The organism is Bartonella sp. CL435QHHD, from assembly GCF_042195095.1.
Lineage (GTDB): Bacteria > Pseudomonadota > Alphaproteobacteria > Rhizobiales > Rhizobiaceae > Bartonella.
The window spans coordinates 57,672-113,951 of record NZ_JBHINS010000027.1 but is presented as its reverse complement, the minus strand read 5'-3'; the positions used below and the strand labels follow the sequence as shown (position 1 = coordinate 113,951).

Here is a 56,280-nt window from a genome sequence, read left to right as displayed (position 1 = left end):
ACAAGAGGATTTAGAAGCATTCAAAACATTATTAGAGATGATTAGCGAAGCGCAAAGAAAAGAAAATGCTACTGTTGTAGAGAAATGTTAGAAAATCCTATTCCCTAACTTTTATTTACGCGTCCCTCACTTAAAAAAACATATGAAGAATCAACAGCTTAATAGGAATATAAAGCTATATGGTGGGCGATGAGAGACTCGAACTCCCGACATCCTCGGTGTAAACGAGGCGCTCTACCAGCTGAGCTAATCGCCCAATGCAATGATCAGCAATTGAATGGAGACTCTTTAAGGAAAAATTTTTCTAAACGCAAGAATAAAGATGGTATTTGATAATTTTTTTTAAAAATGCATAATCCTTCTTGACATAAACGCGTGAACCCCTTACACGACCGCTTGTACCAAATTAAATTGGTTCGAAAAAAATGCGCGGGTGTAGCTCAGTTGGTTAGAGTGCTGGCCTGTCACGCCGGAGGTCGCGGGTTCGAGCCCCGTCACTCGCGCCATTTCTTGATTCCTTATGAAATTTCCTTTTTTTAAGTATCCATATGCTATAAGTGAGGTGGTGGAGTATTTGATTGGGGGATAAATATGTTTTTTCTTTCTTTTTATATGGTTTATAAGAATAGGGCTTGCGTCTTTCTTTGCTCTGCGTTACCTATGCCGATAAGAAAAGTATCGCTCTGTATGCCTTTGAAGCAGTATGAATAGAGTTAATAGAGCGATTGTTAAATTTGTCTGTTTGGTCTCGCAATATTGAATCATTGTGTTAACTCAGGCATTTCGTTACGATGGAAGAGGGTTATGGCTTATTTATTGAGCTCTTACTTACCAGTCTTGATTTTCATTATTGTGTCAGCGGTTATTGCTGGAGTTTTGTTGATTACACCTTACATTGTAGCATATCGTTCCCCCGATCCTGAAAAGTTATCGGCTTATGAATGTGGGTTTAATTCATTTAGTGATGCACGCATGAAGTTTGATATTCGTTTCTATTTGGTATCAATTTTATTTATTATTTTTGATCTTGAAGTTGCTTTTCTTTTTCCTTGGGCTGTTTCATTCGAATCAATAGGTATGTTTGGCTTTTGGTCGATGATTGTATTTTTAGCGATTTTGACTATTGGATTTATATATGAATGGAAAAAAGGAGCTCTTGAATGGAATTAAGATCTAATAATTCAACGATTACAGCTCCAAAACCAAAAGGAATCATTGATCCAAATACTGGTGGGCTGATAGGATCTGATGATAAGTTTTTTCGTGATATCAATGCTGAATTATCAGATAAGGGTTTTTTAGTTACCTCGGCAGATGCTTTGATTACTTGGGCACGTACCGGTTCTTTAATGTGGATGAGTTTTGGTTTGGCTTGTTGTGCTATCGAAATGATGCAATGCTCAATGCCTCATTATGATAATGAGCGTTTTGGATATGCACCACGAGCTTCACCCCGCCAGTCCGATGTGATGGTGGTTGCTGGTACGCTCACAAATAAGATGGCGCCTGCTTTAAGGAAGGTTTATGATCAGATGCCTGAGCCACGTTATGTGATTTCTATGGGGTCATGTGCAAACGGTGGGGGATATTATCATTATTCCTATTCAGTAGTGCGGGGATGTGATCGTATCGTGCCTGTCGATATATATGTTCCAGGGTGTCCACCTACAGCAGAGGCATTATTATACGGCATATTGTTGTTACAGAAAAAAATCCGTCGTACCGGATCCATAGAGCGATAGAGAGTTTTCTTGTCATGGTGGATGAAACATTGGTTGAACTTGCTGCTTATTTGGAAAACAAGTTAAAAAATAAGCTTGAAGAGACTGTTCTTGCTTTTGGTGAATTGACCATTGTGGCGCGTCTTGATGCAATTATCGATGTCTTAATGTTTGTTCGAGATGATTCTCGCTGTCAATTTATTAATCTTACAGACATTAGTGGTGTGGATTATCCTTCTCGCGATAAGCGCTTTGATGTTTCTTACCAATTGTTATCTCCTCGTGAGAATTTACGCTTACGTGTAAAGGTTCGTACTGATGAAAATACTCCTGTTGCTTCAGCTTGTACGGTTTATCCTGGTGCAGAGTGGTATGAACGAGAAACGTATGATATGTATGGGATTTTATTTTCAGGACATCCGGATTTGAGACGGATTTTAACAGATTATGGGTTTGAAGGATATCCTTTACGCAAAGACTTTCCTGTGACAGGATTTGTTGAATGCCGTTATGATAATGAAGCAAAGAGGGTGATTTATGAGCCTGTTGTTTTGCGCCAAGAGATGCGTAATTTTGATTTTCTGTCTCCTTGGGAAGGAGGACAGTATACTTTGCCACGTGATGGAAAAGCAGATGAAAAAAAATAATATTGGTTTTGATAAGGCATTATATTAGAGTACTGTATTTCTTAAATAATTAAATATTTTTTAGCGTGATAGATTTTTTTGATATTTGATATGAAGTTTTTTAAAAAGCAAGGGGTTGATTGTGACTGAGGTCAATGTTCGAAACTTTAATATCAATTTTGGTCCGCAGCATCCTGCCGCGCATGGGGTTTTGCGCATGGTTCTGGAGTTGGACGGTGAAGTTGTTGAGCGTGTAGATCCACATATTGGGTTGTTGCATCGCGGTACTGAAAAATTAATGGAAACAAAGACTTATCTTCAAGCGGGTCCTTATCTGGATCGTTTGGATTATGTTGCTCCTATGAATCAGGAACATGCCTTTGTTCTTGCTATTGAAAAGTTATTAGATATTAAAGTTCCTAAAAGAGGGCAATTAATACGTGTTTTGTTTTCTGAAATTGGGCGTATTCTTAATCATTTGCTTAATGTAACGACACAGGCAATGGATGTTGGCGCTTTAACACCACCGCTTTGGGGGTTTGAGCAACGTGAAAGGTTGATGATTTTTTATGAGCGTGCCTGCGGTGCTCGTCTTCATGCAAATTATTTTCGTCCCGGTGGCGTGCATCAAGATTTACCAGAATCTTTAGTTGAAGATATTGGTGATTTTATTGATCCATTTCTTGTTTCTCTCGGAAAACTTGATGCGCTTGTGACCCCAAATCGGATTTTTAAGCAGCGTAATGTGGATATTGGCGTTGTAAGTATTGATGAAGCTTGGGCACGCGGTTTTTCTGGGGTTATGATTCGTGGAGCTGGTGTTCCGTGGGATTTGCGTAAAAGTCAGCCTTATGAATGTTACGATGAAATGGAATTCGATATTCCTGTAGGTAAAAATAGCGATTGTTATGATCGCTATCTTATTCGTATGGAAGAAATGCGTCAATCAGCGAAAATCATGCGCCAATGTGTGGAGCGTTTACTGAGTACTGAAAAAAGTGGACCGGTTTCGAGCTTGGATCGCAAAATCGTACCACCGACGCGGAGTGAAATGAAAAGCTCGATGGAAGCACTGATTCATCACTTTAAACTCTATACGGAAGGTTTTCATACACCTCCTGGAGAAGTATATGTTGCTGTGGAAGCTCCGAAGGGTGAGTTTGGTGTTTATCTTGTTTCTGATGGGACCAATAAGCCTTATCGTGTCAAGTTGCGTGCTCCTGGGTTTGCTCATCTCCAAGCTATGGATTTTTTAACCAGAGGTCATATGTTGGCAGATGCTACAGCTATTTTGGGTTCGATTGATATTGTTTTTGGGGAGGTTGATCGCTAATGTCCGTACGCCGTCTTGCAGATGATGTTTATCAGCCGGCTGAGTTTTCTTTTACAAAAGAAAATCAGATATGGGTACAAAATACCATAAAAAAATATCCTGTAGGGCGTCAGCAGTCTGCTGTAATTCCATTATTAATGCGCGCTCAAGAGCAAGATGGTTGGGTGACACGTGCTGCGATTGAGCATATTGCTCAGATTCTTTCCATGGCTTATATCCGTGTCTTAGAAGTTGCTACTTTTTATACTCAGTTTCAGCTTAAGCCTGTTGGAACAAAAGCGCATATTCAAGTTTGTGGTACAACGCCTTGTATGTTACGTGGTTCTGATGAATTGATTAAAGTTTGTCAGAAAAAAATTCATCATGAACCTTTTGCGACCAATCAGGATGGAACCTTATCATGGGAAGAGGTGGAGTGTCTTGGTGCTTGTGTTAATGCTCCGATGGTTATGATTTTTAAAGATACTTATGAAGATCTTACAGCTGAACGCCTTGAAGAAATTATTGATGCATTTGAAGCAGGTGAAAGTTCTGAGATAGCGGTTGGTCCACAAAATAGTCGTAAATCGTCGGAACCGATTAGTGGTTTAACTTCTCTTATTGATGATGAGAAAGAAAAAAAGATCTCTCAAGTATTCACCAAAAAAGGATAAGGAAAGAATGGGAACATAATTAAGTATTTTTCTTGAAAAAATATTTTATTATTCTACCCATGATGGCAACATTTAACGAAAAGTAAGAAGTCTTGAAAAGATATTTAAAAATTGCATTTGAGGAAAAGCGGAAAATGCTATGGGTAATAGAAAAAAGGTGAGGTATGTTAGCTGATAAAGATCGTATCTTCACCAATATTTATGGCTTAAAAGACAAATCATTAAAGGCTGCGATGTTGCGTGGGCATTGGAATGGTCTGAAAGAGATGATTGACAAAGGTCGTGATTGGATCATTGACGAAGTGAAGGCATCGGGTTTACGCGGTCGTGGTGGTGCTGGTTTTCCTACTGGAATGAAGTGGTCCTTTATGCCAAAGCAGAATGATGGGCGTCCTCATTATTTGGTTGTCAATGCCGATGAATCTGAACCTGGAACTTGTAAAGACCGTGATATTTTACGTCATGACCCCCATACTTTGATTGAAGGATGTGTAATCGCTACTTTTGCTATGGGAGCCAATGTTGCTTTTATTTATATTCGTGGTGAATATATTCGTGAACGTGAAGCGCTTCAAGCTGCCGTTGATGAGTGCTATGATGCGGGGTTACTTGGCAAAAAAACGAAATATGGGCATGCTTGTGATATTGTTATTCATCATGGAGCTGGTGCTTATATTTGTGGTGAAGAAACGGCTCTTCTTGAAAGTCTTGAAGGAAAAAAGGGGCAACCTCGGCTTAAGCCACCATTTCCTGCCAATATGGGGGTTTATGGCTGTCCAACAACAGTAAATAATGTAGAGTCTATTGCCGTTGTTCCAACGATTTTGCGGCGGGGTGCTTCGTGGTTTTCATCAATTGGACGAGCAAATAATGTTGGAACAAAATTATTTATGGTTTCAGGGCATGTTAATGCACCTTGTACATTTGAAGACGCTCTTGGTGTTTCATTCCGTGAATTAATTGAAAAACATACGGGTGGTGTTCGTGGTGGATGGAATAATCTTTTAGCGGTTATTCCAGGGGGGGCTTCTTGTCCAGTCGTTCGTGGTGAGGATATGATCGATGCGATCATGGATTTTGATGGGATGAGAGATGTCGGGTCTTCTTTTGGCACAGGGGGAATGATTGTTATGGATAAATCAACCGATATTATCAAGGCAATTTGGCGTATAGCTGCTTTTTTCAAGCACGAGAGTTGTGGACAGTGTACACCGTGTCGTGAGGGGACGGGGTGGATGATGCGTCTTTTAGGGCGTATGGTTGAAGGAAGAGCGCAAAAACGCGAGATTGATCTTTTGTTTGAAGTGTCTAAACAGGTTGAAGGACACACTATTTGTGCGCTTGGTGATGCTGCCGCATGGCCTGTACAGGGGTTGATACGTAATTTTCGTCCGGAAATCGAGCGTAGAATTGATGAATACACGCGAAATGTAGTCCAAAGCAAAAATATTGCTTTAGAAGCGGTTTAATAACGGATTTTGTTCTAAGAGCAACCGAATGCAAATTTTAAGTGGGTTATCCGCAGGTTGGATGGGTGATGATAAATATCAAAGTTGATGGCAAAGAGATTGAAGTTCCTGATTACTACACGTTGCTTCAGGCTGCTGAGGCGGCGGGTGTTGAAGTGCCACGTTTTTGTTTTCATGAATCTTTATCAATTGCTGGAAATTGTCGTATGTGTTTAGTTGAGGTTAAGGGGGGTCCTCCAAAACCTCAGGCTTCTTGTGCTATGGGGGTTCGTGATTTACGAGTAGGGCCTAACGGTGAAGCACCTGAAATTTTTACCAATACGGCGATGGTAAAAAAAGCACGTGAAGGTGTTATGGAATTTCTTCTCATTAATCATCCTTTGGATTGTCCAGTGTGTGATCAAGGGGGAGAGTGTGATCTTCAAGATCAAGCAATGCTTTATGGACGAGATTGTTCTCGTTATACAGAAAATAAACGTGCTGTAGAAGATAAATATATTGGACCTCTTGTCAAAACTGTTATGACACGATGTATTCATTGTACACGGTGTGTTCGTTTTACAACGGAAGTTGCAGGTATTTCTGAGCTTGGTTTGATCGGTCGTGGTGAAGATGCTGAAATTACGACGTATCTTGAAAAAGCTATGACATCTGAGTTACAGGGAAATGTTATTGATCTTTGTCCAGTGGGAGCTTTAACTTCAAAACCTTATGCGTTTCATGCCCGTCCGTGGGAATTGGTAAAAACGGAATCGATTGATGTGATGGATGCGCTTGGTAGTGCTATCCGTATTGATAGCCGCGGCCGTGAAGTTATGCGGATTATGCCGCGTACGAATGAAGATGTAAATGAGGAATGGATCTCTGATAAAACGCGTTTTATTTGGGATGGATTACGGACTCAGCGGCTTGATAAGCCATATGTACGCAAAGATGGAAAGCTTCAACCTGTCAGTTGGACAGAAGCTTTTGCAAAAATTAAAATGGTGATCTCTAAAATTTTTCCAGAAAAAATTGGAGCCATTGCTGGAGATCTTGCTTCTGTTGAAGAAATGTATGCCCTTAAAACATTATTGAGCTCTTTGGGCTCAACGCTTTTTGATTGTCGTCAAAGAGGGGGGGCTTTATCGCCAGAGTTTGGACGCTCGAGTTATATTTTTAATCCTACAATTGTAGGTATTGAACAGGCTGATGCACTGCTTATTGTGGGATCTAATCCACGTCATGAAGCAGCTGTTTTAAATGCGCGTATTTTAAAGCGCCAACGGATGGGCAATTTTCCTATTGCATTAATTGGAGAGAAAGTCGATTTACGTTATCCTTATTCTTACCTTGGATCTGGGAGTGATACATTAACGACACTTATTCGTGGAGAGGATGTTTTTTTTAATGTCTTAAAAGAAGCGAAGAGGCCCCTTATTCTTATCGGAGAGGGGGCTGTTTCAGGAAATGAAGGTTTATCTGTTTTAAAAAGTCTTGCTAAATTAGCTGATAATATTGGTGCTCTTAGTGAGACATGGAATGGGTTTGGGGTTCTTCATAATGCAGCATCGATTGTTGGAGGGTTAGACATAGGCTTTACTTCTAAGCTTGGGGTTGCAAATATACTTAAAACCTGTGAAGTTCTATTTTTGCTTGGTGCTGATGAAGTAGAATTAGCCAATACAAAAGCTTTTACAGTTTATATTGGGAGCCATGGTGATAATGGTGCACATGCTGCTGATGTTATTTTGCCTGCATCTGCTTACACTGAAAAATCAGGGCTTTATGTGAATACAGAAGGACGTGTTCAAATGACAAATCGGGCTGGTTTTGCTCCAGGTGAAGCAAAAGAAGATTGGGCTATTTTGCGTGCTTTATCGGATATTTTAGGACAAAAACTCCCTTTTGATTCTCTTCCTCAATTAAGGCAATGCTTGTTTAATGATTATCCACACCTTTGTGCTGTTGATGATATAGTGCCTTCTGATATAAGTGGTCTTAAGGCGCTTGGTTCAAAAATGGTTTCTCTCGAGAGTCAAACATTTACTTCTATGGTTAAAGACTTTTATTTAACAAATCCGATAGCACGTGCTTCTGCTGTTATGGCTAAATGTTCATCTCTTGCAAAAAATCGTTCTACGCAAACTGTACTGTAAAGTAAGGGCAAAGGAAAAAGAATAATGATGTATGATTTCTTTATGACTTGGCTGTTGCCATTACTCATTATAATCGGAAAAACACTTCTTCTTTTGGTCGTTCTTTTGCTCTTAGTTGCTTACCTTCTTTACGCAGATAGAAAAATTTGGGCTGCGGTACAATTGCGTCGTGGACCAAACGTTGTTGGTCCATGGGGATTGTTACAGTCTTTTGCAGATTTAATTAAATTTGTTGTGAAAGAACCTATTATCCCAGCAGGTGCAAATAAGGGGGTTTTTCTTTTGGCTCCTTTTGTTTCAGCGACACTTGCTTTATCAACTTGGGCTGTTATTCCTGTCAATGAGGGTTGGGAGGTTGCGAAGATTAATGTTGGCTTGCTTTATATTTTAGCTATTTCATCTCTTGAAGTTTATGGTGTTATTATGGGGGGATGGGCATCAAATTCAAAATATCCTTTCTTAGGAGCTCTTCGTTCGGCGGCACAAATGGTTTCTTATGAAGTTTCCATTGGTTTTGTGCTTGTGACCGTTATTTTAGTGAGTGGTTCGTTGGATCTTACAACAATTGTTCTTAAACAAAGTCATGGTTTTGGTACAACTCTTGGTCTTCCTTTTAACAGTTTTCTCGATTGGAATTGGTTGGTCCTTTTTCCAATGTTTATTATATTTTTTATTTCTGCGCTTGCAGAGACAAACCGTCCTCCATTCGATTTGGTGGAAGCAGAATCTGAACTTGTTGCTGGTCATATGGTAGAATATTCTTCAACGCCTTACATGCTCTTCTTTTTAGGTGAATATGTTGCGATTGTTTTAATGTGCGCATTAACAACCATTCTATTTTTAGGCGGTTGGCTGCCTCCTTTAGATGTTTGGTGGCTTAATTGGGTTCCTGGTATCATTTGGTTTGTTTTAAAAGTCTGTTTTGTATTTTTTTGGTTTGCTATGGTTAAAGCATTTGTTCCACGTTATCGCTATGATCAGCTCATGCGGCTTGGTTGGAAGGTTTTTCTTCCTCTCTCACTAGCAATGGTTGTGATAACTGCTGCTTTTTTAAAGTTTACGGATTTCGTTTAAGAGGAGATTTTACGATGTCAGGTTTCATTCAGGCGGCAAAGTCACTTCTTCTATTGGAATTTGTGAGTGCTTTTTTCTTAGCTATGCGCCAATTTTTTTCACCAAAGCCCACGATTAATTATCCTTATGAAAAAGGTTTTGTATCTCAGCGTTTTCGCGGTGAGCATGCATTGCGTCGCTATCCAAATGGTGAAGAACGGTGTATTGCTTGTAAATTATGTGAAGCGATTTGTCCTGCTCAAGCGATTACAATTGAAGCTGGGCCACGGCGCAATGATGGTACACGTAGAACTGTCCGTTATGATATCGATATGGTTAAATGTATTTACTGTGGTTTTTGTCAAGAAGCTTGTCCGGTTGAGGCTATTGTCGAAGGTCCAAATTTTGAGTTTGCGACGGAAACACGTGAAGAACTTTATTATGATAAAGAAAAGCTTTTATTGAATGGAGATCGCTGGGAGCGAGAAATTGCTCGAAATATATTGATGGATGCGCCTTATCGTTAAGTGTATCGTTAAATGAGGTGTCGGATATTTTTCCGATAAATTGTAATCTGGTATGAAGTTTATACCAATTGTTTGAATAATTAAGGAGAAGCCTATGCTAACAGATCTAGCGGCGGCATTTTTCTATTTGTTTGCTTTTATTATGCTAACAAGTGCAGTTATTGTTATTACAGCACGCAATCCAGTGCATTCTGTTTTGTTTTTAATCCTCGCATTTTTTAATGCAGCAGCTTTGTTTTTACTTGCAGGGGCAGAGTTTTTAGGGCTTATTCTGCTTGTTGTGTATGTTGGAGCTGTCGCTGTTTTATTTTTATTTGTCGTTATGATGCTTGACGTTGATTTTGCTGAGTTAAAGAGTGGAACTCTTCGGTATGCTCCTATTGGAGCTCTTATTGGTGTTATTATCGCTGTAGAATTGATTGTTGTTTTTATGAGTAGCTATTTTTCTCCAATCTTGAGAACGCATGTTACGCAACCAATACCAGATTTAGCCCAGCGAACAAATACACAAGCATTAGGTGATATTCTCTATACGGATTATGTTTTCTATTTTCAAATTGCTGGAATGATTTTATTGGTTGCAATGATTGGAGCTATTGTTCTAACACTTCGTCATAAATTAGGAGTAAAGCGGCAATCTATTGCGGAGCAAGTTTCTAGAACGGTAGAAAGTGCTATTGAAATCAAACAAGTTGAATCAGGCAAAGGTATATAAGGGGGCTATGTAGATGTATATTGATATTACACATTATCTCACTGTTTCTGCTTTGATGTTTACAATTGGTATTGCTGGAATTTTTCTCAACAGAAAAAACGTGATTATTATCTTGATGTCCATTGAGCTTATATTGCTTTCAGTTAATCTCAATTTTGTTGCATTTTCAGCATTTCTTCATGATCTCGTTGGTCAGGTATTTGCTTTATTTGTCTTAACCGTAGCAGCTGCTGAAGCTGCCATTGGTTTAGCAATTCTGGTCGTTTTTTTCCGTAATCGTGGTTCCATTGCGGTTGAAGATGTTAATGTAATGAAAGGCTAACCAGTGATGTATTATACGATTGTCTTTCTTCCGCTTTTGGGTTTTTTAATTGCTGCACTAGGTGGAAAAACGATAGGAGATCGTGCGAGTGAATTGATAACATGTAGCTTTATGGTTGTTGTTGCCATATTATCGTGGATAGCATTTTTCAGTACTGCACTTGGTCATATTCCAGCGATTGATGTATCGGTATTACATTGGATGACTGTTGGTGACTTAAGCTTTAATTGGGCTTTACATGTTGATGCATTAACAGCTGTCATGCTTATTGTTGTAAACAGTGTTTCGGCATTGGTGCATATTTATTCAATTGGTTATATGCATCATGATCCTTCAAGGTCTCGTTTTTTTTCTTATCTTTCTTTATTTACATTTATGATGCTTATGTTGGTCACATCCAATAATTTGATTCAGATGTTTTTTGGATGGGAAGGTGTCGGACTTGCTTCTTATTTACTCATTGGTTTTTGGTTTCAGCGCGATTCTGCTAATAAGGCCGCAATGAAAGCTTTTGTAGTTAACCGTGTTGGAGACTTTGGTTTTCTCTTAGGAATCTTTAGTATTTTTGTTTTGTTCCAATCGGTTGATTTTGCCTCTATTTTTGCAAAAGCTGCCGACAAGAGCTTTATACAAAATGTGACATTTTTAGATTGGCAATTTGATGGGCAGACGGCAATTACCATTACATGTCTTTTATTATTTATTGGTGCGATGGGAAAATCCGCACAATTTCTTTTACATACTTGGCTGCCTGATGCAATGGAAGGACCAACCCCTGTATCAGCGCTTATTCATGCTGCTACAATGGTAACGGCTGGTGTTTTTATGGTTGCGCGTATGTCGCCAATTTTTGAACTTTCTTCGACTGCTTTGACCGTGATTATTATTGTTGGTGCAACAACAGCGTTTTTTGCAGCAACTGTGGGGTTGGTGCAGAATGATATTAAGCGTGTTATTGCTTATTCTACATGCTCTCAACTTGGTTATATGTTTGTGGCATTAGGTGTTGGAGCTTATGGCGCTGCTGTCTTTCATCTTTTTACGCATGCTTTTTTTAAAGCCTTATTGTTTCTTGGTGCAGGTTCTGTGATTCATGCTGTATCTGATGAACAAGATATGCGAAAAATGGGTGGGTTACGCAAACATATAAAGGTCACCTATTGGATGATGATGGTCGGGACCATTGCCTTGACCGGTGTTGGAATTCCAGGAACACTTTTCGGGACTGCAGGTTTTTTCTCAAAAGATGCGATTATAGAGTCTGCTTTTGCATCTCATAATATTGCTTCAGGATATGCTTTTTATCTTCTTGTTTTTGCTGCCTTTTTAACAAGTTTCTATTCATGGCGGCTTATCTTTATGACATTCCATGGTAAACCACGGGCAACAGTTGATGTGATGCATCATGTTCATGAATCGCCTCCAGTTATGTTGATTCCACTCTTTCTTTTATCTATTGGAGCAATATTTTCTGGTGTCGTTTTCCAACCTTACTTTTTTGGTGAGTTGTATAATGCTTTTTGGAAGGGAGCATTATTTACAAGCAGCCATAATCACATTCTTCATGATGCCCACCATGTCTTTAATTGGGTAAAATGGTCGCCATTTATAGCGATGCTTCTTGGGTTTATCTTAGCTTATTTATTTTATGTTTCTATTCCATCTCTTCCTAAGAAAATGGTTCGTATTATGCCAAGAACATATAACTTTCTTTACCAAAAATGGTATTTCGATCAATTATATAACTTTTTGTTTGTTCGTCCTACCTTTAGAATTGGTTCTTTTCTTTGGAAAGTGGGAGACGGTAAGATTATTGATGGTCTAGGCCCTAATGGTATTGCAGCGCGTGTTGTTGATATTACAAATAGAGTTGTTCGAATGCAAACAGGCTATCTTTACCACTATGCATTTGCAATGCTTATCGGCGTTGCATTGCTCATTACATGGATGATGATCGGGGGCGTAAACTAATGACCGATTGGCCTATTCTTTCTACGGTTACATTTTTGCCGCTTGTTGGTGTGCTTCTGATTTTGTTTATCAAAGATGATAGTGAAGTAGCACGCCATAATATACGTAATGTCGCATTTTTTACGACTCTATTTGTTTTTATTATTTCTTTAATTATTTGGATAGGATTTGATTCTAGCAACCAAAATTTTCAAATGGTTGAAAAATCCAGTTGGTTAGGGGGGGGTATTAGCTATCATATGGGGGTTGATGGTATTTCTATTCTTTTTGTTGTTCTCTCGGCTTTTCTTTTGCCTTTCTGTATTTTAGCAAGTTGGGAGAATGTTAAAGAGAGATTAAAGGCTTATATGATTGCGTTTCTTCTTCTAGAAGTTGCGATTATTGGCGTTTTTTGTGCTCTTGATGCAATGCTATTCTATGTTTTTTTTGAAGGCAGCCTTATTCCAATGTTTATCATTATAGGTGTATGGGGAGGAGCACGTCGTGTTTATGCAAGTATAAAGTTTTTCTTATATACTTTACTTGGTTCAGTGCTTATGCTGGTTGCTCTTATGGTTATGTATTGGGAGGCTGGGACACTTGATATACCAACTTTACTCAATTATCAGTTTCCTGCTCATATGCAAATATGGCTATGGCTTGCATTTTTTGCTTCTTTCGCAGTTAAAATGCCAATGTGGCCAGTTCATACATGGCTCCCTGATGCTCACGTAGAAGCACCGACAGCGGGTTCCGTTATTTTAGCTGGTGTCTTACTCAAATTAGGTGGGTATGGTTTTCTTCGTTTTTCTTTGCCTATGTTTCCTATCGCTTCAGCAGATTTTGCGCCTTTTGTTTTCACATTATCGCTTATCGCTATTATTTATACATCACTGGTTGCACTTGTTCAAAGTGACATCAAAAAACTTATTGCTTATTCTTCAATAGCGCATATGGGGTATGTGACAATGGGTATTTTTGCTGCAAATGAACAGGGGATACAAGGGGCTATTTATCAGATGCTATCCCATGGAATTGTTTCAGCAGCATTGTTTCTTTGTGTTGGGGTTATCTATGATCGCTTGCATACACGTGAAATTTCAGCGTTTGGTGGTTTAGTGAATAATATGCCTAAATATGCTGTTGTTTTCTTAATTTTCACTATGGCAAATGTTGGTTTGCCTGGAAGCTCAGGATTTTTGGGTGAGTTTTTAACCTTAATAGGTGTTTTTCAAGTAAATAAATTAGTTGTTGTTTTAGCAATAACAGGTGTTATCTTATCGGCAGCCTATGCCCTTTATCTTTATCGGCGTGTGGTTTTTGGTTCCTTGGATAAAGAGAATTTAAAAGTATTAATAGATCTTTCTTTAAGAGAAAAATTCCTCCTTTATCCAATGGTTATTCTTACAATATTCTTTGGTATCTATCCAACGCCTATTCTTAAGGCAACGGCGTTTTCCGTAGAAACCCTCATCAATAAACTGCACTAGATAAGGGAAGAATGCACATGCAAACTGAAATAATAGCGCAATTAGTCTTAATTCTTCCAGAGCTTTTAATTGCATTAGGAGCTGTCGTGCTACTTATGATTGGTGTTTATTCCAATACACGTGCTTCTTTAACAGTGACAGGTTTAGCCATGGCACTTCTTGTGGCAACCATTATTATTCTTATAGTTTTTCCGAAAAATGGTTCATTTCAAACCAATGCGCTCGTTATCGATTCCTTTAGTCGTTATATGAAAATTTTAATGCTTATTGGTGCACTCTTTTCTCTTATCATGTCTGTTGGTTTTGCCAATGCACAAAAGTTTAATATATTTGAGTTTCCAGTGCTTGTTCTTTTAGCAACCCTTGGAATGATGTTTATGATTTCAGCGGGTAATATGCTGTCGCTTTATATGGGGTTAGAATTGCAATCTTTAGCTTTATATGTTTTAGCAGCGATTAATCGTAATAATGTGAAATCTTCTGAAGCCGGTATAAAATACTTTGTTTTAGGAGCATTATCTTCAGGGTTGCTTCTTTATGGTATTTCTTTACTTTATGGTTTTACCGGTCAAATTGGTTTTCACGAAATTGCTCTTGCTTTAAAAGGTAAGAATGTACAATTGGGGGTCATTTTTGGAATTGTCTTTATTTTAGCTGGTTTGGCTTTCAAAATTTCTGCTGTTCCATTTCATATGTGGACACCTGATGTTTATGAAGGAGCGCCCACACCGATTACAGCATTTTTTGCTGGTGCCCCTAAAGTTGCTGCAATGGCTTTAATCATCCGTATTATTGTGACGACCTTTATTCCCCTAGGGCGTGTTGATAACGTGATGCCTGCATGGCAACAAATTTTGGTGTTCATGGCGATTGCATCAATGATACTGGGTGCTTTTGCTGCAATTGGTCAAAATAATATTAAGCGCTTAATGGCTTATTCGTCGATCAGTCATATGGGCTATGCACTTGTTGGTTTATCTGCTGGAGATATGCTAGGAGTAAAAAGTGTTATTCTTTATATGACGATTTATCTTGGAATGACGATTGGTTCATTTGCCTTTATTCTTGGAATGCGCTCTCAGAATGGCAATGTTGAAAATATTTATGATCTTTCAGGGTTAGCAAAGACGAATCCTTTTATGGCTGTTGTGATGACAATACAGCTTTTTTCTTTAGCAAGCATACCTCCTATGGCTGGTTTTTTTGGAAAGTGGTATACATTTTCTGCGGCTGTCCACGCTGGACTTACTCCACTTGCTGTCGTGGGGATGATAGCGTCTGTCGTTGGGGCTTTTTACTATTTGAGAGTCATTAAAATTATGTGGTTTGATGATGCAAAAGCGCATTTTGTTGCTTTATCGAATGAGCTTCAGTTTTGTCTTAGTCTTTCTGTATTCTTTATTTTATTTTACGCGCTTTTTGGAGTTTGGTTCGCTGAGCTAGCAGAAAAAGCAGCAACAGCATTGTTTTAATGAATATGGTTTATACTTTATCAGATTTTGCACAAAAACAGGGATATACTGTTGAAGCGTACGATAGTGTTGATTCAACAAATCTCATTGCGCAACGAAAAGCGAAAACTGGTCATCAAGGTAATCTTTGGATTGTTGCACAAGAACAATCACAGGGAAGAGCAAGAAGAGGGAGGACTTGGTCTAGTCCAAAAGGGAACCTTTATTCTAGTCTTTTATTAATTGATGATATTGTTCATCAAACTGCGGCTCAACTTGGCTTTGTTGCTGGAGTAAGTGTGGCAGAGGCAATAAAACAATTGATAAAAGAGGAAAAGCAGACAAACAATATTGTGAGCTTAAAATGGCCAAACGATATTTTGCTCAAAGGAGAAAAAAGCTCTGGAGTTTTGCTTGAGATTTTAAAATTGTCATCACAACAATATGCCTTGGTTATTGGTATTGGAATAAATGTGAAATATAATTATGAAGATGCACCTTATTCCACTTCAAGCTTAAAGAATATCGGTTTGCATATTGATGCAGAACAATTATTTACGGTTTTGACGGAGTGTTTTTCTAAAAATTACCTTCTTTGGAAACAACCAAAAGGATGTGAAATAATCCGAAAAAAATGGCTTTTATATTCCGCTCACCTTGGAAAACATGTCAAAGTGGTGAATGATGAAAAAGTCATTGAGGGTATTTTTGATGGTCTTGATAGTGATTTTAACTGCATCATAAAGCAAAAAGACGGTCAGACAGCCATTATAACAGCTGGAGATGTTCATTTTGGTTCCGCTGATTCTATTAATGCAGGTCGTTATTGAAAAATTATTTTACCATCAGATACCTTAATGATTTGGGAGATGTTTATGGTTGCAGCCAATAAGAATGAATTTGTTTTTTTACCTCTGGGAGGTGTAGGTGAGATAGGGATGAATTTAGCTGCTTACGGATTTGGTCCCCAAAGTCTTCGTGAATGGCTGCTGGTTGATATGGGGGTTAGTTTTGCTGGTTCTGAATTACCAGGTGTCGATCTTGTTTTGCCTGATATTCGTTTTCTAGAAAGTGAAAAACATAATATACGGGGTCTTGTTTTAACACATGCACATGAAGATCATTATGGGGCCGTTCTTGATTTATGTCCAAAGTTACAAGTGCCAATTTACTGTACGCCTTTTACGGCAGGATTATTGGAAACTAAAAAACAATTAGATTTTGAATCTCAAAAAATTTTACTCAATATTTTTCAAGCTGGTGATTGTTTTCAGGTAGGTTCCTTTGCTGTAGAGGCTATAGCCGTTAACCATTCAATACCAGAATCTGTATCTTTAGCAATTACAACCTCTTTGGGGACTGTGATTCATACTGGTGATTGGAAAATTGATCATACCCCTTCACTCGGGGCTGTAACCGATGAAAAAAGATTTCGTGCTTTAGGCAAAAAAGGTGTTTTAGCATTACTTTGTGATTCCACAAATGCATGTCGGGATGGTATATCTCCATCAGAGCAGCAAGTTCAAGCCAGTCTTTCTGAGATTATTTCCAAAGCTGAAGGGCGCGTTGCGATAGCAACTTTTTCTTCTAATATTGGTCGGATACGTTCTATTGCTCTTGCAGCTGAAGCTGCTGGACGTAAGGTGCTTGTCATTGGGCGTTCCCTTAAGCGAAGTATTATGGTTGCACAAGAGCTTGGTTATATGAATGGTTTAGCGCCATTTGTAACGGAAGATGATTATGGCTATATCTCGCGAAAAGATCTTGTTTTAATTGTCACTGGGAGCCAAGGTGAGCCATGTGCAGCTTTGGCTAAACTGTCACGTGATGGAATGAAAAATATTGCACTTTCCGCTGGTGATACCGTTATTTATTCATCACGAAGTATTCCAGGAAACGAAAAAGCGATTATTGAGGTACAAAATCGTTTCATTGATTTGGGTATTGAAATTATTACGAATGAAGATGCGCTTGTTCATGTTTCAGGTCATCCACGTCGTTCAGAACTTTTACAGATGTATGATTGGATAAAGCCACAAATACTTGTCCCTGTACATGGGGAAGCAATGCATCTTAAGGCTCAGGCAACTTTAGCACGTCAAGCAGGTATTAAAACTGTTACGGATATCAGAAATGGACATATTTTACGTCTTGCACCAAAGCCTGTAGAAGTTATTGATCAAGTTCCTGTTGGCCGCATCTATAAGGATGGTTGCTTAATTGGAGATGAAGATGAATTAGGGATTCGTGAGCGCCGCAAACTAAGTTATGCTGGTCATGTTACTATTTCTCTCCATATAAATAGTAAGCATGAATTATTAGGGGATATAGGTCTAACAATATTAGGGTTACCTGAAAGTAATGGAAAGGGGAAAAGTTTAAAAGATATTCTTTTAGATATCGTAGAAAATACAGTTGATAATATCCCACGCATGAAACAGAAAAATAATGAACTTATTCGAGAGGCAACACGACGTGCAGTGAGAGCGGCTGTTCATGAAATTTGGCAAAAAAAACCTATCTGTACAGTTTTTTTACATCGGTCAAAATAAAGAACTTTCATATTACGTTATTTAAAAAGAGAAGAGCATTTTTATTTTATTGCTAAATAAGAAAAATAGAGAATAAAGCACAATAAATTTTTAAATGATAAGATCGTTATATTTGCAAGTATTCAGAATGCGGCTATAGATGAATAGAGGGTGTGATAAATTGTTCCGATATGATAGATCTGATTAGGAGTTAATTATTTCAATGCGTCTTTCTCAATATTTCCTTCCACTTTTAAAAGAGAATCCTAAAGAAGCAGAAATTGTTTCTCATCGCTTCATGTTGCGCGCTGGAATGATTCGACAACAAACATCAGGGATTTATTCTTGGCTTCCTTTGGGAAAAAAAGTGCTTGATAAAGTTTGTAAAATTATTCGTGAAGAGCAAGAACGTGCGGGTGCAATAGAAATATTGATGCCTACAATTCAGTCTGCTGATCTTTGGCGTGAAAGCGGTCGTTATGATGATTATGGTTTGGAAATGCTCCGCATTAAAGATCGTCAAAAGCGTGATTTACTTTATGGTCCAACCAATGAAGAGATGGTAACAGATATTTTTCGCTCTTATGTTCGTTCTTATAAAGATCTTCCGCTGAATTTATATCATATTCAATGGAAATTTCGTGATGAAATTCGTCCACGTTTTGGTGTGATGCGAGCACGAGAATTTTTAATGAAAGATGCTTATTCTTTTGATCTTGATTATGAAGGCTCTAAAACATCTTATAATCGTATGTTTGTTGCTTATTTACGCACTTTTTCTCGCCTGGGATTAAAAGCAATTCCTATGCGTGCAGATACAGGTCCAATAGGGGGGGAACTCAGTCATGAATTTATCATTTTGGCTGAAACAGGAGAGAGTGCTATCTTCTGTGATAAACAATTTCTTGAACTTACCGTTCCAGATAGTTCAATCGATTTTAGTGATAAAGCTGTTTTAGATGATATTGTTAAGCAATGGACATCTTGTTATGCAGCAACGGAAGAAATGCATAATGAAGAGGAGTGGGCTAAAGTTTCTGATCATAATCGTCTTTCAGCGCGTGGTATTGAAGTAGGTCATATTTTCCACTTTGGTACTAAATATTCTGCTCCAATGGGAGCAAAAGTTATGGGACAAGATGGAAAAGAGCATGTGGTCTCTATGGGATCTTATGGTATTGGGCCTTCGCGTCTTGTTGCGGCCGCTATTGAAGCTTCTCATGATGAAAATGGTATTATTTGGCCAAAGTCGATGGCACCGTTTGATTTTGGGATTATCAATATGAAACCCGATGATGAAAAATGCACACAGGCATGTGAGTTTCTCTATCAGGGATTAAAGGAGGTTGGTTTTGATCCGTTATTAGATGATAGAAATGAACGTCCTGGATCAAAATTTGCAACAATGGATTTGATTGGTTTGCCAACGCAAGTCATTGTTGGCCCTAACAGCATTGCACAAAATGAAGTTGAAATTAAAGATCGAAAAACAGGAATAAAAAAATCTCTAAAGGTTGAAGATGTGCTCAGCCAACTTTCTATAATTTAATAGGAAATGTTATGAAGAGGCTGAAAAACAAATGCTTTTCATCTTATGAGTGGATGATCGCTTTTCGTTATATGATTCCCAATAAAAAACATGTCGTTGCATCTGTTATTTCAATTATTTCTCTTATTGGGATTATGTTGGGCGTATTTGCTCTGGTTGTTGTTATGGCGGTGATGAATGGCTTTCGTACAGAACTTCTCAATCGTATTCTTGGTATGAATGGGCATCTTATTATTCAAACAGTTGATTCTGGTTTTTCTGATTATAAGACTCTTATTTCTTCTTTAGAAACTACAAATGGTGTGAAGTTTGCTTTACCTGTTATTGAAGGTCAAGCGCTTGTTCAAGGTGAAGTTCAAGGTGGCTCTGGCGCGTTAGTTCGTGGTATGCGCAAACAAGATCTAGAAAAGCTTAAAACAGTCTCTCAAAACATTAAATTAGGATCGATTTCTCGGTTTGATCAAGAAGAAGGTGTTGCAATTGGAAGTGGCTTAGCAGAAAAATTAGGACTGACAGTTGGAAGAGATATTCGTATTATTACTCCAGATGGTGATGAGACTCCTTTTGGCGTTACCCCACGTGTGAAAGCTTATAAAGTCGTTGCTATTTTTGAAGTTGGTATGTCTGAATATGATTCAATATTTATCTTTATGCCTCTCCATGAAGCACAAATGTTTTTTAATTTGGGAGATAAGGTTCAGTCTTTGGAATTATTTCTAAATGATCCTGATGCTGTTGATCAAATAAAACCTGTTGTAGAAAAAGCAGTTGAACAACAGGTCTATTTAATTGATTGGCGTACACGCAATCAGGCTTTTTTTTCAGCCTTACAGATTGAACGAAATGTTATGTTTTTCATTCTTTCTCTGATCGTTCTTGTTGCTGCTTTAAATATTATTTCAGGGCTGATTATGCTTGTAAAAGATAAAAGTCATGATATTGCAATTTTACGCACGATGGGGGCTCAACAGAGTGCGATTTTGCGTATATTTATCATTACAGGAATGATGATTGGTTTTATTGGAACTATATTGGGTTTAGTTTTAGGTGTTATCGCGACCGCGAATATTAATCATATCCAAGATTTTATATCTTGGTTATTTAATGTCGACGTTTTTAATCCTCAACTTTATTTTTTAACAAAATTGCCTGCACAAATTGAGTGGAAACAGACCATCTTGGTTGCTATGATGGCTTTATTCTTGTCGTTTCTTGCTGCTCTCATTCCGGCATGGCGTGCTGCTAAGCTAGACCCCGTACAAGCTTTGAGGTATGAATAATGACAGCTATTTTAGAGCTTGTAGAGATTGAAAGACACTTTTTCGAGAGCCATAAGCCGCTCATTGTTTTAGATAAAGCGAATTTTATTCTTAATCGTGGAGAGCTTGTCGCACTTGTTGCACCATCTGGTGCTGGAAAATCAACACTTCTTCATATTGCTGGATTATTAGAAAAACCAACAGCTGGTGATGTGATGTTACGGGGTGTTTCTTGTGCAAAGCGCTCTGATAGTGAGCGAACAGCTATAAGACGGAATGATATTGGTTTTGTTTATCAATTTCATCATTTACTTCCAGAGTTTACGGCGTTAGAAAATGTCATGATACCGCAAATGATAGCAGGATTAAAAAAATCTATAGCAGAAGATCGTGCGCGCAAATTATTGACGTATCTGCGTGTTTCTCATCGTGCGAACCATCGTCCCTCAGAGTTATCGGGAGGAGAACAACAACGTGTTGCTATTGCACGTGCAGTAGCAAATGGCCCTTCGGTTCTTTTGGCTGATGAACCTACAGGAAATCTTGATCCAGTAACTTCAGCTTATGTCTTTCAAGCTTTATCTATCCTTGTTCGTCAGTCTGGTCTTTCTGCTCTTATTGCAACACATAATTACGCTTTGGCTAAGCAAATGCATCGTCGAATTACACTTAAAGAACAAAAGATTATAGAACTTCCTTAAAGCAAGGTACAAATTTTATACGACTAATTGAATAGTTTATATTACTTTATTCAAGGAGATTTTTTATGACAGTTTTTGTCGTTGACAAAAATCAATTAGATGCTCGTCGTCGTCGATTGATTTTTCGTGCATGGCATCGCGGTATTCGTGAAATGGATCTCATTTTTGGACATTATGTCGATGCTCATATTACTGGGATGAATGATAGAACGCTCTCTGAGCTTGAGTATATTATGTCTTTTGATGATCGTGATTTACTGACATGGATTACTGGAGAAATTTTGCCCCCCTCTGAGGTTGATAGTCCACTTTTTCGTGATATTGCCAATTATCGTACTTGCTTAAGTTATTAATCCCGATGCCTATATTTAAAAAAATTGTTATTCCCAAAAATAATTCTGTTCGTATGATTTTAGATGGCGTTACTGATGGATTTGAAGCCTTTGCGCTTGCTAAATTAAGTTCAGAAATTGCACAAGGTAAACCGCTCCTCTATGTTGTCCGTGACGGAACAAAAATTGTGCATTTACAACAAGTTTTAAATTTTATTGAGCCCAATTTACCCGTACTTCAATTTCCTGCATGGGATTGTTTGCCGTATGATCGTGTGTCACCAGGAATTGCTGTTATGGCTCGTCGACTATCAGCATTGGCACACATAGCAAATTTACGTAAAGATCCACATCCTGCAATTATATTAACAACAGCAAATGCGATTATGCAAAAGCTACCTCCTCGTGAAATGATAGAAGCTCAGCTTATTCACGCACGTGTTGGCCAGCGCAATAACATGGGAAATCTTATTCAATTTCTAGAAACCAATGGTTTTGAACGCGTTACGGTTGTCCGTGATGTTGGTGAGTTTGCTGTAAGAGGAGGAATACTTGATATCTTTTCTCCGATGGATGTTGAACCTTTACGTCTTGATTTTTTTGGAGATACCCTAGAAAGTATCCGCGTATTTGATCCAGAAAGTCAAAGGACAACAGGCCAAAAAACTGAACTTTTATTACAGGCAATGAGTGAGGTTGTTCTTACACCAGAACGCATCAGTCGTTTTAAAAGCAATTATACCCGTACATTTGGTGTATCACAAAAAAATAACATGCTTTATGAAGCAATTTCTCAAGGTCGGCGTTTTGCCGGTATGGAACATTGGCTTCCATTTTTTTATGAAAACCTTGATAGCTTTTTTGACCATTGTGGCAACTTACCGATAGTTTTTGAGCATCTCATAGAAGAAGTCTTCATTGAGCGCTATCGTCTTATTGAAGACTATTATAACGCGCGCAAAGAGCGCGAAAATGATGAAAAAAATTCTACTTCTTATCATCCAATAGATCCTAGTCTTTTCTATTTAACGCCAAAGCGTGTTTTGGAAGATGTGCAACAATCTTCACAGCGTATTGATTTTTCGCCTTTTAATGTTCCACAAAGTTTGGAACAAACTGTTATTCACACCAATGTTAAACAAGGATATGATTTTGTAAAAGAGCGTAATGCGCAGGAAAAAAATGTTTTTTCAAGTGTTATTGATCATATCGCATCTTTACGCGCTGCTGGTAAAAAAGTGCTTTTAGCGTGTTGGAGTGAAGGATCTCTCAATCGTTTGTTACAAGTTCTCGATGAGCATGGATTGAAAAAAATAGATGTTGCAAAATCTTTGCAAACAGTCAAAGCAACACCTCGAGATCGCATATTAGCAGCTGTTATCATGATAGAACATGGTTTTGTGGCTGAAGATTTGGCTATTATAGCAGAGCAAGATATCCTTGGCGATCGTTTTATAAGATCGCCAAAGCGGCGTAAGAATAATACAAATTTTATTTCTGAAATTTCTGCTTTAAATTCTGGTGATATTATTGTGCATATCGACCACGGTATTGGCCAATTTGTTGGTCTTAAAACCATCAGAACCACTGGAATTTTACGAGACTGCCTTGAAATTAGATATGCTGGAGGTGATTTACTCTTTTTACCTGTTGAAAATATTGAGCTTCTCTCACGTTATGGCTCAGAAGGAACAGAGGTAACTTTAGATAAATTAGGAGGTGTTGCTTGGCAAGCACGTAAAGCTCGGCTTAAAAAACATTTATTGGAAATGGCAGGGCAATTAATCCGTATAGCTGCAGAGCGTATGACTCGTGCTGCGCCTGCTTTACTTCCACCAATTGGACCATTTGATGAGTTTGTTGCTTGCTTTCCCTATGAAGAAACGGAAGATCAAATGAATGCAATTGATGCTGTTTTGGACGATCTAGCCTCAGGTAAGCCGATGGATCGCTTGATATGCGGTGATGTTGGTTTTGGAAAAACTGAAGTAGCTATTCGAAGTGCTTTTGTTGCAGCATTAAATGGATATCAGGTTGCTGTTGTTGTACCGACAACTTTGCTTTCACGTCAACATTACAAAACATTTATTTCGCGTTTTCAAGGATTACCGGTTAAAATTGGACATGCTTCGAGGCTTGTAAAAGCGAAAGAACTTGCACGAGTAAAAAAAGGTGTTTCAGATGGTACAATCGATATTGTCATTGGAACCCATGCATTATTAAGTGGTGCAGTTAATTTTTTACGGTTAGGCCTTCTTATCATTGATGAGGAACAGCATTTTGGTGTCAAACACAAAGAGCGTTTAAAAGAGCTTAAAAGTGATATTCATGTTCTCACACTTTCAGCAACTCCCATACCACGCACTTTAGGGTTAGCTTTATCGGGTGTACGTGAACTTTCATTGATAACAACCCCTCCCATTGATAGAATGGCGGTTCGTACTTTTATTTCACCCTTTGATGCACTTGTTATACGAGAGACCCTGCTTCGAGAATATTATCGTGGTGGACAAAGTTTCTATGTTTGTCCTCGTATTTCTGATCTGGCTTTTGTAGAAGAATATCTCAAAACATATGTGCCAGAACTGAAATTCGTTGTGGCTCATGGACAAATGCCGGCTGGACAACTTGATGATATCATGAATGCATTTTATGATGGACAATATGATGTGCTGCTATCAACAACCATTATTGAATCAGGTCTTGATATTCCAACAGCCAATACCCTAATTGTGCATCGTGCTGAGATGTTTGGTCTTTCTGCCCTTTATCAGTTACGTGGTAGGGTAGGACGTTCAAAACAACGTGCGTATGCTCTCTTTACATTTCCTGCTGGTAAAGTTTTAACAACTGCTGCTGATCGTCGTCTTAAAGTGTTACAATCTCTTGACACCTTAGGGGCCGGTTTTCAATTGGCAAGCCATGACATGGATATCCGCGGTTCAGGAAATTTTTTAGGTGAAGAGCAATCGGGGCATATCAAAGAAGTTGGATTTGAACTCTATCAAAAAATGCTTGAAGAAGCTGTTGCTGAATTAAAAGATGGAGAGCTAAATGAAGATAAGCAATGGTCACCTCAAATTTCTCTTGGTACAACAGTGATGATACCAGAAAGTTTCGTGCCTGACTTATCATTACGTATGGGACTTTATCGTCGTTTAACAGAACTTGATGGTTTAGAACAAATTGATGAATTTGCAGCGGAGTTAATTGATCGCTTTGGTCCTTTGCCCCTTGAGGTTCAACATCTTCTTAAAGTCTTTCATATTAAAACATTGTGTCGAAAAGCACATGTAGAAAAATTAGATGTTGGACCAAAGGGGATTGTCATACAGTTTCGTAATAACTATTTTGCAAATAGTGTTGCTCTTGTTCAGTGGGTGGGAAAACAAGGTTCAATGGCAAAAATTCGACCAGATCAAAGTATTGCTCTTATTCGTGATTGGTCCACAGCGGATGAAAGGCTTGTTGGAGCAGCGAATATTATGACACAGCTTGTCGAAATGGCAGAACAACATTCTGTTTAAAAAATTTCTTTATTGTTTCAGAACTGTTACTCATTTTTATAAAATCATTCTATAAAAACAAACAGTTATTGATTTTGTATAAGAATAAAATTTAAGTTTATAATAAAGAACCCTTTATATATTTATTTGGTTTTTATTATATACGTATTGATATAATGAAGAAAATAGATTAGACGGTTGGACCGCATTAAATAGCACTTTCAATATAATAAGCTAATAAGCTCCTGTAAATTTTTTAGAAAGAATTTAGGTAAAGATAGCATGCTTTCTTCATTACAAAAGTGTCTAACTATCGTTTTTTTATTACTCACTTTAATACATGGCGTAAAAAACGCTTATGCTGAGTTATCTTCTGATGAACAATACCAACATTTAAAAAACAAAAGAAAGAATATTAAAGAGAGCATACAATTTATTGAAGAAAGTATATCTCATTTGGATATTTGGGAAAAAAATATTTCTAAAGCAGAATACTATGAGCGTTTACAGGAACGGAATAAGTTATATAAAAAACTGAAAACTCTGAAGGATGAATATTATAATCTTGGTTCGAAATTACAGGATCTAGCTGAAAAAAAACAAAAAATTATCTCTAGAATACATATAGCGAGAGAGTATGAAGTAGGGGAGTATGAAGAAAAGTTGATTAAAGCAAAAGACTATTTAAAAAAAACTCAAACGTTTAATGAATGGGGAATGAATGAGAAAAGTGGAGGTGATGATGAGATAATGAAAAATTATCTCATGTTTATTATTGCTTGCAATACGTTAGCGGATATATTGCAAAGTGATATAGGTGCTATTTTGCGCAAAGATTTTGATTGGAAAGATAAAGATTTTAGTTGGGCTAAAGGCGCAAATAATTCAATAAGTCCTAGTTTAGTCAGGGATATTAAAGAATTACTAACAGATGGCTCTTATAGTTATGAAAAACAAATATTTGACGATATAAAAAATAGTCTTACAGAAGATAATTGGTTTGTAAAAAGTGCACCTAAGCTTTGTAATACCATTAAAGAAGTACATAATATAATGCTTCCAAACAAGAAAAAGAATATTATAGATCGTATGCGTTTTCATGTTGAAGAATTATTCAATTAAAAATTATTTATTTGATTTATGTTGAATTATATTCAAAATAGAAAAATACTTAATTTTTCGTAACATTATAGTTTAGAAAATTCATAAAAAATAATGCTATGAGAATATCCAATTAAAAATTTACTCATATAAATACAGAGAAATTAAGCTGATATACTAAACAATAGTTAAAACATATTAGTAATAATATATTTTATTTTTTGAGTTATTACTTATTATTTATAATAAAGTAATATTATACACGTAATATATTATCTGTTATTCTTATCATATAAGATTTAATATATATATTAAATAATAAACTCATATATCTTTTTTATGTTTTCTTTTTATGCATAATTTTTTGTGCTTGTAGTTTTTTATTTTTATCTGATTAATTATTTTAATGACGATACATCTCATATCATAAATATTGTTTCATTAATACGATAAGAGAAATATTTTATAGCTCTAAATTGTGTTATATAGGAAAACAAAATGATACTTTGAATTCATTTTTTCTTAAAACTTAAATCATTAACGATTTATATCTTTGATGTTGTGAAAGCTGAAAAGAATTTATCATTTTAGAAGCTTCTTTTATTTGAGAAATAACTTAAAATAAATTGATAAAAGCTACATTTTTTATTCACGTTATAAAGCTGAGAGATGATATTTGTACAGAGATGCAATAATAGATGTATAATATATGAGCATAAATTTATTATGGCTTTAGGCACGTGAGATGATTCATAGGGGGGGCCTTTGTTCAGTAGTTTTATCTATAAAACTAACTCCGCTTGTGATGTACAAGTGGATAAATTTTATTGATTCAATATAAGAGAGGTTTGCGCTATTAGGATCTTTCATACAATATAGAAATAGAAAAAAGATAAATTATTATTATAAATTAATATGTTATTATGTTTTAAGAAAGTTTATTATAAATAAAATATTTTCAGCAGTTATAGATTTTCTCTCTAAGAAAATGTGTTGTTTAATTAAGAAAAAAGCACTTCTTTAGTAACGTATTTTTAAACTAAACTTTTTAGTTAAACGCTATGGAATATAAAATTTTTATTACAAAAGCGTATCACCATTGTTTTGTAAACAAGGGAAGAAAATTGTTCATTAGCAAAAAGTTCTCTTACAATTATGCAGAAATTTTAGACAATCAGTGGTTTTAATTCATTAAATGTTTCAATAATATCGTAGATGATTTTGTTTTTGTGTATCACACGAGGCACATAAGGAAAACAGTAAAATTTATCTGATATTTTGGAGCTTCATGCATTGCAACAACCTGTTGCTAAGGCTCTATAAGCTTAACATGAAGAGTAATAAATGTAAAAAGTTTAATTAGTAAGTTTTTTAGAGTAGTATTAGACTTTATTTTAATTAATATTGCAATATTGATTCGTTTGTGTAATCTTAGTTTAAATGCACAGAGGTATTTTATAGATAGATTATATCAAATACCAATGTGATGAAGAGGGGAATTATATGGGTGTATAAAAATAGAATGGCTCATCGTATTTTTTCTCTAAATTTGACTTTTTTTTTTATATTGAAGTAAAAATAGTAAAATTAATTGTTATTTCATTATAATTTAATAAATTTAAGTTGGAATTACATTTAATATTTTTTTTTAAAGTTACTTAAGAGCGCGTTGAAAGGATTAACTTAATCATGTCGCATAAAAATGTTTATTCTGCTGTTTCAGTATTAGTTGGAGCCGCTGCCCTTTTTCTTATAGCTGGTATTTCTGCAAATGCGCAAACTTTATCACAAGGTTGGTACAAAGTTTGCAGTAAGCAGCATGATGTTGATATTTGTAATACAATGAATACTGTATTATCGAATACGGGACAACCTTTAACGGCTTTTAATCTTGTTGAAATAAAAGGGAAGCAAAATGAAAAACGTATAGGTATTCAAGTACCTACTGGGCGTTTTTTGCCAGAAGGTGTTCACATTAAAATCGGTGACGAGTTCTCTAAAAAAATTCCTTATATTATTTGTAATGGACCAAGTTGTATTGCTAATGATGTCTTAGATGATAAGCTTATAGCAGCTATGAAAAGTGGAACAAAAATGGTTGTAACCACAGTTAATTTTCGTGGTTCAGCTAATCCTATTGAATTTTCTCTTAATGGGTTTACAGCAGCCTATACCGGTCCTGGTATGGAGGAAAAAGATTTCCAACAAGAACAAATAAAGCTGCAGCAAGCCATTCAATCAAAGCAAAAAGAAATTGAAGAGCGTATGCGGGCTGAGCAAGAAAAAGCAAAACAAAAGTAATAAACCCACACTATAGAATTGGTTGAAACGTTTTCTATAATTGTTTATTTGAACCGCCACAGTTTTCTGTGGCGGTTTTTTTAATCCTTAATTTTTCGAAAGAATTCTGCGTTTCCACCAACCAATACGTTCAGTTTTGGAAGAATCATTAGGCGTTGATGAAATAACAACGGATTGATTAATTGTTTCTTCAATTTGGGAAGGAGAGGTTTCTACAACTTCCTCCATCTCGATTACAGTTTCTTGCTCTAATATTTTTTGTATTTGCGTCTCTTTAGAAGATGATTTTTTACGTGTTCCACGTGTTGATTTTTTACTCTTTTCAAGAGCTTTATCTTCTACCTCATGAATAGATTTGTCTGCTTTTTTTGTTTTAGCTTTACGCATCGAACTGGTTGTAGGTTTTTCTTCAAGAGATTTTTGTTCTGCAACATTTTGATCATTCTCTAAAGAAAGCTGATTTTCTACTACTTTTGAAGAACGTGTTTTACGTTTTTTAGGTTTAATACTTGTATCAATTTTTTCAGATTCACCCTGTTGTTGTATATCTAGAGCTTGTGTATTATTTGTTGTTTCTTCAAGTTCAAAAGATTTAGTAGGCGAAATACGACGTTTGCGATGCGCTGCTTTAATTTCTGCCAAAGCTTTCTTAGCAAAATCTCCCACTGGTTCTGCGTAAGGAACGCGAATCTGATGAAAACTATTATCTTGATTGCGTCGACCACCACGACGTCCTCGACGACGTCCTCGACGATAAGAATCATCATTCAAAGTATCTTCTTTTTTATGAACGTTGGAGAGAGAATGATCAGTAATTTCACCGTGACGATTTTTGCGCCTACGCTTTTGGTTTGTTTCAATGGGAGAAGGATTTTCAATAGATTCACTCTTTATGAAAACAGAATCTTCAATTTCTTGCTCATTGGCATCTTCCAATGAAGATCGAGAAATGCTCTCTGCTATTGAGCCTTTAGAAATAACAAGATGTTGCGTTCCAATACTATCATCTGCTTCAATACTAATATTAAGCTTAAAACGAGCTTCTAAATTAACAAGAATGTTGCGTTTATGATTTAATACATAAAGCGCTGTTGCTACGGGTGTGCGCACGATAATATTATATTGCGAATTATGAAGAAGATATTCTTCAATTGAGCGCATGACATGTAACGCAATGGATGATTCAGAACGTATATTTCCTGTTCCTGCGCAATGCGGGCAGGGCTGTGTTGTACTTTCTAAAACCGATATGCGAATACGTTGACGACTCATTTCTAAAAGGCCGAAGTGTGAAATATGACCTACTTGAATACGAGCACGATCGTTTTTTAAACAATCTTTTAATTTTTTTTCGACCAGCTTCACATTGCGTTCTTCAAGCATATCAATAAAATCAATCACAATTAAACCAGCAAGGTCACGCAAGCGTAATTGCCGCGCTACTTCTTCAGCAGCTTCAAGGTTAGTTTGTAAGGCTGTCTTTTCGACAGAGAATTCTTTCGTGGAGCGGCCAGAATTTACGTCAATAGCAACAAGTGCTTCTGTTTGATTAATAACAAGATAACCACCAGATTTTAAAGAAACTTGTGGTTGCAACATTTTATCAAGTTGAATTTCAATATTATTTCTTGCGAAAATGGGTGTAGGATCACGGTAAGGTTGCACAACTTTTGCATGACTTGGCATGAGCATACGCATAAAGTCTTTCGCTTCACGATATCCTTGGTCTCCAGAAACAAGAATTTCACTAATGTTCTTATTGTAAAGATCTCGTATAGAACGCTTGATGAGATTGCTTTCTTCATGGACAAGGCATGGCGCCGTTGACTCGAGTGTCAAAGTGCGAATAGTATCCCATAACCGCATAAGATATTCATAATCACGTTTAATTTCAGCTTTTGTTCTATTGGCACCAGCAGTTCGTAAGATAACGCCCATACCTTTTGGAACAGCTAATTCTTTTACGATTTCTTTAAGACGCTTACGGTCTTGTACGTTCGTAATTTTTCGTGAAATACCACCACCACGTGCTGTGTTGGGCATTAGAACAGAGTAACGACCTGCTAGAGATAAATATGTTGTAAGGGCAGCACCTTTATTACCACGCTCTTCTTTGATAACTTGTACCAACAAAATTTGACGTCGTTTAATGACTTCTTGAATTTTATACTGGCGCCCTTGTTTTCTTTGATAAATTGGGAGCTCTTCACGGATGTCCTCAGCACCGACCATTTCGATCTCATCATCAGAGATATCGGCATTTAATGCTTCTTCTGTATTATCAATTATTGTCGCTTCAGATGTGATGTCACTTTCAATATCGGCTGCAATGACATTGTTTTTTCCATTTTTTTTTGTTCTTCTGGAGCGTTTTTTATTTTTAGTTGCTTCTTCCGTAAAGGTATCTACAGAATTTTCTCCTATAGCTGCTTTTTCCTCTTCTTCAAGAAGAGCAAGTCGATCAGCAATAGGAATTTGATAATAATCAGGATGAATTTCAGAAAATGTTAAAAAACCATGTCGGTTTCCACCATATTCAACAAAAGCTGCTTGGAGAGACGGTTCTACACGCGTAATCCGTGCGAGATAAATATTCCCCTTGAGCTGTTTTCTATGTTCTGATTCAAAATCAAGTTCTTCAATTTTGTTGCCGTGAACAACAACAACACGAGTTTCCTCCGGATGGGAGGCATCTATAAGCATTTTGTTTGACATAAGTTAATATCCTGAAGGCGACATGCACAATTTTATTCAAACGAACGCTATAACTATTCGTAAACATAAAAGGCTGTCTGCCATAAAAGGGAGGTACCAGAAAAACAGGACGGAACACCACGTGCAGAGGCATGACTGCATTTACACCATTTCTCATCATTATTTCCATCTGTTTTTTATGACTCATATTTCTTAAAAGTCTCCGGTAAAATAATCTTTAAAACAGTTCGGATATCCGAACCAACGAATCTTAAGTAATGCAATCCTAATATTATAACATAGAAATTTTTCATCCATAAAAAAGTCTCAACGCATAATAGGCAAAAAACCTCTAAAGACAACTTAATATGAGTTACAGATAATTTAGATGACTATTATCAGCTAGGAAGCATAAATATTCTTTTATGTTGATATCATGCGTTTGGCAAGTAACAATGTAAATCATGTATAATTATAATATCTTTATGACCTTAATTTCGTTTTTGGGTGTTTATTTAGCTTTTATTGAAAAATAGAGAATAAATTGGTGTATCATTTTATATAACCAAGATAAATTATTACAAAGGTAATGTAGAGTATTTTGCTTATGATAAGAGTTTTTTTTACCAAAAAGCTGAAAACAGCTTATGGGGATGTTATTGTGCTCGTCACATACTTTTTATTATCTTTTTTTCTACTCCAAACCAGTGTTCAAGCCGCAGATCCTCTGAGACTTATTAATTTTCGAACCATTGGTGATAGTGTTCATACGCGTATTATTGCGGTTTTTAATTCAAAACCAAATGTTCGTTTACAGATTTTGGACAGGCCAGCACGTTTGGTTATCAATTTACCTACAATTGACTTTTCGATGCAAAATACGCCTTTAAAGAAACGGAATACATTATCCGTTATGCTTTCAGATGTACGTTATGCTTTCTCTGATATACAGACTTCACGCATTATTTTGACAAGTAAAACGGCTTTTGTGGTTGAAAAAAATGTCGTAAAAAAATTAAATAATGGTTTATGGCAGTTGCTGATTGATATTCGTAAAAGTACACAGGAAAAATTTGATGAGATATTAAAAAAACAGCAAAGAAGCAATTTTGATACACAAACACAGTTAATGCCAGCATATAATTTCCGTGTTGTTCTTGATCCTGGTCATGGTGGTATTGATGGTGGTGCACGGGGTGTTACTGGAATTTTAGAAAAAGATGTGACTTTAGACTTTGCGCGTGCATTGCGAGACGAATTACAAAAGGATTCTCATATTACCGTTGCTTTAACACGAGATTCCAATATTTTTTTAAGACTAAGTGAAAGAGTTAAAAAAGCGCAAGAGTTTGATGCTGATCTTTTTATATCTATTCACGCGGATACGATTGATTTACATTCTCTTCGCGGTGCTACAGTGTATACCATATCAGAAAAAGCCTCTGATGCCATTGCAAAATCTTTAGCTGAAAATGAAAATAAAGTTGATTTGCTTGATGGTTTGCCTGCAGATGAAACGCTCGAAGTTACAGATATTTTGATGGATCTTACACGACGTGAAACACATACATTTTCGGTTAATTTTGCAAATAGTGTTATTTCAAGTTTATCAAAGAATCATATTAACTTGATTAATAACCCACATCGGTATGCTAATTTTCAAGTTTTAAGAGCTTCAGATATACCCTCAGTCTTGATAGAGATAGGTTATTTATCCAATAAAGAGGATGAAAAGTTACTAAATGATCCTCATTGGAGAAAACAAATGGCAGCCTCTATTGCTCATTCTATTCGTCAATTTGCTGATTATAGGCAGAAAATGATACAGCCTCTTTAAATTTGTGAGAAAATAGAGTATCAATATGGGCTTCTAGTGTACCCTAGTATAAATAAAAGATAGAAAACAATTTCTCTTGATCTCAATCTTGTGGTGATATCCACTTGGTGTGTTTGAAGTAACGTATTTTTTCTTTAATTAATTCTTAAGAAAGCGATAGCCGTTTTTATGATAATTTTTTTAAGATATCTTCTTCGTTTTTTTATTGCTATTGGACTTTGTGGTGCAATAACGTGGGGTGTTATGACCAGTGGTCAAGCAAATGCACTCCCTGATTATGAAGTTCTTTCACTTTATGAGCCGCCGGTAATGACCCGCGTCCATGCTTCTGATGGCCGTCTTATGGCAGAGTTTGCAACAAAACATCGCCTCTATTTACCGATTCAATCAATACCAAAGCTTGTTATAAATGCTTTTATTTCGGCTGAAGACAAAAACTTTTATCATCATTTTGGTTTAGATCCTGAAGGACTTTCTCGAGCTTTGATCAATAATATTCGTAATATTGGTTCTGGAAGACGTCCAGAGGGTGCATCAACTATAACGCAACAAGTCGCTAAAAACTTCCTTTTAAGTTCAGAAACAACGTTAGAACGTAAATTTAAGGAAGCTATTTTAGCAATGCGTATTGAGAAAACTTATTCAAAAGATCATATTCTCGAACTTTATCTCAATGAAATTTATCTGGGTCGTGGCACTTATGGTATAGCAGCTGCTTCTTTGACTTATTTCAATAAATCCGTCAATGACCTGACGCTAGAACAATGTGCTTATTTGGCTGCTCTTCCAAAAGGACCAGCAAATTATGATCCATTTAAGAATACACAACGTGCTATTGATCGGCGTAATTGGGTTATAGACCGGATGATTGCAAATGGATATGTAACGCGTGAACAAGGTGAAAAAGCAAAAGCTAAACCTTTAGGAGCGACAATACGTGGGAGTGATAGCTATGTTTTTGCGGCTGATTATTTTACTGAAGAAGTGCGGCGTCGTTTAATACATCGCTATGGGGCTAAAACACTTTATGAAGGCGGGCTTTCCATTCGTACAACGCTTGATCCGCATTTACAACTTATTGCGCGACGTGCTTTGCACGATGGATTAATTAGATTTGATCATGCGCAAGGATGGCGTGGAGCTTATGCGCATATTGATGAGAAAAGTGATTGGGGGACAGAACTTGCAAATATCACAGGGCTAAGTGATGTTCCTGAATGGCGTTTAGCTGTTGTTCTTTCTACTAATCCCAACAAAGTAGAGATTGGTTTACAGCCACAGCGCGAAGCTTCAGGTATATTATCAAAAAAACGGGAAATTGCTGTTTTATCTGAAGCTGATTCAAAATGGGCACTCCATGTTGTAAAAGAAAATGGTTATCAAAAAACTGTTCAGAGCTTATCTCATGTTCTGCAAGTTGGGGATGTCATTTTTGTTGAAAAACTACCCAATACAAACAATACTTATCGTTTACAACAAATTCCAAAGGTTGAAGGTGCAATTGTTGCTATGGAACCTCATACAGGGCGCGTTCTTGCTATGGTGGGAGGATTTTCTTTTGCCGCATCTGAATTCAATCGTGCAACCCAAGCTTATCGCCAACCGGGGTCTGCTTTTAAGCCTTTTGTTTATGCAGCAGCTCTTGATAACGGATATACACCAGCATCCGTTGTTTTAGATGGCCCCATTGAAGTTCGTCAATATAATGGTGAAGTTTGGCAACCCAAAAATTATGGAGGTACCTTTGCAGGACCTTCAACGTTGCGTTATGGTATTGAGCGTTCTCGTAATCTTATGACAATACGGCTTGCCAATGATATGGGAATGCCTCTTGTCGCTGAATATGCAGAACGCTTTGGGATCGTAGATAAATTGCAGCCTTATCTTCCCATGGCTTTAGGGGCTGGCGAAACAACAGTATTACGAATGGTTACAGCTTATTCAGTTATTGCCAATGGGGGACGCTCTATTAAACCTTCTCTGATAGACAGAATTCAAGATCGTTATGGGAAGACAATTTATCGTCATGATGATCGTATTTGCGAAAATTGTAATACGCATTCATGGAATAATCAAAGTGAGCCCACATTGATTGATGAAAGAGATCAAGTTCTTGACCCTATGACGGCTTATCAGATTACATCGATGATGGAAGGGGTTGTTCAGCGTGGTACTGCGGCACGTTTACGTTATCTTAATCGACATATTGCTGCTAAAACAGGAACAACCAATGACTCTAAGGATGTCTGGTTTATGGGATTTACTCCTGATATTGTCGTTGGTATTTTTGTCGGTTATGATCAACCAGCTCCGTTAGGATATAATGGAACAGGAAGTTCATTAGCTGCGCCTATTTTTGGTGATTTTATGGCAGATGCTCTTAAAGGGAAGCCAGATGTTCCCTTTAAGATGCCAAAGGGCATGATTTTAATGCCAATTAATCGAAAAACAGGAATGCTTGCCGAAAGAGGAGATCAAGATGTTATTATAGAAGCATTTAAACCAGGGACTGGTCCTGCTGATATATATCAAGTTATTGGGAGTACAAATTCTTTTCAAGAAGGTGTTCCTGCAGTAACGACTTCTCCACAAGTCAACAAAGCACTTGAAAGTGGGACAGGTGGGCTGTATTAATCGAAAAAATCTCCTTTTGCCATGAGTCATGGTTTTTATCTCTTTTTTACAATGTCTGTTCTGTAAATAGAGTGATAGAATTGTACCATTTTCTGATAGCAGCTATTAAATTTGTATAAAATGCTAAGAGACACAACCAAAAAGAGTTTTTAAAAATACGGTGTTAAATTATGCGAGCAGAAATAGAAACATTAGTTGATGAAATCCAGAAAGCAATACAATTGCTAAGGGGGCATCTTTGACTGGGATCAATCACTAAAGCGTCTCGAATATCTTAATCAAAAAGCAGAAGATCCATCATTATGGGATGATGCACAACGAGCACAGGATATGATGCGTGAGCGTCAACGTCTTGATGATTCAATCAATGGTCTTTTATCATTTACAAAAACACTTGAAGAATGCATTGAGCTTATTGCGATGGGCGAAGAAGAAAGTGATGTTGAAATTATCGCTGATGCAGAAAGATCAATACGTAATCTTAAAAATGAGATAGATAAAAGGCAAATTGATGTACTTCTTTCAGGAGAAGCAGATCCGAATGATACCTATTTAGAAGTTCATGCTGGAGCAGGGGGAACAGAAAGCCAAGATTGGGCTTCTATGCTCTTACGTATGTATATGCGCTGGGCTGAACAGCATGAAATGAAGGTTGAAATTTTAGAAATTCATGATGGAGAAGAAGCAGGAATAAAGTCAGCGACTATTCTTGTAAAAGGGCATAATGCTTATGGAATGTTAAAAACAGAATCAGGCGTTCATCGTTTAGTGCGGATTTCTCCATTTGATTCGAATGCAAAGCGCCATACCTCTTTTGCAAGCATTTGGGTTTATCCAGTTATTGATGACAATATTGAAGTTGATGTTTCAGAGGCAGATGTGCGTATTGATACATATCGTGCATCGGGAGCAGGAGGACAACATGTTAACACGACAGATTCCGCTGTTCGCATCACGCATATAAAAACGGGTATTGTTGTTCAATGTCAAACAGAGCGCTCTCAACATAAAAATCGCGCTACGGCTTGGTCGATGTTGCGTGCACGGCTTTATGAAGAAGAGCTTAAAAAAAGAGAAGAAGAAAACAATGCTGCTGAATCTTCTAAAACAGAAATCGGATGGGGACATCAAATTAGATCTTATGTTCTTCAACCCTATCAGCTTGTCAAAGATTTGCGTACAGGAATTGAAAATACGGATCCACAATCCGTACTTAATGGTAATTTAGATGCATTTATAGAGGCAGCACTCGCACGGCGCATTTATAGACAAGACAAAAAAATTGAGGATATTCGTTAATTATATATCCTTCCTTCAAGCCATGTAGATTTTTTCTTAAGCTGTTCGTTTTATTGATGTTGTGATGTTACGATAGTCCTTGATACTTTAAAGGTTTAAAGAGGGATTTTCTTGTTTCTTTCTTCATTTTTTTTCTTACACGCCAATTCTGCTTATGATATTGCAAGTGATAGGAAGAATCTGAAATAAGGAAAATTTGCGATATTCGGGGGACTAATATAAATGTAAAACAATTCATTATCCTTATAAATCAATATATTGTAAAAATTGAATCCGTTGAAAAACTAAAATCAATTAAGGAGGATAACTTTTGCTTTTTAAGGCAAATCAAACACTCAATTTACAAGTTACCATTATGATATAAAAGTGTTGCAGTAGCTAAAACATTTTCAGCATGCCCAGATACGCTTACTTTACGCCATTCTTCTGCTATTATTCCATTTGCATCAATTAAAAAAGTGCTCCGTTCAACTCCCATATATTTGCGTCCATACATGCTTTTCTCAACCCAAACACCATAAGCTTCGAGGGTTGTTTTTTCTTCATCAGAAACCAAGATGACATCAAGTTCATGTTTTACTTTAAATTTATCATGTTTTTTTACATTATCTGGAGAGATTCCAATAACAGAAACACCGATTTCATCAAATTTCATCTTTAATTTTGTGAAATCAAGTGCTTCGCTTGTGCAACCACTGGTGTCATCTTTTGGATAAAAATATAAAACAACAGACTTTCCTTTAAAGTCAGAAAGACATACCATCTCTCCTCCATCGCGCGGCAAATTAAAATCAGGAGCAAGAGCACCTTTCATTGGTCTTGTCATTATTTTCATCTTTCTTTCTTGTGTAACAGGTATAAGATATCAGAGTACACAGAAGAAAAGAACTATTCAACTCTCTAGAATATTATTGTTTTGAAGAGACCTTTATTTCCTAACAAAACTCGCCCTATCACAACAATTGAATTGAAAGAACAAGGTCGACAACATAAACAAAACAGCAAAAGATTATACTGGTTTCATCACAACATGTTTTTTCTTACCAAAAGAAAGTTTAACGGTTCCTTCTGCACTGACATCCCCTTCAATAATAAGATGTGTTTCATCCTCAATAATTTGATCATTTACACGGACCCCCCCACCTTGAACGTGTCGGCGTGCCTCACTATTAGATCTAGCGAGTCCTGCTTGTACTAAAAGAGTGAGCAATCCAACACCTTTTTTTAATTCTGAGGCATTAATTTCAACAGTTGGAAGATTTTCTCCTAGAGTTTTTTCTTCAAACGTCTTGCGAGCTGTTTCTGCTGCTGCATCAGCAAGAACACGTCCATGCAACATTGCTGTAATTTCTGTTGCAAGAATTTTTTTTGCTTCGTTAATTTCTGTCCCTTGTAATAGAGAAAGTTTAAGAATCTCATCCATTGGCAATGGAGTATAGAGCTTTAGAAATCGTGTTACATCAGCATCTTCTGTATTGCGCCAGTATTGCCAAAATTGATAAGGTGAAAGCTTATCCGCATTCAGCCATACAGCCCCATTCAATGATTTACCCATTTTGGCACCGGAAGAGGTTGTCAGCAATGGTGATGTTAACGCATATAATTGCGGTGTTCCTAAACGATGCCCTAATTCGATTCCGTTAATAATGTTGCCCCACTGATCAGAGCCCCCCATTTGCATACGCAATCCATAACGTTTATAAAGTTCAACAAAATCATAAGCTTGCAGAATCATATAATTAAACTCTAAGAATGACAAAGAGTGCTCACGCTCAAGTCTGAGTCTAACGGAATCAAATGACAACATACGATTGACAGAAAAATGTTTTCCTACATCACGCAAAAATTCTAAGTAGTTTAAATTGCATAACCATTCCGCGTTATTCACAATACAAGCATCGGTTTCTCGGTCACCGAATGTCAAATAGTTAGCAAATACCTTTTTAATACCATCAATATTTTCAGCAATATCATTTTGTGTCAGAAGGCGTCGCGCTTCATCTTTGAAAGAAGGATCACCAATCAATCCAGTTCCTCCACCCATTAAAGCAATGGGGCGATGACCTGTTTTTTGTAACCAATAAAGCATCATAATCTGAAGAAGACTTCCAGCATGTAAACTCGATGCTGTTGGGTCAAATCCAGTATAAGCGCTTACAGTTTCTTTTGAAAAAAGATCATCTAAGCCTTTTTCATCTGAAATTTGGTGGATAAAACCACGTTCGCTCATAATGTGTAAAAAATCAGATTTAAAGGCAAACACAGATTTAATTTCCTAATTTAAGAGTGCATTATTTTATAGAATAGGCGATTATATAATGAGTTATTAATGCGTTATCTATCATAACTGACACACACCTCACAAGAGAAAGAGACATATTGGTAACATAAAGATAATAATACAGGTATTATTTCCTTTTTACGCTAAAAAAGAGACTTATCAGTGATAGAAAACAGGTATGCTGTTATTCTCATTTCTATCCTGAAATAAAATTTAGAAAAATTTTAAATGCAAACGGAAAAAATTACTTTGTTATGATCAGAAACGACTTTTGCTAATTTTTTATAAATCTATCGTATTTTCCTAAGTTAGTGAAAGTATTTCAGGAGGAGGAGCGAGAAGTTCATTGGAGATATGGTTATCCAAATAGTGGGCACATCGCTCAATAAGTTCTTCATGACATCCACTGAAAAAGTGATTAGCCTCTTCTAATATTTCTTGTGTGATGATGATACCTTTTTGTGTTTTTAATTTATCGACAAGTATTTGAACATCTTTTGGAGGGGAAACTTTATCGATACCGCCATGAATGATAAGCCCAGAGGAGGGACAAGGTGCAAGAAATGAAAAGTCATAAACATTAGGCTGAGGGGCAACTGAGATAAATCCCTCAATTTCCGGTCGGCGCATTAAAAGCTGCATACCAATCCATGCTCCAAATGAATATCCTGCTACCCAACAATTTTTAGAGTCTGGATGTTGTGTTTGCACCCAATCGAGAGCAGCAGCAGCATCTGAAAGTTCTCCTATTCCATAATCAAATTCACCCTGACTACGACCAATACCACGAAAGTTAAAACGTAAAGTTGTAAAGCCACGTTGTTGGAACATATAAAAGAGGTCATAGACAATTTTATGATTCATAGTTCCACCAAATTGGGGATGAGGATGCAAAATAATCGCAATGGGTGCATTTTTTTGTTGTGAAGGTTGATAACGTCCTTCGAGCCGACCCGCAGGACCGTTAAAAATAATTTCTGGCATAAAATGCTCCTTAAATGCAATAAAAGGCTTTCATTGATCTTGGTCGACTTTTACCATAGAATCTCTTAAATAATTATTAGATATTCTTTTTTTAGTGCACTTTTCAAGAAAATTGCGCTATTTTTTTAATCAATTCATAAGATTAATGATTGCGATGTAAAATGGTTATAAAACGCCGATATTTTGATCATAACGCAACAACACCACTCAAAAAAGTGGCACGAATAGCGTTACTGGAATCTTTAGAAATATTTGGTAATCCATCATCTGTTCATAAGGAAGGGCGTGCGGCTAAAACTTTGTTGCAAAAGGCTCGTCGGCAAATCGCTGAAAATCTTAAAACAGATCCAGATCACGTGGTATTTACCTCTGGTGCGAGTGAAGCCGCAATGACTTTGTTAACACCCTTTTACAATATGGGGAATGCAAAAGTTAAATTTTCTCGTCTTTACCTTGGAGCGACTGAACATCCCTCTGTGGCAGAGGGAGGACGTTTTTCTAAAGAGTTGATAAGCGTCATTGCTGTTGATCAAGATGGGCTCATACAACAAGATAAATTAACATCACTCTTAACGGTTCATGATAAAACAAAAGGTTTACCTCTTGTTGCTATTCAAGCTGCAAATAGTGAAACGGGTGTTATTCAACCATTAACAGAAATCGCCGCTATTGTTCGGGATTTAGGAGGCACTCTTATTGTTGATTTGACACAATATGTAGATAAAAATTTTGTGGATATTAATCAGCTAGGAGGAGACTTTTTTATATTGTCTGCACATAAAGTTGGCGGTCCGAAAGGAATCGGTGCTTTTGTTTCATGTGGTAATCTTCTCATGCCACACCCTCTTATTACTGGGGGAGGACAAGAAAAAGGTCTCCGTGGAGGAACAGAAGCATTGCCCCTTATTGCTGCTTTTGGGGCAGCAATAACTGATTGCTTCACACAGGAGGAAATAAAACAGTTAATATATTTACGCAATAAATTAGAAGATGGACTACAAAGAATAAGTAAAAATGTTGAAATTTTTGGCAAAAGAGTTCAACGTTTGCCAAATACAACTTACTTTACCGTGAAAAATATAAAAGCTGAAACGATGCAAATTGCTTTTGATTTAGAAGGGTTTTCTTTATCATCCGGCTCTGCTTGTTCTTCGGGAAAAGTAAAACAAAGCAAAGTGTTGGAGGCAATGGGGTATCATGTTCCAAATGGTGCCATTCGCATTTCGCTAGGGCGTGGCACAACTTCTGAAGATATTGATGATTTTCTGTCGTTTTTTTCTCAAATTATAAGCAGGAAAAAAGGGGAAGGTTTATCATCAGAAAGTTATAAAAATTAGAATTATTTTAAAAATAAAATAAGTTTGATTGAAATTTTTGCACTTTACCTATAGCCTAGAGATAACTTGCTTACTTTAATCTTGTAAAAAACAAGACTTTAGTTACCGGTTTTTGACGCCAAAAAATGGAGAAAATTTATGCCGGCAATACAAGAAACGATACGCCAAGTACGTGAAATAGATGTTGACCAATATAAATATGGTTTTGAAACCAATATTGAAACCGATAAAGCTCCAAAAGGCTTAAATGAGGATATTATCAAATTTATTTCCGCTAAAAAACATGAGCCTGAATGGATGCTAACATGGCGCTTAAAGGCTTACCGACGTTGGCTGACAATGCAAGAGCCTCATTGGGCGCGTCTTGAATATCCTAGAATTGATTTTCAGGAGCTTTATTATTATGCTGCTCCAAAAAATCATACAGGACCAAAATCTTTGGATGAAGTGGATCCTGAGTTATTAGCAACGTACGAGAAACTTGGCATTCCCCTTAAAGAACAAGAGATTTTGGCAGGAGTAAGAAAACAGTCTGATCCCTCCACTTTTGATGACAGTATGTCTGTATCGGGGCAGGTGGCTGTTGATGCAGTCTTTGATTCTGTTTCTGTTGTAACAACATTCAAAAAAGAGTTGGCACGCGCCGGTGTGATTTTTTGTTCTATTTCAGAGGCGATTATTGAACATTCTGAGCTTATTAAAGAATATTTAGGAACAGTTGTACCTATAAGTGATAATTATTATGCGGCCTTAAATGCAGCTGTCTTTACAGATGGTTCATTTGTTTATATTCCCAAAGGGGTTCGTTGTCCTATGGAGCTTTCAACTTATTTTAGGATTAATGAACGCAACACTGGCCAATTTGAACGAACATTGATTATCGCCGCTGAAGATTCCTATGTTTCTTATCTTGAAGGGTGTACAGCACCCCAACGTGATGAAAACCAACTTCATGCTGCTGTTGTTGAGCTTATTGCCCTTGAAAATGCAGAGATTAAATATTCTACAGTACAAAATTGGTATCCTGGCGATAGAGATGGAAAGGGTGGTATTTATAATTTTGTGACGAAGCGTGGAGATTGTCGAGGTGATAGCTCTAAAATTTCATGGACACAAGTTGAGACTGGTTCTGCGATTACTTGGAAATATCCATCCTGCTTACTCCGTGGTGATAATGCGCGTGGAGAATTTTATTCTATTGCCGTTGCAAACGGTCATCAACAAATTGATTCCGGTACAAAAATGATTCATTTGGGAAAAAATACTTCCAGTCGCATTATTTCCAAAGGTATTTCTGCAGGTTTTTCAAATAACACGTATCGAGGACAAGTCACAGCTCATCGAAAAGCACAAAATGCGCGTAACTTTACGCAATGTGATAGTTTGTTAATCGGGAATGATTGTGGTGCACATACAGTTCCTTATATTGAAGCAAAAAATGCAACAGCTCAGTTTGAACATGAAGCCACAACATCAAAAATTTCTGATGACCAACTTTTTTATGTTATGCAGAGAGGAATTCCCGAAGAAGAAGCTATCGCATTAATTGTAAATGGTTTTGTAAAAGAGGTCATTCAAAAACTTCCCATGGAATTTGCTGTCGAAGCACAAAAGCTTATTGGTATTAGCCTTGAAGGTAGTGTTGGATAATTTTATTTAATTAGATAAATAGAAGACTTTATGTAAAAAGGCTGTAACAGTAGCATATAATGCTAAAAATGACCTCTATGCTAATTACAAAAGTAGATGGATGCTAAGGCAAAATAATCCGCATCTGTATCTGAAAAAACAGCCAAAACAGGATTAAATTATGTTAGAGATAAAAAATTTGCACGCCCGTATTGCTGAGACCGATACAAAAGTTATTCGTGGTTTAAACTTGACAGTTCAAGATGGAGAAGTTGCCGCTATCATGGGACAAAATGGAGCCGGAAAATCAACTTTGTCTTATTTACTTGCTGGTCGTGATGATTATGAAATAACAGAAGGAGATATTCTCTATAATGGGCAATCACTTTTAGAAATGGATCCAGCAGAACGTGCTGCATATGGTGTTTTTCTTGCATTTCAATATCCAATGGAAATACCAGGAGTAGCAACAATGGAATTTTTAAAAGTTGCGATGAACTCTCAACGCAAAGCACGAGGTCACGAAGAACTTAAAATTCCTGAATTTATAAAATATGTTAAAGAAGTTTCAGCCAAACTTGAAATAGATATGGATATGCTAAAGCGTCCATTAAATGTAGGTTTTTCAGGTGGAGAAAAAAAACGCGCTGAAATTTTACAAATGGCACTTCTTGAACCTAAACTTTGCATTTTAGATGAAACGGATTCTGGTTTAGATATTGATGCACTAAAAATTGTTGCAGATGGTGTTAACAAACTTCGGGATTCAAAACGTTCATTTCTGGTGATTACCCATTATCAACGGCTACTTAATTATATTATTCCTGATACGGTACATGTTCTTTATAAAGGACAAATTATCAAAAGCGGTGATAAATCCTTAGCGCTTTATTTAGAGGAAAATGGGTATGCTGATCTTATCAGGGAAGCGGTTTGAGGTTATTAAATATGAATGCACAGCAAAACTTGTTAGCGGTTGAAGAAAATATCCTCAGTAATTTTAATCAGTATGTAAACGACTTACCTGGTGATAAAGCTGTACAGGAAATCCGCAAGAAAACTATTGAGCAGTTTCAAATGACACGGCTTCCTTCCCGTAAAATCGAAAGATGGCATTATACCAATCTGCGTACCTTACTGAAGTCTATTAGCAATTTTTCAAAAGTTCAAGACAATCAATTGGTTGATGCATTGCTTTCAGAAAGTGCTGTTTTCTCCATAAACAATGGAAAAACATCGATAGAGTCAAAGGTAGACAATATTACAGTAAAACGCCTTTCAGACGCATTAAAAGATAATTCTGTGCAGATAAATCAAAACATTTCTGATGAAGATTTTATTGGACAGTTAAATACAGCTTTTGTTACAGATGGTTGGCTTTTTCACATCCCTGAAAATACAAAGTTAAATATACCCATTGAATTACAAAATATACAAATGGGGGGACAATCTCATATTTTTTCGGATATAAAAGTTGATAAAAATAGTCAAGTTATGTTTATTGAACATCAGGTTGGCAATGATAAAGATACCTTTGTCAGTTCAATATTTTCATTAAGTATTGCTGCTGATAGTGATGTTACGTGGATTCTCATTCGCAATCGTGATTTTAATTCTACACAATTTGGTCGATTTTGTGCTGTTCTTGATCAAAGAGCGAAGTTATCACTTTATGTCATTAATATAGGGAGTCAATTAAATCGCCAAGAAATCGATATTGAATTACAGGGAGAAGAATCTAATTTTCAATTACGCGTCATAAATTTATTATCAGGACAAACACATAGTGATCTTACAATGACTGTTCGTCACGTGGAAGAAAAGTCAACATCAACCGAAATTATACGCAATGTGGTTACAGATAAGGCTGTTGGTGTTTTCCAAGGAATAATACGTGTTTCTCAAAAAGCGCAAAAAACAGATGCACGCATGGCTTGTAATAGCCTTATTCTTTCAGATGATGCAGAATTTAATGCAAAGCCTGAACTGGAGATTTTTGCTGATGATGTTGCGTGCGGTCATGGTGCAACAGTTGCTAATATTAATCATGATTATCTTTTTTATCTTATGGCGCGTGGTATCCCATTTAAAACGGCTCGTGCACTTTTGATTAAAGGATTTATCTCTGAGCTCATTGATGACATCAAGCAGGATAAGATTCAAATCGTTTTGGAGAATATCATTAGTAAATGGCTTGAAAAAAATGTTTAAGGTAGAAAAAATGGAAAATAACATACAAACATTTACTTATAATGTCGAAGAAATTCGGCGTGATTTTCCTATTTTACACCATCAAGTTTATGGAAAGCGATTAGCATATCTTGATAGTAGTGCTTCTGCCCAAAAACCAATGTCAGTACTCAATGCAATGAATAATTATTATCACTATAGTTATGCTAATGTGCATAGGGGAATGTATTTTTTAGCCAATATAGCAACACAATCTTATGAAAATTCTCGTGAAACCGTTCGTGTTTTTCTAAATGCTCAAAAAGCTGAAGAAATTGTTTTTACGAAAAATGCAACAGAAGCTATTAATACTGTTGCTTATGGTTGGGCGATGCCAAAACTCAAAGAAGGTGATGAGATTGTTCTAACGATCATGGAACATCATTCAAATATTATTCCTTGGCATTTTCTCCGTGAACAAAAAGGTGTTAAACTTATTTTTGTTCCTGTCGATGAAAATGGTGTTCTGCACATTGAAGATTTCCAAAAGGCTTTAAGCGAAAAAACGCGGCTTGTTGCTATAACGCATATGTCCAATATATTAGGAACTGTGCCTCCTGTTAAAGAGATTATTAAACTAGCACATCAAAATTCTATTCCGGTTCTTGTTGATGGTTCTCAAGGAGCAGTACATTTAACCGTTGATGTGCAAGATCTCGATTGTGATTGGTATGTCTTTACAGGTCATAAGCTTTATGGTCCCACTGGTATTGGTGTTTTGTATGGTAAAGAAGATAGATTAGAAGAAATGCGTCCTTTTCAAGGGGGAGGGGAAATGATCGAGGAGGTAACAACCGATAAGGTGTTTTATAATGCTCCTCCTTACCGTTTTGAAGCAGGTACCCCTCCTATCGTTGAAGCTATTGGATTAACTGCGGCTATTGATTATATACAAGAGAAAGGTCGTAGCACGATTCATGCCCATGAGAGGTCCCTTTTAGCTTATGCGCAGGAAAAACTTAAAATGGTTGAGTCATTGCGTATTTATGGTCATTCTCCCAATAAAGGAGCTATTATATCATTTACAATTGAAGGAATTCACGCCCATGATATCGCTATGTTTATTGATAGAAAAGGGGTTGCAATACGTGCGGGAACTCATTGTGCACAGCCTTTATTACAGCGCTTTGGTCTAACATCTATTTGCCGCGCATCGTTAGCCATGTATAACACTAAAGAAGATATAGATCAATTGGTAGAAGCATTGCAAGAAACAAGGACATTTTTTAATGGCTGAATTAATTGAAGAGCGTCATTCTACAGAATCTGTTGAAACTGTAAGTGAAAATAAAAAATCTTACATATCAGCAATTCCAGCAGATGAAATTGATCGTATGACGAATGATATTATTGCTGCTCTTAAAACAGTTTATGACCCAGAGATTCCTGCTGATATTTATGAGCTAGGACTGATTTATCGTATTGATATTGAAGATGATCGTTCAGTAAAAATTGAAATGACTCTTACAGCACCGGGATGCCCTGTTGCTGGTGAAATGCCGGGGTGGGTAGAAAATGCAGTCAGTGCAGTTGAAGGGGTTTCGTATGTTGAAGTCACTATGACTTTTGATCCACCATGGACACCTGATTGTATGTCAGAAGAAGCTCAAATTGCTGTCGGATGGTACTAAAAGTATTGTTAAGAGACTCTAATTTAGCCATTCATGAATAAGCTGTTTACTTTTCACAAGCATTTGAATTTAAGGACGATCTCATGAGTTATAATAAACAAAAACTAGAACTCACTTGGATTGGAAAAGAAAAACGCCCAAAACTAGAGCCTCGTATCTTATTAGAAGATCTTGAAAAATCTTATCACGCTTCGCATCAAATATCATCCCAAGATATTTTTGATAATAAGCTTATTTTTGGTGATAATTTGCTCGCGCTCAAAGCGCTTGAGAAAGAATATACGGGGAAGGTAAAATGTATCTATATCGATCCGCCTTATAATACAGGCAATGCCTTTGAACATTATGAAGATGGTTTAGAGCATTCCATATGGCTCAGTCTTATGAGAGACAGGCTAGAATTGTTACATCATTTACTGGCGGATGATGGAAGTATCTGGATATCAATTGATGATGATGAACAAGCCTATCTTAAAGTGATGATGGATGAAATTTTTGGTCGCCAAAATTTCATCAACAATATTATTTGGCAAAAGAAATATGCTCCACAAAATGATACAAAATGGCTTTCCGATAACCATGATTTTATCATGGTTTATGCCAAAGATAAAACGATTTGGCGCCCTCAATTGCTTCCTCGTTCAAACAATATGGATGCGCGCTATAAAAATCCTGATAATGATCCTCGCGGTCCTTGGAAATCTGGAGATTTATCCGTAAAAAGAGTAACACCTAAGGATATTTATGAAATCATCACACCTTCTGGACGCAAGGTAATGCCTCCTAATGGTAGAAGTTGGGCTATGAATAAAAAAAAATTCTTTGAATTATTGAACGATAATCGTATTTGGTTTGGTCCAACAGGAAGTAATGTTCCTTCTATGAAACGTTTTTTATCAGAAGTAAAAAATGGTATGGTTTCAATGACGATTTGGCTCTATACAGAAGTGGGACACAACCAAGATGCCAAAAGAGAAGTCAAAGTTTTTAATTCTGATAATGTCTTTACAACTCCCAAACCTGAGCGGTTAATGGAACGCATCATTCAACTTGCCACTAATCCTGGTGATCTTGTTTTAGATTCTTTTGCGGGTTCCGGCACAACCGGTGCTGTTGCCCATAAAATGGGAAGAAAGTGGATTATGATTGAACTTGGTGAGCATTGTCACACCCACATTATCCCTCGTTTAAAACAAGTCATTGATGGAACTGATCAAGGGGGAATTTCCAAAAGTGTCAATTGGCAAGGTGGCGGTGGATTTCGCTATTATCGCCTTGCACCTTCTCTGTTACAAAAAGATCCATGGGGACAATGGATTATTAGTCGCGAATATAATGCTGCGATGCTTTCAGAAGCAATGTGCAAACATATGGGATTTACCTATGCACCTGATGAAAATCATTATTGGATGCAAGGGTACTCAACCGAAACAGATTATATTTATGTCACAACAAGCGCTATGACCCATGAACAACTCCGTATAATGAGTGAAGAGGTAGGCTCTCATCGCACGTTGCTGATTTGTGGTACAGCCTTTGATACAAAATCAGCATCCTTTGAAAATCTGACACTCACTAAAATCCCCCGTGCAGTGTTAGAAAAATGCGAATGGGGAAGGGACGATTACAGTTTAAATGTAGCCAATCTTGAACCAGTGATTGTGGTAAAAGAAAACAACAAAAATAAAGATATTGCGCAAGCAGAATTAGATTTATTTGAATAGTATATAAAAAGCGGAGTTTTTCATGAACACTATTGAAAAAAGGATTTCTGCTCGCTTATCGTTACGTGATCCTCAACGTGAATCTTTAAATATTTTGGTTAAAATCTTAGAAAATATAGAGCTTTCTAAAAATGCTGATTTGGTTGCAGAGTTAGAAGTGATAAAAAATCTTTATCCTTCTGTACAAGATTTTGAACGAAACTTTCCCTCTTTTTGTTTTGCCTTAGCAACGGGTGTTGGAAAAACGCGACTTATGGGGGCTTTTATTAGCTATCTTTACTTAACAGGTCGCAGTCGCCATTTTTTTGTTTTAGCGCCAAATTTGACTATTTATGAAAAGTTAAAACAGGATTTTAGTCCCCAAAGTCCGAAGTATGTTTTCAGTGGAATGAGTGAATTTATTGCCAATAGACCCGTTATTATTACAGGTGAAGATTATGAAAGTGGTAAAGGTATTCGCGTTGATGAACACCATTTTGAAGGACAAAAGCGTTTGTTTGAGAATAGAGATACGGCCTTTATCAATATTTTTAATATTTCTAAAATTAATACAACAGATAATAAAAAAGGCGCACTAAAATCTAGTATTCCGCGAATTAAACGCTTACAAGAAACGATTGGTGAAAGTTATTTTGATTATCTCGCAAATCTTCCTGATTTAGTTTTGTTAATGGATGAAGCACATCGTTATCGAGCTTCTGCTGGTGCGGCAGCAATTAATGAGTTAAAACCTGTTTTAGGAATAGAGCTTACAGCGACACCAAAAACAATAGGTGCAAAACCCGTAGATTTTAAAAATGTTGTCTATAGTTATTCACTTGCAGAGGCTATGAGGGATGGTTTTGTAAAAGAGCCTGCTGTTGCTACACGTAAAGATTTTCAACCTCAAAATTATACATCTGAACAATTAGAACATATCAAATTACAAGATGCAATTCATGCCCATGAAAACGTGAAAGCAGATTTAATTGTCTATGCAAAAGATTATAACAAAAAGTTCGTTAAGCCTTTTATTTTAGTTGTCGCTCAAGATACAAATCATGCACAGAAATTGCGTGATTTATTGGAATCAGATGATTTTTTTGCAGGAGCTTATAAGGGAAAAGTTATAGAGATTCATACAAAACAGTCGAATATAGAAGAAGATCAAAATATTCAAAAGCTGATTGCAATTGAAGATTCTCATAACCCAACAGAAATTGTTATTCACGTTAATAAATTAAAGGAGGGGTGGGATGTTACTAATCTCTATACTATTGTACCGTTGCGTGCATCGGCTTCAGAAATTTTAACAGAGCAAACAATTGGGCGCGGATTGCGTTTGCCTTATGGGTATAGAACAGGCGTGGAAGCTATTGATCGTTTAACAATTATTGCGCATGATCGTTTTCAAGATATTATTGATCGTGCAAACGATCCAAACTCAATTATAAAAAAGCATATTGAGATTGGAACAGGGGGTGATATATCCTCTGAAAAGACAGATATAGTGACAGTTCCAAGTCAAGTAGAAGCTTTATTGATGCAAACGATGGTAACACGTAATTCCGATATAAATGGAGCATCTTCTGATTTACAAGGTATCATATTACGTAATACAGATTCCCCTACATTAACGCCTGAGGAGCAAGAAATTGCAGCGATCGCGTGGGATCTTATCAAAGAGAATGATAAATTGCCAAGTTCTCAAATGCTTTGTTCTGCACAGATACAAGAAAAAATTGCTAATAAAGTTATGAATATTAAGCCTTCATCACAAAAGTCTCTTGTATCAAAAGTGGTGACAATTCTGACAAAACAATTAACAGAACTGATAATAGATATTCCAAATATTATACTCATACCTTCGCGTGATGTTACTTATGGTTTTTATGATTTTGATTTAAAAAATCTAGAAAGCTTAAATTTTCAACCTGTTAGTAAAGAACTTTTAATTCGAGAATTGCGTACCCATAAAAGCATTTTTCTTACTTCTAAGAATGAATATGTAAAAGAGCCTTATCTTGAAAACTACATCATTCGTGGTTTGATTGATAATGACTTTGTCGATTATGATAACCATACGCTCTTATTACGAAAATTAGCTAGTCAGATAGTAGAACATTTCCGATCTTATTTACCCAATGATACAGCTGTTGAGAACGTATTAATTCACTATCAGCACAAGCTTACTAGTTTTATTGTTGCGCAATTAAGAGAACATCAATGGGAAACGCAAAAAGATTATGCGGTTAAAGTTACACGAGGTTTTACAACTTTATCACCTATCCATTATGTGTTACCGCAAGGGACGTCTCCTCTTGATTTTCGTAATATTCCTGCCATTAAAAGTGATATTAAAAAACTTGTATTCAGCGGCTTTAGAAAATGCTGTTATCCTTTACAAAAGTTTGATTCAGTAGAAGGGGAATTACGATTTGCTCAAATATTAGAGGATGATGCACAAGTCTTGAAATGGATGAAACCCGCTCGAGGTTTTTTCAGAATAGAATATGATAAAGGATCGACTTATGAACCGGACTTTGTTGTAGAAACGAAGGATGCCAAATATCTTTGTGAGCCTAAAAAAGCCTCTGAAATGCAAAATCCTATTGTTTTAAAAAAGAGAGAAGCTGCAGTTCAATGGTGTTGTCATGCAACGCGCTATGCGGCGACTTATGGCGATAAAAAATGGTATTATGTTCTTATTCCCCATGATGCTATTAAAGCAAATAGTAGTTTTGAAGGTTTGTGTGCAGAGTTTACCATTTCAGAATCTATACTTGAGAGCTCGTAACTTTTTGCTTCAAAAATAAAACACATAAGTTTTTTAATTGACGGGTGTGAGGTTCAATCAAATGTTTGAATAATTATTTTTAACTTTTTTCTAACGACGTTAAAATAAAAAGAAAAATGTATAGAAAAGTTATACAAGATTATGCTTTTGTATGGGGATTTGTAGCACATTTACAATTTTTTATAAAAGTACAATCTTATTTTCCTTATGTGAAAAGATCTTTGAGTTATAGTCATAAATTAAAAAAATATTTTGATTTTATTGAGTAATTTGATAAATGTTCTTTTTTTAAAAAACTTAAACAGTTTATTGTTCTTTCATTTAAAACGCCTGAATATAATGAAATACCCAGAGAATAAAAGGGGGAGTTTTTCATATGACTTTAAATTTAACAAACACTGTTTTTAATTTTTTAAAGAAAAACCCGACAAAAAAGTTTACAGCTCGAGAAATTGCTCAATGGATATTTGAAAATTACCCAGAGAAATGCCGCCAAAAACAAAAGCATTCAACGGCGATAATCAATCCCCTTAATAGTGATGCTGCTCTTATTCAGCAAATTGTTGCTGAAATAGGATCGCAGCGCCCTCAATTACAAAAGCGTTATTCAGAAATTAAAACCACTGAAGGACGACCGCGACAATATTATTTTACTAAACAAACAGATAGTGCTGAAATTGACGCAATAGAGGACAATGCAAAGAGTAGAACAGAAGGTGGCTCTGTTAAAGAGCATGATCTTTATCCGTTATTATCTAAATTTTTATGGTCAGAGCTTGCAGTTTATAGCAAGCGCATTAATGAGAAATGTTCTCGTAATAAACATGGTGCAGGCGGAAATAAATGGCTTTATCCAGATCTCGTAGGGATGCAAGATTTAAGCAAGGAATGGAATCGTGAAATCAAAGACTGTGTTTTGCAATATTTTGATAAAAAGACAAAGCTTTGGTCTTTTGAAGTAAAAATTCTCATCAATCGTTCAAATTTACGAAAAGCATTTTTTCAAACAGTTAGTAATTCTTCATGGGCTAATTTGAGTTATTTAGTAGCTAGTGAAATTGAAGGAGTTGATACATTAAAAGAGCTTCGGATGCTTTCAAGTTTGCATGGAATTGGATTTATAAGACTTAATAAGGAAAACTCTTCCGAGAGTGAGATCTTAATTCCTGCCAAAGAACGTAGTGATATTGACTGGGATACTGCTAATAGATTAGTGGAGGAAAACAAAGATTTTCTTGATTATATTAAGCTTATTCGTCAATTTTATCAAACTGGTGAGATGCGTTCTCTAGATTGGGATCATATGTATCTATGAGGGGTATTTTTAAAAAGACTCCATTGTTTAAAAGCCCCTTTTTCAGAGTGATGAAAAATTACTCTAACTATTTTGTTTGACTTATTATATTGATATTGTATCAATTAAATTTTTTTCGCGTACCTCATGAGTGGGGTTGAGTCGGGGAAGAGTAAAAATTCTGTTTTAGGCCTGTTCTATTTTGTGCATTGGGCATGATTCCATTAGATACTAGACTTAATGACTATAATTTATTACAAATTTGCTACTTTAGAGAGTGAAATTCGACTTTTTTGCTTTGTTTATATCAAGCATTAAAAATATTACTTTCTCATATTGAAGTCTTCTTACGGAGAATTTACACTACTATTTCTTTAATTTCTACTGCTGTTCATTTTGATTATTATTAAGTTTTTTATTATCCGAAGTAAACATTCAAAAATATTAATTTTATAAAATATTCACACAGTTTACTCAATTTCTTGAAATAGATTTAAAAAATAAATTTTTCTCACATCTTATAGTAAAGGGGTGTACTATCACAGTTTGCCACAATACTCTCTTTATTTTTCAATAATACCGCACGCTAAACGTGCACCACCTCCGCCAAGCGGTAATGGTTTATCTGATTGATTATCAGCCCCTAAATGAATGACTAAAGAGCGCCCTTTAATTTCAGAGATTTTTTTTAATCGTGGAGCAAGAACGCTCATTATGGCATATCCGTGCTTATCAACATAAAGTGCTGGTAAATCACCAAGATGACCATTGACATTATAAGGTCCTAAATGTTTTCCGGTATGTTCCGGATCATAATGTCCACCTGCGCTTCCACCAATTATGCCATCTTTTGTATCACATGAAGGATTCACATGTACATGAAAACCATGCATCCCTTCTGATAAAGTAGATAAATTAGGGATGAAAATCAAACCGTACGTGTTTTCTTCAATTTTAATGCTACCAATAGCCTTTTTGAAATTGTTATCTTCTAATTTATAAATATTTACTTGTGTTGATAGTGCTAATACAGAATTTTTATGAATTAAAAATGCCATAAAAAACAATAATGATAATAATATTTTTTTCATAAAATACCTTTATACTTATTTTAAATAGATTATTATCTATAATTAATAATCTATATTAATAATATATTATATAAGTGTCTTAAATTGAACTTTTACAAAAATAATTTAAATAGAAATATTAGTTATTAGAAAGAGCAAATAAATTAAAGTATGTTTATATATATATTTCTAAACATAACTTTCATTTTTTGATCTATAAAAAATGTAGCTTCCATAGACTGATAATTATATCTCGCTTACATTTCTTCAAGAGATGCTTTAAAAAATCTACTTTTTTGATGTATAATAAAGAATTAAGCAAACAGTTTTAATAAGTTAGATGTTATTTCATTTATAATATGATAATCGTTTCATCAAAAAAAAGAACATATAATTTGTTGATGATTTAATTGTTTTTCATAGAAAAAATGACGAGAAATTTCTATTCATTATGAAATTTATAAGAGAAAGAATTATTATGATTCATATAAATTTCCCATAAAATACAGCATATACCGACACTTCCTCCCATTCCTGATCCTATCAGTGCTCCTATTATTATTCCGGCAGAAAGTGCTACTCCTATACCCATTGCGATAACTGGACCAAATCCTGGAAGAGCAATATAACCATAAGCTGAAAGAATTGCCGCGATAGCTCCTGATATGCTTCCATTTAAACCGCCAATGAAAGCAAATTCTTTAATAGAATGGCAGCACTTTTTTAAATTTTTTTTCTTACGGCTGTAAAAAGAAACGTTGCTGTAAGTTTTAAAATCAATCATATTCTTTTCTTTCATTTTGAATGCTAACCGTTCCTGAATAGTCAACGGATACGAAAAAATGGGACTTTTTAAATTTTACTAAAGCACGCCAGATGCCATTGTCATCTAAACGCAATCGTTTAATATTCTCAAAACCATTTTGCATAAGACAATTTTTAACTTGTGAAGCAGTAAATGAGTTCTGACCTATTTTAGTGACATTTTGAGTAGAGCTATAGGTAAAGGTTTGACAATAAGGAAGGTGAAAAACTTCACTTATTGAAGTAGTGACTATCAACGAGACACATACAATCATTATAAAAAAAGTACTTAATTTCAAAAATTTATTTAGTGTCATCTTGTTACCATTTGTTAAAACAACACTTCATTAACCTCTGTGTTACTAACAGGTTCCAAAGATGATTTTATTTTTAATATTATACTTAATAATAAAAAGATTTTAAAATCCATTGATTAAATAAAACTGTTTTTTATTATTTATTTTCTTATTAAAATTAATATTATAAAATAACTCTTTAAAAACGGTATTATTTTTCATTTTCTTTATAGTGCAAAATTTAACAGATGTGATTTAGCAAGATATCTTTACAATTTAAGCTTTAGTCTATAATTAAGTTTTATCTTATTTCATATCAATATGCTAAATATATATAATAATTTTTTCTTTCCTAGAAAGAACAAAGATATTTTTTGCATCAGTAATATGATATGATTGCAAAATGCAATTTATTATTTTTTTATTTTACGTTATTATCCATTATTGTTCAGTAGGGCTGTTTTGATGATTTTGTTGGAGATATTTGCATAATTTCCTTGAATCCATAACCCGGATACATTCCTTCGCGCATAAATAAATTACGTAATGGTGGAAAACTATGTAACAAACCAAGCCCAATGCTTCGTATGATATGAACAGGCAACATATGAGAAAGTAGAGCAGAGTTCAGTGTATGAACAGCTCCACTTCGGATTAATATATCTGGTTTGCGACATTTGTTATAATGTGCAACAATCATTTCAGAGTTAGAATTGGATATTTTATTAGGTAAAATATCAATTAAAGTTTGGACATCACGGAATCCTAAATTCAATCCTTGTGCCCCAATAGGGGGGAAAACATGAGCGGCTTCACCGACTAAAATTGTTCGATTAGCAGCAAAATGACGAGAAAGAAGTCCGAAAAGCGGCCATGCTTGAATTGATGTTTCTAAGCTTAGCTTTCCAAGCATTGATTGCATTTTGTTTTCGATCATTTTTGCAATTGTTTTTGGTTCTGTATTCAATAATTCTTCAGCACGGGAAGGATGAACAACCCATACAAGACTAGATCTTCGTCCTGGTAGTGGAAC

Annotated in this window: 43 protein-coding genes and 2 tRNA genes (1 of these 45 cut by a window edge); 36 read left to right on the top strand and 9 right to left on the bottom strand. The window is 36.1% G+C overall.

Going from position 1 to position 56,280, the window contains the following annotated elements:
* Nucleotides 1–180: 180 nt before the first annotated feature.
* Nucleotides 181–256, bottom strand: a tRNA-Val gene (locus tag ACFILH_RS01445).
* 173 nt (nt 257–429) lie between these two features.
* Here ACFILH_RS01445 and ACFILH_RS01440 point away from each other — a divergent pair.
* The 24 genes from ACFILH_RS01440 (at nt 430) to ACFILH_RS01325 (ending at nt 28,728) form a co-directional block, all read left to right on the top strand.
* A tRNA-Asp gene (locus ACFILH_RS01440) sits at nt 430–506 on the top strand.
* Between the two features lie 298 nt (nt 507–804).
* The gene (locus ACFILH_RS01435) at nt 805–1,170 is read left to right on the top strand and encodes an NADH-quinone oxidoreductase subunit A (RefSeq protein WP_005773599.1); all 366 of its coding nucleotides are present in this window, start codon (nt 805–807) and stop codon (nt 1,168–1,170) included.
* Nucleotides 1,161–1,742: an NADH-quinone oxidoreductase subunit B family protein gene (locus ACFILH_RS01430; RefSeq protein WP_273791282.1), complete on the top strand. Its 582-nt coding sequence runs from the start codon at nt 1,161–1,163 to the stop codon at nt 1,740–1,742. The genes ACFILH_RS01435 and ACFILH_RS01430 overlap by 10 nt, the downstream gene beginning before the upstream one ends.
* 14 nt (nt 1,743–1,756) lie before the next feature.
* Nucleotides 1,757–2,368 carry an NADH-quinone oxidoreductase subunit C gene (locus ACFILH_RS01425; protein WP_273791281.1) on the top strand — a complete coding sequence of 204 codons (612 nt, stop codon included), beginning with the start codon at nt 1,757–1,759 and terminating at the stop codon, nt 2,366–2,368.
* 121 nt (nt 2,369–2,489) lie between these two features.
* The gene (locus tag ACFILH_RS01420) at nt 2,490–3,680 is read left to right on the top strand and encodes an NADH-quinone oxidoreductase subunit D (RefSeq protein WP_375667256.1); all 1,191 of its coding nucleotides are present in this window, start codon (nt 2,490–2,492) and stop codon (nt 3,678–3,680) included.
* Nucleotides 3,680–4,333, top strand: a complete 654-nt coding sequence (gene nuoE, locus ACFILH_RS01415) for an NADH-quinone oxidoreductase subunit NuoE (RefSeq protein ID WP_273791279.1) — start codon at nt 3,680–3,682, stop codon at nt 4,331–4,333. Before ACFILH_RS01420 ends, nuoE begins: the two co-directional genes overlap by 1 nt.
* 164 nt (nt 4,334–4,497) lie before the next feature.
* A complete protein-coding gene (gene nuoF / locus ACFILH_RS01410; RefSeq protein WP_273791278.1) occupies nt 4,498–5,802 on the top strand; it encodes an NADH-quinone oxidoreductase subunit NuoF in 1,305 nt (434 codons plus the stop codon).
* Nucleotides 5,803–5,870: 68 nt separating this feature from the next.
* Nucleotides 5,871–7,940: an NADH-quinone oxidoreductase subunit NuoG gene (gene nuoG, locus ACFILH_RS01405; RefSeq protein WP_273791277.1), complete on the top strand. Its 2,070-nt coding sequence runs from the start codon at nt 5,871–5,873 to the stop codon at nt 7,938–7,940.
* A gap of 27 nt (nt 7,941–7,967) precedes the next feature.
* Complete coding sequence (nuoH, locus tag ACFILH_RS01400; RefSeq protein WP_273791289.1) at nt 7,968–9,014, top strand: NADH-quinone oxidoreductase subunit NuoH; 1,047 nt, start codon at nt 7,968–7,970, stop codon at nt 9,012–9,014.
* Between the two features lie 14 nt (nt 9,015–9,028).
* Complete coding sequence (gene nuoI / locus ACFILH_RS01395) at nt 9,029–9,520, top strand: NADH-quinone oxidoreductase subunit NuoI (RefSeq protein WP_273723184.1); 492 nt, start codon at nt 9,029–9,031, stop codon at nt 9,518–9,520.
* A gap of 94 nt (nt 9,521–9,614) precedes the next feature.
* Complete coding sequence (locus tag ACFILH_RS01390) at nt 9,615–10,235, top strand: NADH-quinone oxidoreductase subunit J (protein WP_375657768.1); 621 nt, start codon at nt 9,615–9,617, stop codon at nt 10,233–10,235.
* A gap of 13 nt (nt 10,236–10,248) precedes the next feature.
* Nucleotides 10,249–10,557, top strand: a complete 309-nt coding sequence (nuoK, locus tag ACFILH_RS01385) for an NADH-quinone oxidoreductase subunit NuoK (protein ID WP_273791275.1) — start codon at nt 10,249–10,251, stop codon at nt 10,555–10,557.
* A gap of 6 nt (nt 10,558–10,563) precedes the next feature.
* Nucleotides 10,564–12,528 (top strand): NADH-quinone oxidoreductase subunit L, encoded by a 1,965-nt coding sequence (gene nuoL / locus ACFILH_RS01380; RefSeq protein WP_375631157.1) that lies wholly within the window; start codon nt 10,564–10,566, stop codon nt 12,526–12,528.
* Nucleotides 12,528–13,997, top strand: coding sequence for an NADH-quinone oxidoreductase subunit M (locus ACFILH_RS01375; protein WP_375667257.1), 1,470 nt, complete (start codon nt 12,528–12,530; stop codon nt 13,995–13,997). The genes nuoL and ACFILH_RS01375 overlap by 1 nt, the downstream gene beginning before the upstream one ends.
* Before the next feature lie 17 nt (nt 13,998–14,014).
* Nucleotides 14,015–15,469, top strand: coding sequence for an NADH-quinone oxidoreductase subunit NuoN (gene nuoN / locus ACFILH_RS01370; RefSeq protein ID WP_375637640.1), 1,455 nt, complete (start codon nt 14,015–14,017; stop codon nt 15,467–15,469).
* Entirely contained in the window at nt 15,469–16,278 is an 810-nt protein-coding gene (locus ACFILH_RS01365; RefSeq protein WP_375631153.1) for a biotin--[acetyl-CoA-carboxylase] ligase, read from the top strand. Before nuoN ends, ACFILH_RS01365 begins: the two co-directional genes overlap by 1 nt.
* 45 nt (nt 16,279–16,323) lie before the next feature.
* Complete coding sequence (locus ACFILH_RS01360) at nt 16,324–18,000, top strand: ribonuclease J (RefSeq protein ID WP_375667255.1); 1,677 nt, start codon at nt 16,324–16,326, stop codon at nt 17,998–18,000.
* Nucleotides 18,001–18,202: 202 nt separating this feature from the next.
* Nucleotides 18,203–19,528, top strand: a complete 1,326-nt coding sequence (gene proS, locus ACFILH_RS01355; protein ID WP_375654462.1) for a proline--tRNA ligase — start codon at nt 18,203–18,205, stop codon at nt 19,526–19,528.
* Between the two features lie 11 nt (nt 19,529–19,539).
* Nucleotides 19,540–20,808, top strand: a complete 1,269-nt coding sequence (locus ACFILH_RS01350; RefSeq protein ID WP_273791270.1) for a lipoprotein-releasing ABC transporter permease subunit — start codon at nt 19,540–19,542, stop codon at nt 20,806–20,808.
* Nucleotides 20,808–21,488, top strand: coding sequence for an ABC transporter ATP-binding protein (locus ACFILH_RS01345; RefSeq protein ID WP_273791269.1), 681 nt, complete (start codon nt 20,808–20,810; stop codon nt 21,486–21,488). Before ACFILH_RS01350 ends, ACFILH_RS01345 begins: the two co-directional genes overlap by 1 nt.
* Before the next feature lie 65 nt (nt 21,489–21,553).
* A complete protein-coding gene (locus tag ACFILH_RS01340) occupies nt 21,554–21,841 on the top strand; it encodes a succinate dehydrogenase assembly factor 2 (RefSeq protein ID WP_273791268.1) in 288 nt (95 codons plus the stop codon).
* A 5-nt stretch (nt 21,842–21,846) separates the two neighbouring features.
* Nucleotides 21,847–25,347, top strand: coding sequence for a transcription-repair coupling factor (mfd, locus tag ACFILH_RS01335; protein WP_375667254.1), 3,501 nt, complete (start codon nt 21,847–21,849; stop codon nt 25,345–25,347).
* Nucleotides 25,348–25,608: 261 nt separating this feature from the next.
* Nucleotides 25,609–26,448, top strand: a complete 840-nt coding sequence (locus ACFILH_RS01330; protein WP_375631150.1) for a hypothetical protein — start codon at nt 25,609–25,611, stop codon at nt 26,446–26,448.
* 1,668 nt (nt 26,449–28,116) lie between these two features.
* Nucleotides 28,117–28,728 carry an invasion associated locus B family protein gene (locus ACFILH_RS01325; protein WP_273791265.1) on the top strand — a complete coding sequence of 204 codons (612 nt, stop codon included), beginning with the start codon at nt 28,117–28,119 and terminating at the stop codon, nt 28,726–28,728.
* Between the two features lie 87 nt (nt 28,729–28,815).
* On the opposite strand, the gene ACFILH_RS01320 is transcribed toward ACFILH_RS01325, so the two are convergent.
* A complete protein-coding gene (locus tag ACFILH_RS01320; RefSeq protein WP_375631149.1) occupies nt 28,816–31,443 on the bottom strand; it encodes an Rne/Rng family ribonuclease in 2,628 nt (875 codons plus the stop codon).
* A gap of 586 nt (nt 31,444–32,029) precedes the next feature.
* On the opposite strand from ACFILH_RS01320, the gene ACFILH_RS01315 reads away from it, so the two are divergent.
* From ACFILH_RS01315 to prfB, 3 genes are all read left to right on the top strand, one after another.
* Entirely contained in the window at nt 32,030–33,259 is a 1,230-nt protein-coding gene (locus ACFILH_RS01315) for an N-acetylmuramoyl-L-alanine amidase (RefSeq protein ID WP_375663068.1), read from the top strand.
* 168 nt (nt 33,260–33,427) lie between these two features.
* Nucleotides 33,428–35,893 (top strand): penicillin-binding protein 1A, encoded by a 2,466-nt coding sequence (locus ACFILH_RS01310; RefSeq protein ID WP_375631148.1) that lies wholly within the window; start codon nt 33,428–33,430, stop codon nt 35,891–35,893.
* A 170-nt stretch (nt 35,894–36,063) separates the two neighbouring features.
* A protein-coding gene (prfB, locus tag ACFILH_RS01305) for a peptide chain release factor 2 (protein ID WP_375660003.1) occupies nt 36,064–37,192 on the top strand; the annotation gives its coding sequence in 2 pieces (ribosomal slippage) (nt 36,064–36,132 and nt 36,134–37,192; 1,128 coding nt in all).
* Between the two features lie 340 nt (nt 37,193–37,532).
* On the opposite strand, the gene ACFILH_RS01300 is transcribed toward prfB, so the two are convergent.
* The 3 genes from ACFILH_RS01300 to ACFILH_RS01290 form a co-directional block, all read right to left on the bottom strand.
* Complete coding sequence (locus ACFILH_RS01300) at nt 37,533–38,018, bottom strand: peroxiredoxin (protein WP_273791260.1); 486 nt, start codon at nt 38,016–38,018, stop codon at nt 37,533–37,535.
* Between the two features lie 183 nt (nt 38,019–38,201).
* Entirely contained in the window at nt 38,202–39,455 is a 1,254-nt protein-coding gene (gene tyrS, locus ACFILH_RS01295; protein ID WP_375631146.1) for a tyrosine--tRNA ligase, read from the bottom strand.
* Nucleotides 39,456–39,776: 321 nt separating this feature from the next.
* The gene (locus ACFILH_RS01290; protein ID WP_273791258.1) at nt 39,777–40,457 is read right to left on the bottom strand and encodes an alpha/beta hydrolase; all 681 of its coding nucleotides are present in this window, start codon (nt 40,455–40,457) and stop codon (nt 39,777–39,779) included.
* 161 nt (nt 40,458–40,618) lie between these two features.
* Between ACFILH_RS01290 and ACFILH_RS01285 the strand changes: the two genes are divergently transcribed.
* From ACFILH_RS01285 to ACFILH_RS01245, 9 genes are all read left to right on the top strand, one after another.
* Nucleotides 40,619–41,794 (top strand): cysteine desulfurase family protein, encoded by a 1,176-nt coding sequence (locus ACFILH_RS01285; protein WP_375657773.1) that lies wholly within the window; start codon nt 40,619–40,621, stop codon nt 41,792–41,794.
* Between the two features lie 138 nt (nt 41,795–41,932).
* Nucleotides 41,933–43,444, top strand: coding sequence for a Fe-S cluster assembly protein SufB (gene sufB / locus ACFILH_RS01280; protein WP_375657774.1), 1,512 nt, complete (start codon nt 41,933–41,935; stop codon nt 43,442–43,444).
* Nucleotides 43,445–43,604: 160 nt separating this feature from the next.
* Entirely contained in the window at nt 43,605–44,360 is a 756-nt protein-coding gene (gene sufC / locus ACFILH_RS01275; protein ID WP_273791255.1) for a Fe-S cluster assembly ATPase SufC, read from the top strand.
* An 11-nt stretch (nt 44,361–44,371) separates the two neighbouring features.
* On the top strand, nt 44,372–45,634 hold the full coding sequence (sufD, locus tag ACFILH_RS01270) for a Fe-S cluster assembly protein SufD (RefSeq protein ID WP_375667253.1): 1,263 nt from the start codon (nt 44,372–44,374) through the stop codon (nt 45,632–45,634).
* Nucleotides 45,635–45,644: 10 nt separating this feature from the next.
* Nucleotides 45,645–46,889 carry a cysteine desulfurase gene (locus ACFILH_RS01265; protein WP_375667252.1) on the top strand — a complete coding sequence of 415 codons (1,245 nt, stop codon included), beginning with the start codon at nt 45,645–45,647 and terminating at the stop codon, nt 46,887–46,889.
* A complete protein-coding gene (locus tag ACFILH_RS01260; RefSeq protein WP_273791253.1) occupies nt 46,882–47,283 on the top strand; it encodes an SUF system Fe-S cluster assembly protein in 402 nt (133 codons plus the stop codon). Before ACFILH_RS01265 ends, ACFILH_RS01260 begins: the two co-directional genes overlap by 8 nt.
* 83 nt (nt 47,284–47,366) lie before the next feature.
* Entirely contained in the window at nt 47,367–49,007 is a 1,641-nt protein-coding gene (locus ACFILH_RS01255) for a site-specific DNA-methyltransferase (RefSeq protein WP_375667251.1), read from the top strand.
* 22 nt (nt 49,008–49,029) lie between these two features.
* The gene (locus tag ACFILH_RS01250) at nt 49,030–51,783 is read left to right on the top strand and encodes a DEAD/DEAH box helicase (protein WP_375667250.1); all 2,754 of its coding nucleotides are present in this window, start codon (nt 49,030–49,032) and stop codon (nt 51,781–51,783) included.
* Between the two features lie 376 nt (nt 51,784–52,159).
* Nucleotides 52,160–53,098 (top strand): COG2958 family protein, encoded by a 939-nt coding sequence (locus tag ACFILH_RS01245; RefSeq protein WP_375643431.1) that lies wholly within the window; start codon nt 52,160–52,162, stop codon nt 53,096–53,098.
* 542 nt (nt 53,099–53,640) lie between these two features.
* Here ACFILH_RS01245 and sodC read toward each other — a convergent pair.
* The 4 genes from sodC to ACFILH_RS01225 all read right to left on the bottom strand — a co-directional run.
* Entirely contained in the window at nt 53,641–54,168 is a 528-nt protein-coding gene (gene sodC, locus ACFILH_RS01240) for a superoxide dismutase [Cu-Zn] SodC (RefSeq protein ID WP_273791249.1), read from the bottom strand.
* A gap of 421 nt (nt 54,169–54,589) precedes the next feature.
* Nucleotides 54,590–54,946: a hypothetical protein gene (locus tag ACFILH_RS01235; protein ID WP_375631138.1), complete on the bottom strand. Its 357-nt coding sequence runs from the start codon at nt 54,944–54,946 to the stop codon at nt 54,590–54,592.
* Nucleotides 54,924–55,268, bottom strand: coding sequence for a hypothetical protein (locus ACFILH_RS01230; RefSeq protein WP_273791056.1), 345 nt, complete (start codon nt 55,266–55,268; stop codon nt 54,924–54,926). Before ACFILH_RS01230 ends, ACFILH_RS01235 begins: the two co-directional genes overlap by 23 nt.
* Before the next feature lie 427 nt (nt 55,269–55,695).
* On the bottom strand, nt 55,696–56,280 hold the 3' portion of the coding sequence (locus ACFILH_RS01225; protein ID WP_375637628.1) for a UbiH/UbiF family hydroxylase. The gene runs 642 nt beyond the window's last position; 585 of the gene's 1,227 nt are visible here — the last part of the coding sequence; the start codon falls outside the window, past its right edge; it ends in the stop codon at nt 55,696–55,698.

Bases quoted from the DNA above. Each gene is read 5' to 3' on its own strand.
- ACFILH_RS01360 (WP_375667255.1), top strand. From the start codon at position 16,324: ATGGTTGCAGCCAATAAGAATGAATTTGTTTTTTTACCTCTGGGAGGT.
- sodC (WP_273791249.1), bottom strand. From the start codon at position 54,168: ATGAAAAAAATATTATTATCATTATTGTTTTTTATGGCATTTTTAATT.
- ACFILH_RS01425 (WP_273791281.1), top strand. From the start codon at position 1,757: ATGGTGGATGAAACATTGGTTGAACTTGCTGCTTATTTGGAAAACAAG.
- ACFILH_RS01290 (WP_273791258.1), bottom strand. From the start codon at position 40,457: ATGCCAGAAATTATTTTTAACGGTCCTGCGGGTCGGCTCGAAGGACGT.
- nuoE (WP_273791279.1), top strand. From the start codon at position 3,680: ATGTCCGTACGCCGTCTTGCAGATGATGTTTATCAGCCGGCTGAGTTT.
- ACFILH_RS01235 (WP_375631138.1), bottom strand. From the start codon at position 54,946: ATGAAAGAAAAGAATATGATTGATTTTAAAACTTACAGCAACGTTTCT.
- ACFILH_RS01255 (WP_375667251.1), top strand. From the start codon at position 47,367: ATGAGTTATAATAAACAAAAACTAGAACTCACTTGGATTGGAAAAGAA.
- ACFILH_RS01330 (WP_375631150.1), top strand. From the start codon at position 25,609: ATGCTTTCTTCATTACAAAAGTGTCTAACTATCGTTTTTTTATTACTC.
- ACFILH_RS01435 (WP_005773599.1), top strand. From the start codon at position 805: ATGGCTTATTTATTGAGCTCTTACTTACCAGTCTTGATTTTCATTATT.
- ACFILH_RS01245 (WP_375643431.1), top strand. From the start codon at position 52,160: ATGACTTTAAATTTAACAAACACTGTTTTTAATTTTTTAAAGAAAAAC.
- ACFILH_RS01230 (WP_273791056.1), bottom strand. From the start codon at position 55,268: ATGACACTAAATAAATTTTTGAAATTAAGTACTTTTTTTATAATGATT.
- ACFILH_RS01260 (WP_273791253.1), top strand. From the start codon at position 46,882: ATGGCTGAATTAATTGAAGAGCGTCATTCTACAGAATCTGTTGAAACT.
- ACFILH_RS01350 (WP_273791270.1), top strand. From the start codon at position 19,540: ATGAAGAGGCTGAAAAACAAATGCTTTTCATCTTATGAGTGGATGATC.
- nuoI (WP_273723184.1), top strand. From the start codon at position 9,029: ATGTCAGGTTTCATTCAGGCGGCAAAGTCACTTCTTCTATTGGAATTT.
- sufB (WP_375657774.1), top strand. From the start codon at position 41,933: ATGCCGGCAATACAAGAAACGATACGCCAAGTACGTGAAATAGATGTT.
- ACFILH_RS01315 (WP_375663068.1), top strand. From the start codon at position 32,030: ATGATAAGAGTTTTTTTTACCAAAAAGCTGAAAACAGCTTATGGGGAT.
- ACFILH_RS01345 (WP_273791269.1), top strand. From the start codon at position 20,808: ATGACAGCTATTTTAGAGCTTGTAGAGATTGAAAGACACTTTTTCGAG.
- nuoL (WP_375631157.1), top strand. From the start codon at position 10,564: ATGTATTATACGATTGTCTTTCTTCCGCTTTTGGGTTTTTTAATTGCT.
- ACFILH_RS01310 (WP_375631148.1), top strand. From the start codon at position 33,428: ATGATAATTTTTTTAAGATATCTTCTTCGTTTTTTTATTGCTATTGGA.
- nuoN (WP_375637640.1), top strand. From the start codon at position 14,015: ATGCAAACTGAAATAATAGCGCAATTAGTCTTAATTCTTCCAGAGCTT.
- ACFILH_RS01430 (WP_273791282.1), top strand. From the start codon at position 1,161: ATGGAATTAAGATCTAATAATTCAACGATTACAGCTCCAAAACCAAAA.
- ACFILH_RS01285 (WP_375657773.1), top strand. From the start codon at position 40,619: ATGGTTATAAAACGCCGATATTTTGATCATAACGCAACAACACCACTC.
- ACFILH_RS01390 (WP_375657768.1), top strand. From the start codon at position 9,615: ATGCTAACAGATCTAGCGGCGGCATTTTTCTATTTGTTTGCTTTTATT.
- mfd (WP_375667254.1), top strand. From the start codon at position 21,847: ATGCCTATATTTAAAAAAATTGTTATTCCCAAAAATAATTCTGTTCGT.
- nuoF (WP_273791278.1), top strand. From the start codon at position 4,498: ATGTTAGCTGATAAAGATCGTATCTTCACCAATATTTATGGCTTAAAA.
- ACFILH_RS01300 (WP_273791260.1), bottom strand. From the start codon at position 38,018: ATGACAAGACCAATGAAAGGTGCTCTTGCTCCTGATTTTAATTTGCCG.
- ACFILH_RS01340 (WP_273791268.1), top strand. From the start codon at position 21,554: ATGACAGTTTTTGTCGTTGACAAAAATCAATTAGATGCTCGTCGTCGT.
- nuoG (WP_273791277.1), top strand. From the start codon at position 5,871: ATGATAAATATCAAAGTTGATGGCAAAGAGATTGAAGTTCCTGATTAC.
- ACFILH_RS01375 (WP_375667257.1), top strand. From the start codon at position 12,528: ATGACCGATTGGCCTATTCTTTCTACGGTTACATTTTTGCCGCTTGTT.
- nuoK (WP_273791275.1), top strand. From the start codon at position 10,249: ATGTATATTGATATTACACATTATCTCACTGTTTCTGCTTTGATGTTT.
- nuoH (WP_273791289.1), top strand. From the start codon at position 7,968: ATGTATGATTTCTTTATGACTTGGCTGTTGCCATTACTCATTATAATC.
- ACFILH_RS01265 (WP_375667252.1), top strand. From the start codon at position 45,645: ATGGAAAATAACATACAAACATTTACTTATAATGTCGAAGAAATTCGG.
- sufD (WP_375667253.1), top strand. From the start codon at position 44,372: ATGAATGCACAGCAAAACTTGTTAGCGGTTGAAGAAAATATCCTCAGT.
- ACFILH_RS01325 (WP_273791265.1), top strand. From the start codon at position 28,117: ATGTCGCATAAAAATGTTTATTCTGCTGTTTCAGTATTAGTTGGAGCC.
- ACFILH_RS01365 (WP_375631153.1), top strand. From the start codon at position 15,469: ATGAATATGGTTTATACTTTATCAGATTTTGCACAAAAACAGGGATAT.
- ACFILH_RS01250 (WP_375667250.1), top strand. From the start codon at position 49,030: ATGAACACTATTGAAAAAAGGATTTCTGCTCGCTTATCGTTACGTGAT.
- proS (WP_375654462.1), top strand. From the start codon at position 18,203: ATGCGTCTTTCTCAATATTTCCTTCCACTTTTAAAAGAGAATCCTAAA.
- ACFILH_RS01320 (WP_375631149.1), bottom strand. From the start codon at position 31,443: ATGTCAAACAAAATGCTTATAGATGCCTCCCATCCGGAGGAAACTCGT.
- sufC (WP_273791255.1), top strand. From the start codon at position 43,605: ATGTTAGAGATAAAAAATTTGCACGCCCGTATTGCTGAGACCGATACA.